This window comes from Paraburkholderia sp. J63 (assembly GCF_905220245.1).
GTDB lineage: Bacteria > Pseudomonadota > Gammaproteobacteria > Burkholderiales > Burkholderiaceae > Paraburkholderia.
Genome location: NZ_CAJMZF010000035.1, coordinates 1 through 57671 on the forward strand (window position 1 = coordinate 1; position 57671 = coordinate 57671).

Annotated in this window: 53 protein-coding genes, 1 pseudogene and 1 riboswitch (1 of these 55 running past the window's edge); of the genes and pseudogenes, 21 read left to right on the forward strand and 33 right to left on the reverse strand. The window is 64.2% G+C overall.

Annotation, left to right across the window (positions count from 1 at the left end; all coding sequences use genetic code 11):
* A partial coding sequence (locus U5775_RS28565; RefSeq protein ID WP_322061469.1) for a hypothetical protein occupies positions 1-236 on the reverse strand: 236 nt, incomplete at its 3' end.
* A 309-nt stretch (positions 237-545) separates the two neighbouring features.
* Between U5775_RS28565 and U5775_RS28570 the strand changes: the two genes are divergently transcribed.
* From U5775_RS28570 to U5775_RS28600, 7 genes are all read left to right on the forward strand, one after another.
* Positions 546-1082 (forward strand): PAAR domain-containing protein, encoded by a 537-nt coding sequence (locus U5775_RS28570; protein ID WP_322061470.1) that lies wholly within the window; start codon positions 546-548, stop codon positions 1080-1082.
* A 232-nt stretch (positions 1083-1314) separates the two neighbouring features.
* Positions 1315-1839 (forward strand): PAAR domain-containing protein, encoded by a 525-nt coding sequence (locus tag U5775_RS28575; RefSeq protein ID WP_322061471.1) that lies wholly within the window; start codon positions 1315-1317, stop codon positions 1837-1839.
* Between the two features lie 320 nt (positions 1840-2159).
* Entirely contained in the window at positions 2160-2408 is a 249-nt protein-coding gene (locus tag U5775_RS28580) for a hypothetical protein (RefSeq protein ID WP_322061472.1), read from the forward strand.
* A gap of 1 nt (position 2409) precedes the next feature.
* The gene (locus U5775_RS28585) at positions 2410-2952 is read left to right on the forward strand and encodes a PAAR domain-containing protein (RefSeq protein WP_322061473.1); all 543 of its coding nucleotides are present in this window, start codon (positions 2410-2412) and stop codon (positions 2950-2952) included.
* Between the two features lie 563 nt (positions 2953-3515).
* A complete protein-coding gene (locus tag U5775_RS28590; protein WP_322061474.1) occupies positions 3516-4031 on the forward strand; it encodes a PAAR domain-containing protein in 516 nt (171 codons plus the stop codon).
* A gap of 113 nt (positions 4032-4144) precedes the next feature.
* Positions 4145-4648: a lysozyme gene (locus tag U5775_RS28595; RefSeq protein ID WP_322061475.1), complete on the forward strand. Its 504-nt coding sequence runs from the start codon at positions 4145-4147 to the stop codon at positions 4646-4648.
* A 16-nt stretch (positions 4649-4664) separates the two neighbouring features.
* Complete coding sequence (locus tag U5775_RS28600; protein WP_322061476.1) at positions 4665-5138, forward strand: lysozyme inhibitor LprI family protein; 474 nt, start codon at positions 4665-4667, stop codon at positions 5136-5138.
* A 198-nt stretch (positions 5139-5336) separates the two neighbouring features.
* On the opposite strand, the pseudogene U5775_RS28605 reads toward U5775_RS28600, so the two are convergent.
* The 5 genes and pseudogenes from U5775_RS28605 to U5775_RS28625 form a co-directional block, all read right to left on the reverse strand.
* A pseudogene (locus tag U5775_RS28605) lies at positions 5337-5858 on the reverse strand (SDR family NAD(P)-dependent oxidoreductase); the annotation flags it as partial.
* On the reverse strand, positions 5855-6742 hold the full coding sequence (locus U5775_RS28610; protein WP_415913681.1) for a MoaF C-terminal domain-containing protein: 888 nt from the start codon (positions 6740-6742) through the stop codon (positions 5855-5857). The gene U5775_RS28610 and the pseudogene U5775_RS28605, both read right to left, overlap by 4 nt.
* A 162-nt stretch (positions 6743-6904) precedes the next feature.
* On the reverse strand, positions 6905-8014 hold the full coding sequence (locus U5775_RS28615) for a class II histone deacetylase (protein WP_322061478.1): 1110 nt from the start codon (positions 8012-8014) through the stop codon (positions 6905-6907).
* 78 nt (positions 8015-8092) lie between these two features.
* Positions 8093-9346: an MFS transporter gene (locus tag U5775_RS28620; RefSeq protein ID WP_322061479.1), complete on the reverse strand. Its 1254-nt coding sequence runs from the start codon at positions 9344-9346 to the stop codon at positions 8093-8095.
* A 43-nt stretch (positions 9347-9389) separates the two neighbouring features.
* Positions 9390-10457 carry a porin gene (locus U5775_RS28625; protein WP_415913679.1) on the reverse strand — a complete coding sequence of 356 codons (1068 nt, stop codon included), beginning with the start codon at positions 10455-10457 and terminating at the stop codon, positions 9390-9392.
* A gap of 448 nt (positions 10458-10905) precedes the next feature.
* Here U5775_RS28625 and U5775_RS28630 point away from each other — a divergent pair, with 448 nt between their 5' ends.
* Positions 10906-11988: a helix-turn-helix transcriptional regulator gene (locus tag U5775_RS28630; RefSeq protein WP_322061542.1), complete on the forward strand. Its 1083-nt coding sequence runs from the start codon at positions 10906-10908 to the stop codon at positions 11986-11988.
* A gap of 24 nt (positions 11989-12012) precedes the next feature.
* On the opposite strand, the gene U5775_RS28635 is transcribed toward U5775_RS28630, so the two are convergent.
* Together U5775_RS28635 and U5775_RS28640 are read right to left on the reverse strand one after the other, a co-directional pair.
* Positions 12013-13443, reverse strand: coding sequence for an amidase (locus U5775_RS28635; RefSeq protein ID WP_322061480.1), 1431 nt, complete (start codon positions 13441-13443; stop codon positions 12013-12015).
* Between the two features lie 167 nt (positions 13444-13610).
* Positions 13611-14627 carry a helix-turn-helix transcriptional regulator gene (locus tag U5775_RS28640; protein ID WP_322061481.1) on the reverse strand — a complete coding sequence of 339 codons (1017 nt, stop codon included), beginning with the start codon at positions 14625-14627 and terminating at the stop codon, positions 13611-13613.
* A gap of 208 nt (positions 14628-14835) precedes the next feature.
* On the opposite strand from U5775_RS28640, the gene U5775_RS28645 reads away from it, so the two are divergent.
* Both U5775_RS28645 and U5775_RS28650 read left to right on the forward strand, forming a co-directional pair.
* Entirely contained in the window at positions 14836-15159 is a 324-nt protein-coding gene (locus U5775_RS28645) for an MmgE/PrpD family protein (protein ID WP_322061482.1), read from the forward strand.
* On the forward strand, positions 15159-15860 hold the full coding sequence (locus U5775_RS28650) for a hypothetical protein (protein ID WP_322061483.1): 702 nt from the start codon (positions 15159-15161) through the stop codon (positions 15858-15860). Before U5775_RS28645 ends, U5775_RS28650 begins: the two co-directional genes overlap by 1 nt.
* A gap of 218 nt (positions 15861-16078) precedes the next feature.
* Here U5775_RS28650 and U5775_RS28655 read toward each other — a convergent pair whose 3' ends face one another.
* Both U5775_RS28655 and U5775_RS28660 read right to left on the reverse strand, forming a co-directional pair.
* Complete coding sequence (locus U5775_RS28655; RefSeq protein WP_322061484.1) at positions 16079-16981, reverse strand: alpha/beta hydrolase; 903 nt, start codon at positions 16979-16981, stop codon at positions 16079-16081.
* Complete coding sequence (locus U5775_RS28660) at positions 16948-17949, reverse strand: sulfatase-like hydrolase/transferase (RefSeq protein WP_322061485.1); 1002 nt, start codon at positions 17947-17949, stop codon at positions 16948-16950. The genes U5775_RS28655 and U5775_RS28660 overlap by 34 nt, the downstream gene beginning before the upstream one ends.
* 56 nt (positions 17950-18005) lie before the next feature.
* Between U5775_RS28660 and U5775_RS28665 the strand changes: the two genes are divergently transcribed.
* Positions 18006-18305, forward strand: coding sequence for a type IV toxin-antitoxin system AbiEi family antitoxin (locus U5775_RS28665; RefSeq protein ID WP_322061543.1), 300 nt, complete (start codon positions 18006-18008; stop codon positions 18303-18305).
* On the opposite strand, the gene U5775_RS28670 is transcribed toward U5775_RS28665, so the two are convergent.
* The 4 genes from U5775_RS28670 to U5775_RS28685 form a co-directional block, all read right to left on the reverse strand.
* Positions 18250-19623, reverse strand: coding sequence for an MFS transporter (locus U5775_RS28670; RefSeq protein ID WP_322061486.1), 1374 nt, complete (start codon positions 19621-19623; stop codon positions 18250-18252). The genes U5775_RS28665 and U5775_RS28670 overlap by 56 nt on opposite strands.
* A gap of 75 nt (positions 19624-19698) precedes the next feature.
* A complete protein-coding gene (locus U5775_RS28675) occupies positions 19699-20796 on the reverse strand; it encodes a nitronate monooxygenase (RefSeq protein WP_322061487.1) in 1098 nt (365 codons plus the stop codon).
* A gap of 16 nt (positions 20797-20812) precedes the next feature.
* Positions 20813-22003, reverse strand: coding sequence for an acyl-CoA dehydrogenase family protein (locus U5775_RS28680; RefSeq protein ID WP_322061488.1), 1191 nt, complete (start codon positions 22001-22003; stop codon positions 20813-20815).
* A gap of 48 nt (positions 22004-22051) precedes the next feature.
* Positions 22052-23005: an IclR family transcriptional regulator gene (locus U5775_RS28685; RefSeq protein ID WP_322061489.1), complete on the reverse strand. Its 954-nt coding sequence runs from the start codon at positions 23003-23005 to the stop codon at positions 22052-22054.
* A 187-nt stretch (positions 23006-23192) separates the two neighbouring features.
* Between U5775_RS28685 and U5775_RS28690 the strand changes: the two genes are divergently transcribed.
* Entirely contained in the window at positions 23193-24449 is a 1257-nt protein-coding gene (locus U5775_RS28690; RefSeq protein ID WP_322061490.1) for a CaiB/BaiF CoA-transferase family protein, read from the forward strand.
* Positions 24450-24515: 66 nt separating this feature from the next.
* Here U5775_RS28690 and U5775_RS28695 read toward each other — a convergent pair whose 3' ends face one another.
* Positions 24516-25766, reverse strand: coding sequence for an acyl-CoA dehydrogenase family protein (locus U5775_RS28695; protein WP_322061491.1), 1251 nt, complete (start codon positions 25764-25766; stop codon positions 24516-24518).
* A gap of 394 nt (positions 25767-26160) precedes the next feature.
* Here U5775_RS28695 and U5775_RS28700 point away from each other — a divergent pair, with 394 nt between their 5' ends.
* The gene (locus U5775_RS28700; protein WP_322061492.1) at positions 26161-26919 is read left to right on the forward strand and encodes a GntR family transcriptional regulator; all 759 of its coding nucleotides are present in this window, start codon (positions 26161-26163) and stop codon (positions 26917-26919) included.
* Between the two features lie 51 nt (positions 26920-26970).
* Here the strand turns inward: U5775_RS28700 and U5775_RS28705 are convergent, their stop codons facing one another.
* The 5 genes from U5775_RS28705 to U5775_RS28725 form a co-directional block, all read right to left on the reverse strand.
* A complete protein-coding gene (locus U5775_RS28705) occupies positions 26971-28317 on the reverse strand; it encodes an MFS transporter (RefSeq protein WP_322061493.1) in 1347 nt (448 codons plus the stop codon).
* Positions 28318-28348: 31 nt separating this feature from the next.
* Positions 28349-29644, reverse strand: a complete 1296-nt coding sequence (locus tag U5775_RS28710; protein ID WP_322061494.1) for an MFS transporter — start codon at positions 29642-29644, stop codon at positions 28349-28351.
* A gap of 84 nt (positions 29645-29728) precedes the next feature.
* On the reverse strand, positions 29729-30571 hold the full coding sequence (locus U5775_RS28715; RefSeq protein ID WP_322061544.1) for a TauD/TfdA dioxygenase family protein: 843 nt from the start codon (positions 30569-30571) through the stop codon (positions 29729-29731).
* Between the two features lie 235 nt (positions 30572-30806).
* On the reverse strand, positions 30807-31181 hold the full coding sequence (locus U5775_RS28720) for a BON domain-containing protein (RefSeq protein ID WP_322061495.1): 375 nt from the start codon (positions 31179-31181) through the stop codon (positions 30807-30809).
* A gap of 28 nt (positions 31182-31209) precedes the next feature.
* Positions 31210-32331, reverse strand: coding sequence for a porin (locus U5775_RS28725; protein WP_322061496.1), 1122 nt, complete (start codon positions 32329-32331; stop codon positions 31210-31212).
* 294 nt (positions 32332-32625) lie between these two features.
* On the opposite strand from U5775_RS28725, the gene U5775_RS28730 reads away from it, so the two are divergent.
* The 4 genes from U5775_RS28730 (at position 32626) to U5775_RS28745 (ending at position 36861) form a co-directional block, all read left to right on the forward strand.
* Positions 32626-33684 carry a 3-keto-5-aminohexanoate cleavage protein gene (locus tag U5775_RS28730; RefSeq protein ID WP_322061497.1) on the forward strand — a complete coding sequence of 353 codons (1059 nt, stop codon included), beginning with the start codon at positions 32626-32628 and terminating at the stop codon, positions 33682-33684.
* A 62-nt stretch (positions 33685-33746) separates the two neighbouring features.
* Positions 33747-34727, forward strand: coding sequence for a quinone oxidoreductase (locus tag U5775_RS28735; protein ID WP_322061498.1), 981 nt, complete (start codon positions 33747-33749; stop codon positions 34725-34727).
* A gap of 186 nt (positions 34728-34913) precedes the next feature.
* Positions 34914-35756 (forward strand): TauD/TfdA dioxygenase family protein, encoded by an 843-nt coding sequence (locus U5775_RS28740; RefSeq protein ID WP_322061499.1) that lies wholly within the window; start codon positions 34914-34916, stop codon positions 35754-35756.
* Positions 35757-35832: 76 nt separating this feature from the next.
* Positions 35833-36861, forward strand: coding sequence for an AraC family transcriptional regulator (locus U5775_RS28745; protein ID WP_322061500.1), 1029 nt, complete (start codon positions 35833-35835; stop codon positions 36859-36861).
* Positions 36862-36874: 13 nt separating this feature from the next.
* Here the strand turns inward: U5775_RS28745 and U5775_RS28750 are convergent, their stop codons facing one another.
* The 5 genes from U5775_RS28750 to speB all read right to left on the reverse strand — a co-directional run bounded on the left by U5775_RS28750 (position 36875) and on the right by speB (position 44114).
* Positions 36875-37933, reverse strand: coding sequence for a 3-keto-5-aminohexanoate cleavage protein (locus U5775_RS28750; protein ID WP_322061501.1), 1059 nt, complete (start codon positions 37931-37933; stop codon positions 36875-36877).
* 148 nt (positions 37934-38081) lie between these two features.
* Positions 38082-39818, reverse strand: coding sequence for a choline dehydrogenase (gene betA, locus U5775_RS28755; protein ID WP_322061502.1), 1737 nt, complete (start codon positions 39816-39818; stop codon positions 38082-38084).
* A 40-nt stretch (positions 39819-39858) separates the two neighbouring features.
* Positions 39859-41391 carry a purine-cytosine permease family protein gene (locus U5775_RS28760; protein WP_322061503.1) on the reverse strand — a complete coding sequence of 511 codons (1533 nt, stop codon included), beginning with the start codon at positions 41389-41391 and terminating at the stop codon, positions 39859-39861.
* A 162-nt stretch (positions 41392-41553) separates the two neighbouring features.
* Complete coding sequence (locus U5775_RS28765) at positions 41554-43068, reverse strand: aldehyde dehydrogenase family protein (protein WP_322061504.1); 1515 nt, start codon at positions 43066-43068, stop codon at positions 41554-41556.
* 71 nt (positions 43069-43139) lie between these two features.
* Positions 43140-44114: an agmatinase gene (gene speB, locus U5775_RS28770; protein WP_322061505.1), complete on the reverse strand. Its 975-nt coding sequence runs from the start codon at positions 44112-44114 to the stop codon at positions 43140-43142.
* Positions 44115-44288: 174 nt separating this feature from the next.
* Here speB and U5775_RS28775 point away from each other — a divergent pair, with 174 nt between their 5' ends.
* Positions 44289-45221, forward strand: coding sequence for a LysR family transcriptional regulator (locus U5775_RS28775; RefSeq protein ID WP_322061506.1), 933 nt, complete (start codon positions 44289-44291; stop codon positions 45219-45221).
* Positions 45222-45284: 63 nt separating this feature from the next.
* Here the strand turns inward: U5775_RS28775 and U5775_RS28780 are convergent, their stop codons facing one another.
* Together U5775_RS28780 and U5775_RS28785 are read right to left on the reverse strand one after the other, a co-directional pair.
* A complete protein-coding gene (locus tag U5775_RS28780) occupies positions 45285-46538 on the reverse strand; it encodes a D-amino acid dehydrogenase (protein WP_322061507.1) in 1254 nt (417 codons plus the stop codon).
* Between the two features lie 42 nt (positions 46539-46580).
* Positions 46581-46692: riboswitch (glycine riboswitch) on the reverse strand.
* 170 nt (positions 46693-46862) lie between these two features.
* Entirely contained in the window at positions 46863-47855 is a 993-nt protein-coding gene (locus U5775_RS28785) for an AraC family transcriptional regulator (protein ID WP_322061508.1), read from the reverse strand.
* A 114-nt stretch (positions 47856-47969) separates the two neighbouring features.
* Between U5775_RS28785 and U5775_RS28790 the strand changes: the two genes are divergently transcribed.
* From U5775_RS28790 to U5775_RS28800, 3 genes are all read left to right on the forward strand, one after another.
* Positions 47970-49028 (forward strand): 3-keto-5-aminohexanoate cleavage protein, encoded by a 1059-nt coding sequence (locus U5775_RS28790; protein WP_322061509.1) that lies wholly within the window; start codon positions 47970-47972, stop codon positions 49026-49028.
* Between the two features lie 94 nt (positions 49029-49122).
* Positions 49123-50292 carry a porin gene (locus U5775_RS28795; RefSeq protein ID WP_322061510.1) on the forward strand — a complete coding sequence of 390 codons (1170 nt, stop codon included), beginning with the start codon at positions 49123-49125 and terminating at the stop codon, positions 50290-50292.
* A gap of 148 nt (positions 50293-50440) precedes the next feature.
* Positions 50441-51097, forward strand: a complete 657-nt coding sequence (locus U5775_RS28800; RefSeq protein WP_415913682.1) for an MFS transporter — start codon at positions 50441-50443, stop codon at positions 51095-51097.
* A gap of 53 nt (positions 51098-51150) precedes the next feature.
* Here the strand turns inward: U5775_RS28800 and U5775_RS28805 are convergent, their stop codons facing one another.
* The 6 genes from U5775_RS28805 to U5775_RS28830 form a co-directional block, all read right to left on the reverse strand.
* The gene (locus U5775_RS28805) at positions 51151-51549 is read right to left on the reverse strand and encodes a porin (RefSeq protein ID WP_322061512.1); all 399 of its coding nucleotides are present in this window, start codon (positions 51547-51549) and stop codon (positions 51151-51153) included.
* 223 nt (positions 51550-51772) lie between these two features.
* Entirely contained in the window at positions 51773-52846 is a 1074-nt protein-coding gene (locus U5775_RS28810) for a porin (protein ID WP_322061545.1), read from the reverse strand.
* A gap of 120 nt (positions 52847-52966) precedes the next feature.
* The gene (locus tag U5775_RS28815; RefSeq protein WP_322061513.1) at positions 52967-54610 is read right to left on the reverse strand and encodes an HAL/PAL/TAL family ammonia-lyase; all 1644 of its coding nucleotides are present in this window, start codon (positions 54608-54610) and stop codon (positions 52967-52969) included.
* 16 nt (positions 54611-54626) lie between these two features.
* Complete coding sequence (locus U5775_RS28820; protein WP_322061514.1) at positions 54627-55985, reverse strand: MFS transporter; 1359 nt, start codon at positions 55983-55985, stop codon at positions 54627-54629.
* A gap of 4 nt (positions 55986-55989) precedes the next feature.
* The gene (locus U5775_RS28825) at positions 55990-57630 is read right to left on the reverse strand and encodes a urocanate hydratase (protein ID WP_322061515.1); all 1641 of its coding nucleotides are present in this window, start codon (positions 57628-57630) and stop codon (positions 55990-55992) included.
* A 23-nt stretch (positions 57631-57653) separates the two neighbouring features.
* Positions 57654-57671 carry the 3' end of a DUF917 domain-containing protein gene (locus tag U5775_RS28830; RefSeq protein ID WP_322061516.1) on the reverse strand. It continues 1074 nt past the right edge of the window, so only the last 18 of its 1092 coding nucleotides appear in the window; the start codon falls outside the window, past its right edge — the gene reads right to left on this strand; its stop codon occupies positions 57654-57656.

The window sequence follows — 57671 nt, forward strand, 5'->3', positions numbered from 1 at the left end:
CACTTGATCGTGTGCGGCGCATAAGCCAGCACGAGCAGCGCGCGCGGTAACGCAGCGAGGCGGTCAAGCTGGCGGCGGATGCGCGCGGCCTGCGCGGTGGCGTCGTCGCCCGTCAGGGTGGATTCGGGCGGCACGCCCTGGTGCAGCACGGCGAGCGATGACTGTCCGCCGCGCTCGAAGGCATGGCGCAACGCATCGCGCAGCGCTGCCGCGTGACTGGTGTACAGGTCGCGCATGGTGAGCCTTTGCGGGAGATTGATGCAGTGCAGAAATGCAAAAAACCCGCATTGCGCGAGCTTCAGAAAATTCGGGGACAACTTCGGACCGTCCGAATAATTCGCGATTCTCCGCACATTTTACGGAATGTCAAACAGCGAAGAACTTATTCATCGCGCATTGACTGAGACTTTTTTTCAGATCTGTCCGATTTCTATTTCGGGGAATGCAGAGAAGGATCGGAGGGGTTCCAGGGTGGCACTTCACCCGTCTTGTCGCCGGTCGCCATACCGGACCGGTTATTTTCACCCAGCCACGGAGAAATGAGAATGTCGGATCAGCAGGAACGCAAAGGAACGCATTACCGCTTCGCAACGACTGCCGCACTCACGGAGCGCGGCGGCCGGGTTAGCACCGCATCGGAATTCAGATTGTGCGGCCTGGGTATAGCCCGCGTTGGTGACGTTGTGACGTACCCCGATGGAAGCGAAGCGGTCATCGTGGACGGCGCGGGTTACGCCGCCACGATCGACAACCGGGCCGCCGCGCTGGTCGGTTCGCACCTGAGCAACGGCGACCGGATCATCGAAACGCCGTGGGGAAAACTTGCGAAAGGGCTATTCATTGAAGAAGGAACAGACGTTCCCGGCCTGTTCGACGCAAACTGGACGCCCCCGCCTCGCGAGCCGCTCGCGCGCTTCGCCATCTCCGGCGCAACGACTGCACGCGGCGGCATGGTGCGCGAGGTAACAGGCGAATGGGAAGTTGAGGGAACGCACCGCAAGGCCGCCGCTATTGGCGATTTTGTCGAATACGCAGACGGAACCCGCGCGCATCATTACGGGCATCGGCATGGTGGGCAATGAACGGCTTCGCTATGCGGTCGTTGGCAGTCTGCTAGATAACGGCAACATGATTACGGACAGCCCGCATCGCGAGCCGCAGACGTCCACCGTCTTTGTTCCCATTGACGAGCATGGCGTCGCGCTGACGCGTCAGTAACGCGGTAATCGTGAGGCGTCGAACCGCAGTAGTTCGCGCCTCACCGGACGGCGGCGCATAGCCCGTCACCGTTTATCTCGGACACAGGGAAAACGAATGCGAATTCCGGTAGTCAGATTCGGCGACCCGACCACCACAGGCGGGAAAGTGCATGCAACGCACAACAACATGAGAGACAACGGAAAGGCGATTGCGCTGCACGGAGAGCATGCAACGTGCGGTAACTGCAAAGGCACCTGGCCCATTGTCGGCACCGCATACAGAATGCGAAATGACGGGCGGCGGGTCGTACTTCACGGCGACAAGGTTTTATGCCCCTGCGGCAAGAATCGTGTTATCTCCCTGTCGAAAAGCTGCTTTTATCATCGCTTCCCCGGCGAAGAAGAACGCGTGGCTATCGCTGGTTCGCCCGCGAGCGTTGCCGCGGAATCGGGCCAATATGACGAGCAATTTACCCTTCACGATGCACGCGGCCGTGTCCTGCGAGATACGTACTACACGCTTCGCTTGCGGTCTGGTTCACTTGTCCACGGCGTAACCGATCAGATGAGTCGCACCGAGCGATATGCAACCGAAGGCGCGCAGCGCGTGGGGATGTATCTTGGGCACAGGGAGACATAAATGGCTGGCATTTTCTATGCAGTAGTACAGGGTGATCCACTTACGAGCGGCGAAGGAAGCTCCGTTTATTCCACAAAGAAACACGTAGGAACTATTGCCGATAAATCCGGGCGCCTCCGTCCCATGATTTTTATCGGGGATGAGGGATATTGCCCGAAATGCAAGACTATGGGGACCATTACCTATGGCGCCGGCATGAGTAGCCGGAGGCGCATGGTGGACCTGGTGAACGGTGGACGGCTTCAGGCTGTAGGCGGGGAATCGTCCTGTGCAAATGCGCCGACCCTCCCCGAATCATTGCGGTGTACGGGCGCAAATGGATGATTCACGATCAAGGCGACGAAAAGGCCGTATCTGTTACCAAAGCGCCCGCGCAAAACCTCGCCTACGACCAACAGTTTACGCTAGCCGATGCCACAGGCAAATCGCTTGCGAATACCTGGTACACCGTGCGTATGCCGTCCGGCCAATTGCGCCACGGCGTTACCGATTCGGCTGGCAGGACTGCGCGATACAGGACAGACAGCGCGCAACGCATCGCACTCTATCTCGGACACAGGGAGTTATGACATGATGCGTCGAATTGCTGTCGTAGGGGATAAGCTCGAACACGGTGGCGAAATCCTTCCATATGACGGACCTGAATTTACCTGGGAAGGCCACCAATCCGCACGGGTCGGCGGCGCGGCGTTCTGCGAACAATGCAAGAGTACGGGCATTATTGCCAAGACTGGCGGCCCATACCGCCTCACCTTCGATATGGGCGAAGTCGCGATGGACGACGATATTGTGTTGTGCGGCTGCGCGAACCCACCCCGCATTAAGGCGAAGCTTTCGGGTGAATCATGGTGTACCGATCAAGCCGAACACCACCATGCTATCGCGCAAGCATCGGCTTTGCTCGCTGCTGATGCTAGCAAGGCGTCGCGCCATGATGAACAGTTTACTCTGCGAGATGCGAACGGGCGTTCGCTCGCCGCTACCTATTACACGATCCGCTTTCCGTCCGGTTCAGTCGCGCATGGAGTGACGGACGCCTTGGGTCGCACGATGCGCTACAAAACAAACGGAGAGCAACGCATCATGCTCTATCTCGGTCATAGGGAGGCGTAATTGACGGTCTATTACGCAATTGTCGACGGTGATCCAATCTCTAGCGGCGGCTATGTTGTCGCCAATGGCACAGACGACACCATAGAAGGCCCGGACGGCAAGATGCGCGGTGTTGCGTACATTGGCAATCAGGTTTGGTGCAATGCCTGTAAAACCTGGGGCACAATCGTTGAGCGTTCGCGCGTTCCTCGATACTTGAGAACAGATCATTATTTGCACGGCAAACAGGCCGTTAGCGATGATGGTGTTGCGTGCAAATGTACAGTCATGCCGCGCCTTATTCCCCGATATGGAATGAGAGAGTCGTTTCACGACACTGCGCCTTCCGCTCACTCTACGTTCGCTCGACAACTTCCCCCGTCTTCGTCCGCTCACGTTATTTACGACGAACAGGTCACGCTTACGGACTGTCGAGGCAATGCGCTCGCGGACACGTATTACACGGTACGCACGCCGGATGGTGGACTCATTCACGGCACTACGGACAGCATGGGCTGCACCGCGAGGCACGTAACGGACGGCGCGCAAAAAATCGCAGTCTATCTTGGACACAGGGAGTAAGCATGTTTGACCGACTGGCAACTGACAGCGACCGCACATCAACGGGCGGCGAAGTCATCGGCCGAAGCGGCATGTATGACGAGCGCGGCAAGATGTACGCCCGAAAGGGAAACAAGGCGACGTGTGGAAAATGCAAGGGTGTATGGGAAATTTGCGGGACCGCTGATGATTGGCTCGATGATGGTTATCCAATGGTCAAAGACGGCGATCACGTTCTATGCCCCTGTGGCGAAAATTTCGTCTTCGCTTGGGGCGGCTCGAACGCTCTTTTCACTGAAAGCGTGGGCGAAACGCAAACTACAGCGCCCGCACCAACGCGCCGCGTTGCAACCTACGACGAGCAATTCACGCTCACTGATGCAAAGGGAACGCCCCTCACGGATACCTACTACACGGCCCGCATGCCTTCGGGCGAGTTGCGGCATGGCGCAACGGATTCACAGGGGCACGCGGAGCGATATGCAACAGAGGGCGCTCGATCAATCCGGATTTATCTTGGTCACAGAGAGGATGCATAATGCCTGATGCACTCGGAAGCGCAGTAACGAATACAGACCCGAATTCATGCGTCAATCTGCAATCTGGGCGGCTTTGCAAACCGTGGACACTTTCACCGCGAGGCATAACTTTCATGGCTGTCCTTGAAAGTGGAATTCTAAACGGAACGTATCGTCACGTTGTACACCACCATATAACCAACCTTCCGGTTGTTGACGGCTTTATCTTGCAAGTGTACGACGATGGAACTGGCATTCCAACAGTAGGACTGGGGCATCGTGTCTACCCGCAAGACCATCTTCACATAGGGGACGTTATCACGCTCGATCGCGCGAAGGAGTTCTTTCGGCTCAATCGGGAACCCGCTGAAATGGCAATCAATCGGGACGTTCACGTACCACTGCATCAATACGAATATGATGCACTTGTGTCCGTCATTTTCAACACTGGCCCCAATCGCCGACCGCGTGACCCGTGGCCGAGTACCCGGTCGCAATACTTGGCCGATTTTTTGAATCATGGCGAGTATGGTCGAATGCATGATGTGATTCGCGGATTCATTGCCAATATCGTCGCAGGCCGCCGCCAGCGCGAGGCACGTCTGTTCGATACGGGGGTCTATGATGCGACTCACTAAATTTGTGCATGCATGTATGTTCGGTGCTTCCTACTACGTGATTGGCGTTTCCATTGCAAATTCGGCGTCAATCTTTGGAACCACCTTCGATTACAGAAAAGCGGAACCAGCAATCAACCAGTTCCCGGGAATGACTCCCCAGAAAATTGCCGAGCATTGTAAAAGTCAGAATCTGGGAATGATGGAACTGGCCACATGCGCCCAGTTCAATTTCGAGTCAGCCAAGACGACGCTCGCTAGGGCCGTCGAATCTACCGAAAGCGAACTGGCGAAAAACGACGTCGAGCTTCGAAAGAACCATAACCCGATTGCTTTACCGTACTTCAAACAGGCGCAAGTCCACTGGCAAAGCTACAGAGATAACCAGTGTTACGCGAACGTGTACGAAATCGGGGAAGCGTCGATACGTTTTGTTGACTTCTGGTCGTGCATGGAAGCCATTACGAAAGCGAGAATTCTTGAGCTAACCAAGCCTGACATAATTCAATAGTTATTTTCAGCCCCGCTTCTGCGGGGTTTTCTTATTCAAGCGTCAGCCGCACCTGTTCCTGCGCTTCGCTGGCGTGATCGAACAGCAGGCCTTGCCCGTAGGCATTCCCGTTGCGGGACGGGGCTGCTGTTGCCTTCCTGGCGCGCGCTTGCATGGTGTTCTGCCTTCGGTGGCTTCGAAAGCTAAATTATATAGACGCACAGCGTCCTTCGACGCCGCATAATGCGCGAGCCCCGGATACGCGACGCGCGGCCCCGTGACCGACGACGTCACGAGCACGCGCCCGCCGCCCTGGCGCACGAACGCGGGCATGGCCGCCTGCGCGAGCCAGAAGCACGCGCTTAAATTGACCGCGAGCGTGCGCTCCAGCACGGCGGGCGTGATGGCGTCGAACCGCATGAGCGGAAAATACGCGGCGTTGTGCACGAGCACGTCGAGCCGGCCAAAGTCGGACTCGACGCGCTCGACCAGGTCCACGGCGGCCGCGCGACTGGCGAGATCGACATCGTAGGCGCGCAGCGCCTGGTTGGCTTGCGCCGTTTGTGTGGGCCATGACGCAAGCCAGTCGCGCGCGACATCGGCATGCAGATCGGCGAGCGCCACGTTCGCACCATGCCGCGCGAACGCCTCGACGATGCCGCGCCCGATGCCTTGCGCCCCGCCCGTCACGAGCACGGTCCGGCCTTCGAAATGGCGCGAGAAAAAAGTCTCGGCGCTCATGACGGATACCGCGTCACATTGAGCACCTGCGCGTGCGCGCCGACCGGGAAGTTCGACAACGCATCGAAACGGCTGCCCTGGTAGCCGAAGATCTTGCCGTCGGTCTTCATGCGATCGAGGTCGATCATCACCACGCCGAGCGTCGGCACGATCTTCTCGCGCCACACGAACAGATAGAGGTTCGCGTCGATGCCGATCATGTGGCAGCGGTCCACGTCGGCCAGTCCCGCCTCCACGCCAGAGAGACATTGCCACGCGTAGAAATGGTCGTTGAGATAGATGTGCTCGTAGCGCTCGGTCGCGCTATAGGTGTAGAGGTTGCGCATGCCGATCAGTTCGCGGGTCGGGGCATGGAGCGGGGCTTGTGGTGCCGCTTGCAACGGCGCTTGCGTGCCGCCCTCCGCGGCGAGGCGGCCATGGCGCAACCGCACCTGCACGCCCGTGAGTTCCATGCCGCGTTCGACGCGCGTGAACGCATCGATATGCGTTTGCGCCTCGCTCGGCAGCGCGCCGACCACGGCCGTGCACAATTGCCTGCGCAGATCGAGCACGTAGCTCGTTGCACAAGGGAGCGGCTGGCCTGCGTCGTCGACAAACGATTCGTCGGCGCCGATGTAGTCGACGAAATAGATGCCGTCACGCACCGACGTGACACGGCACGTGTGCCGTTCGCGCGGATGAACCGGCTTTGCGCCACCCGCCTGCGCGCGCTCGACTTCGACGCTCTGCGGGCCCGCGAAATGCAGCGTATCGACGCTGCCGTCCGCGTAGTTCAGAACGAACTGGCGGCCTTCGAGGTCGCTCACGGGTTGAAGGATGTGGCTGTCCGGCGCGAAGCCTTCGGCGAGCGCGCCGACCTGGATGAATACCGGTTCAGACATGATGGAATGGACTCCTGATGGATGGTTGGGTGGAGGAAATGCGCCGCACGGTTCGCCCGTGGCGAAGGTGGCGTGCCCCCCACTCTACGAAGTTGACCTCGCGCGCGGCATCGACCATAAGGATGACAAGCGGGATGACAACAGGCGTGCCGCGCGCCATTGCCCTCAGTAGTCGAACGCCTGCACCATCTCGTCGATCAGTTGCCGCTGGAACGCCTGAAAACGCGCGCCCGGCTGCTGCGCGATCGCGAGTTCGAGCATCGGGTCCTCGACTTCCGTGCGCACGCCGGCGAGCGTCTCGACGATCGCGTGGCCGCAGAACGGCACATAAGCCTCCGAATAGCCGCCCTCGTGCACGATCACGAGACGCCCGTCGCAATGACGCGTGGCGGCGTCGCGCACGAGCTCGGTCATCGCGCGGTAGCTCTCGCTATGCAGCAGCATGCGCGCGAGCGGATCGACGGCACTCGCGTCGAGCCCGCTCGCGACGACAATCAACTCGGGCCTGAAGCGCGCCAGCGCAGGCAGCACGATGCGCTCGAACGCGTACAGATACGCGTCGTGGCCGCCGCCGGGCTGCAGCGGAATATTGACGTTCGCGCCCATGCCGGGCCCGGCGCCGCGCTCGTCGCCGCCGCTATAGCCGGGCGGAAAACAGTTTTCCTGATGCAGCGAAATCGTCAGCGTATTGGGGTCGTCGTAATAGATCGACTGCGTGCCGTTGCCGTGGTGCACGTCCCAGTCGATCACGGCGACGCGCCCGATACCGTGCTTCGCGCGCGCCGCCTCGATCGCAATGGGAATGTTGGCGAGCAGGCAAAAACCCATCGGCTTGTCGCGCAGGCAGTGATGGCCCGGCGGCCGCGACAGCGAAAACGCGTTGGTGGCCGCGCCGCTGAGCACCGCATCGACGCCGGCGATCGCGAGGCCCGCCGAAAGCGCCGCGATCTCGTAGCTGCCCTTGCCGAACGGCGCGAGCTCGCCGAGATCGCCGCCGTTCGCGTCGCTGAGCGCCTTGAAGCGCGCGAGATAATCACGCGGATGGATGCGCAGCAGGTCGTCTTCGGTCGCCGCGGGCGCGCCGCGCAGATCGAGCGATGCCGCCAGCCCCGATGCCTGGATCAGCGCCAGCAGACGCCGCTTCGATTCCGGCGACTCCGCATAGCCGCTCGCCGAAGGCGGCTGGACCCAGCCGCCCACCGGGAAAAACAGCGCATGCGTGCCGCCCGTGTGCCAGAAAGTCCGTTCGTCGGTCAGGAATGCTGTCTTGCTCATAGAGTTCTCTTGCTGGTTGGTTCATGGTGAATTAGGGGTTGCAGCCGCTCGCAGGGCGGTCTGCGCCCGGGGCACGAATCAGCGGCGCTCCACGCGCAGCAGGCACAGGCCGGAAAGCACGCTGATCGCCGCCGCGCCCGCAAAGAGCGCCGCGATCGATGCGCCCGCATCGAGCAGCACGCCCGCGATCAGCGGACCCGCCGCGAGCCCTGCGCCGATCACGAAGTTCAGCGAGGCGATCAGCCGTCCGCCCCGGTCGTGCTTCGCGGCCGCGGCGAGAATGAATGGCAGTACGAACGTCCACGCGAACTTGAACGCGAAGACGGCCGCGCAATAGCCGGCCGTGCCCGGCCGCGATGCGAGGCCCGCCAGCGCGAACGCGAGAATGGCGTAGCCGCAGACCAGCATCGCGAGCCGCGGCACGCGTCCGCCTATCGTCGATGCGCAGGCCGCGCCCACGATGCCCATCACGCTCGCGATCGCGAGCACTTCACCGGTGCGCGCCGCGTCGAAGCCCGCGAGCGCGGCGGCCTTGCTCGCGAAGGTCCAGACGCCGCCGATCGCCACGTAGAACACGAACACGCCGGCGATCACCCATGCCGCGTTTATTGCCGCGTTTATTGCCGCGTTTGCTGCCACATCCGTTGCCATATTTGCCGCCACGCCCGTGGTGTTCGCGCGTTGCCCGCCGGCCTGGCCCGAAGACGACCTGGCCACGCGCCCAAGCGCCGGATCGAAGCCGCGCGTGAGCGGTGCCGCGCACAGCCCGAGCACGCCCAGCACGACATAGAGCGCGCGCAGGCCGAAGTCCGCGAACAGCATCGGCAGCAGGAACAGCCCCACCGCGCCCGCCACGAGCTGGCCCACCACCCAGAGGCCGTAGACGCGGTCGCGGTTCGCACTCGTCGCCGCGCTCGTCATGCACAGCACCATGAGCGTGCCGCCGCCGAGCGCCGTGATCGCGCGCAGCGCCAGGAGGCCCGCGAAGCCCGGCATCAGCAACGCGGTCGCGAAGTTGCCGGCGCAGAACACGGCCGTGGCGACGACCGCCACGCGGCGCGCATCCACGCGCCCGAGCCAGAGCAGCGACGGCAGCGTCGCGCAACTGAAGGCGCCCAGCTCGACGAAGAAGTACGTGCCGATCTGCGAAGCGGAGAGGCCCGCCTGCACGCCGAGCTGCGCCGCCACGGCGGGCGCGACCAGCAGCAAGAGCGGCGTGATGGCCGCGAACACGACGAGCGAGAGCAGCGTCGACGCCGCGAAGTCGCGCGGCGCGGCATTGGCCGAACCAAAGGAAGAAGCGGACGAAGATGACGAAGCGGGATTTTTCATGACGATGAATTTCCGGGTTGAGTGCCGCGATGCATCAGAACGATCAGAACGTATGGGACAGCCCGGTCATCGCGCCGAACTGCGAGACGCCGGCGATGGGCAGCGAGTCATACTCGTAGACGGGCTGCGAACTCCCGCTCGTGTTGTGCGAATAGCCGAGATTCAGATAGGCGAAGGTGCGTTTGGAGAGTGCGTAGGTGGCGCTCGCGACGTAGAGCGTGGGATGGCCGACGCTCGGCGTATTCGAGAACGTGTGATAGATGCCGGCCGCGAAGCTGAGCACCGTATCGGGCCGGTAACGCGCGCCGCCCCATGCGACGGTCTTCGCGGGGGCGAGCGAGCCCGTCTGACGCTCCACGCCGCCGTAGAGCGAGAGCTTGCTGAGGTCCCAGTGCGCGGCCAGCGCGCCGATCGTGCTTTGCTGCGCCGAGGTGTCTTCGGTAGCGGAGACCGTGCCGTACGATTGATGGATCACGGCACTCACGCCGAAGCCGTTGCCCGCGTATTGCGCGCCCGCTTCGAGCACGCGCCCCGAGCGCGAGTTGCCGGGCACGCCGCCCGTCGCGGCGAGCGCTTCGCCGCTGAAGCCCGCGAGGTCGGCGGTCTGATACTTCACGGCGTTGTCGACGAAAATGGAATCGAGTGGCACGAGCTCGCCCTGCCCGCTATACGCCGCGTAGTAGAGCGGATCGTAGAACAGCGTGCGATCGAACAGCACGCTGAACTGCCGCCCGAACGTGACCGTGCCGAAGCGGCCCGTGAGCCCCACCCACGCGCCGCGAAAGAACGCGAGACCGGGTACGGTCGCGGTGCCGTCGTTCACGTTCAGCCCCTGTTCGAGGCGGAAGATCACCTGCACGCCGCCACCCAGATCCTCGCGGCCCGTGATGCCGATCTGCGAAGGCAGCACGCCATAGTTCTGCAGATTCACGGCGCCGTGCTGACCGTCCGCGTGGGACAGGTACTGAATGCCCGCATCGAGAATGCCGTACAGCGTCACGCTCGATTGCGCGTGCGCGTTGCCGAAAACGCCGAGCGTGAGCGCGCAGGCCGCCGCCATGCGCGCGAGCCGGGGCAAGCCAGAGCGCCGCGGTGAATCAGATCGTTGCATTGATAGACTCCAGACCGTTCAATATCGTTGTGGTGGTTGTCGATGGGCCTTGCTCGTCCGACGGCCGGCGAGAGAGGCAATCCGTCGATACGCAGGCCCTCGATCTGGCGGCAGTGTCGGTAGAGAGAAAAGACCTGAACAGACGTTCAGGTGAACGATGCGGAAAACCCGAACCTGCCTCGCGCGGCGCGTGCCGGGCGCGCCCCAGGGCCGTGTGGCGCGACGCGCGGCCCGCCGGCGGAACGCGCTTGGCCGCTGATCCGGGCGCCTTCCCCGTTCAAATGGAGGGTATTTGCGGGGCGCTGGAGGCAGGGGCGGTGCAAAATTCGCGGCACGTATAATCGGTTCGAATCCGGCCCATGACCGGACCCGGCATGACCGACAAGCGGAGGAGTACCGATTGAAACGCATCGCAGACCAGCCGATCGCATCCGCCCCCGCTCCGGACATGCCCGCGGCCATCGCCGTCGACGGCTACGCGCAAACCGCGCCGCCGTGGCGCAGCGACGACTTCGCAGGACCGTTCGCGCGCAACGGCACGGCCACGCGCGATCTGAGCATGCTCGTGCTCGACCTCTACGCGCTCGCGAATCAGACCGGCATCGGCGAATTCGAAAACGGCTTTTTCCGGCTGCTGTCTTCGCTGCTCGCGTTCGATGCGGGCTGGACCGGCGTGACGACGCACACGGCCGCCGGCCCCGTGATGCACAACAGCTTCACGTGGGGCCTGCCCGATACGTTCTTCGGCGACTGGGTCAAGGTGCGCGACTGCGATCCGCTCGCGGCCGGCACGCGCGGCGTGCACGGGCGCGCGATGCCGATCTCGATCGTCGACCCCGGCGTAGCGCCACGCTTCGTCAACTGGTCGGTCAAATACGGGCTCGCGCAATTGATGGTGGTGACCGCGCTCGATCACCGTTTCGGTCTGACGACCTTTCTATCGGTGTATCGTCGCGCGCTCGACAAGCCGTTCACGAGCGACGACGCGCACAAGCTCGAAGACGTCATCGTGCATCTCGCGGCGGCGTTGACGATCAACCGCTCGTTCCAGCTCACGCGCGAACGCGACACCACGCCGAGCGCCTCGCCGGCGCGCGCGATCTGCGATTCTTTCGGCGCCGTGCATCAAGCCGACAAGGCTTTCGAAACGATGCTGCGCCTCGACTGGCCGCTCTATGCGAACCAGACGCTGCCGCAGCCGCTGATCGACTGGCTGCACGGCGACGCGACCCGTCCGTTCGCGGGCGAGCATCTCACGGTGCAATGCGTGCCGACGGCGGGCCTCTATCAGCTCGAAGCGCGCGAGCGCTCGGCGCTCGATCGTCTGAGCCCGCGCGAACGGGTCGCGATCGAGCATTACGGCGAGGGCCTCTCGCACAAGGAAGTCGCGCAACGCATGGGCATTTCGCCGACGACCGTGCGCCATTATTTGCGCTGCGCTTATCGCAAGCTCGGCATGCACGAGAAGACGGAGATACCGCGGTTGCTCGCGGCGCTCAAGCGGGGCGATGATGGGGCGGGGGGTGGCTGAGCCGCGCGCGATGGCGTCTCTCGCTCATCCCCTCGACGCATGAATGAGCGGCAACGTCTGGCCCCAGGGCAGCGCCTGCTCGAGCAGCGCGGCCACCTGAAGCAGCGTGGCCTCGGCGCCCATCGGCGCGGCCAGTTGCACGCCAACCGGCAGATCACCCGATTTGCCTGCCGGCAACACGAGCGCAGGCGTCCCCGTCAGGTTGAACAGCGAGGTAAACGCACAGTAATCGAATACCTTGTTGCACCAGCCACGGGCGTCGAGCGTATCGTCGTTCTGGTCGAGATAGCCGAGCGGAACCGTCGGCATGCGGGTGACGGGCGTCACGAGCAGATCACAGGCGCCGAAGAAACGGCCGATCGCGCGAGACACGTCGTTCATCTGCGCGAGCGCGCGCTCGAGATCCAGCGCCTTGAGCGCCATGCCGTGCGCGATGCAGGCCCGCGTGCAGGCTTCGACCTCGTCCGGATCGAACGGCCGCCCCAGCGCGCCGGCAATCCCCATCGCCGACGCCGCGAGAAATGATGTCCACAACGTCAGATTTGATTCGGATAGCGAATCAGCATGGTAGTCGGGCGTTGCAAGCTCGACGATGTGCCCCAGTTGCTCCAGCGTTCGCCCCACTTTCTGCACGGCGGCTACGCAGTCCGGGTCCGTTGGGGCGCTGCCGGGAAAGCGTGTCGACAGCGCGATGCGCAGGCGGCGCGGCGGCGTCCCGATCAAGTTCGAATAACGCAATCCAGGTCTTTCGATGTTGAACGGTGCGCCGCAATCCGGTCCTTCGACCGCATCCAGAACGCCGGCACAGTCGCGCACGGTGCGCGCGACAACGAACTCGATGCCGAGCCCGTGCAGCGGCATGCCGAAGTCGGGGCCGGCCGGCGTGCGTCCGCGCGAAGGCTTGAGCCCGACCAGTCCGCATGCCGACGCCGGAATGCGGATGGACCCGCCGCCGTCATTCGCATGGGCGACCGGAACGATGCCCGCCGCAACGGCCGCCGCCGCACCACCGCTCGATCCGCCCGCGCTGAATCCAGGGTTCCAGGGATTGCGGGTCGGCCCCTTGAGCACGGCCTCCGTGGTGGCGTTGAAGCCGAATTCGGGCGTGGCGGTACGCCCGAACGTGGCGAATCCGGCGCGGCGAAAACGCGTCATCAATTCGCTGTCGGCTTGGGCGACGTAGCGGCCGGCCAGCAGCCGCGAGCCGCTCTCGTTACGCACGCCGGCCGCGTGCAGGATCAGATCCTTGATCAGGAAAGGAACGCCCGCAAACGCGCCATCCGCCGAATACTCGAGCGGGCGGGGAAACGTTTCGATCAGTGCGTTCAGGTGCGGATCGACCCGATCGGCTGCCGCGCGCGCGGCGGCCAGCACCTCCGCGGGCGAAACGCGGCGGGCGAGGATTTCTTCGGCAAGTCCGGTTGCGTCGTAGCGGGTGTATTCGGCGACATTCATAAGGAATCCTCTGAAAACGTCATGTGACCCATTGGAACAGACGGCCGCACGACAGGTTGACAATGCGTTCAACCGGCATTTCAGCAAACCCCGGGCGAGATCGCCATCGTTCAGATGCACGACCCCCGCGCCCTCGCCCCGCGAAGCGCCGCGCGGCCGTCCCCCGCTCACGCGTGCCGGTTCTCGTCCCAGAGCCGCCGCGAAAGCTCGCCCTTGTTGTGAACGCTCAGCTTCGTATAGGCCTGACGCAAATGATGTCTGACCGTGGCCGGCGCAATGCCAAGCTGCCTCGCGACCGACTTGTAGTTCTGGCCCTCGCAGAACATCTGCGCCACGGACAGCTCGCGCGGACTGAGCAGGTACGACAAACCCACCGGCCGCGCGGAGAGGATCATGAAGCCGCTCACCGCCTCGCCCGTGAGCTTCACGTGACGGCCGGCGAAGGTCGATGCCGCTGGCCCCGCGAATGCGCGGCACACCGCGTCGGGCAACGTAACACCGTCCCAGTCCGGCCATTCGCGCAACATCAGGGCGTGGAACGGCGCGTCGGCATATTGCAAGGCGCGGGCGGAATCGAACATCGCGACCGAATGGCTGTCCGGCGCGCGGGACGTCGCGCGCATCCAGTGGAGACGGTTTTGCTCCAGCGCGCTCGCGATATGCTGGATGACGAGTTCGAGCGTGTGGGCGTCGTGCCCGCTGTACTCGCTGCGCCGGGCGCCGCGATAGAGCGACACGTGGGTCACGCGATTCGGAGCCGATCCCGCGCCCGCGGAAAACAGCACCTGCGAGATGTTCTGCCGGCGGCAGAACGACCGCAGCGGCGCGACCCGCGGATCGACGCGCGCCTCGATGGCCACCGCCGTGCCCGGCGACTCGCTGGCGATACCGGCCATCGGGTCGTTGCGTTTCACCTCCATCCAGTCGTCCAGGAAGTCCGGACGGACGTTGTAGAGGCGGCTGCTATGCAAGCGCGGGCCGGCCGGCGTCAGCGTCGAATGTCCGAGCCAGCCGCTGTCGAAATCGATATGCTCGCGCAGCAGCTCAAGCACCTGGGCGTCGAATTCGTCGAGCCGCGCAGCGGACGCAAGCGCGTAAAGCGACAGCAGCAGCCGGCTGACGCCCTGCGCCAGCCGGTAGTCGCTACTCGCCATCAAACCGATGTTTGAGGAACTGCGATTCATGCCCGTCTCCCGATGTCGTCGCTCCAATTGGGCTCCATCATGGCATGACTGGAATGGACGGAACACCGGTTCGCTGAAGTTCCGCCCGCGCGATGGCCCTGGACGCCGATTCGGCACCCTCGAATAGACGCTTCGAGATTTTCGACTTGGTCGGCATGCCGCGTATCCCGCCTGTGTCGTCATCTCGGCCGCGCTTGCGGTCGCCTGCGTGACCGACGCCTCTCAGGCCGATCTTTTCAGGGCGGTCACGGCCGGATACGAAGCGATGGCTTTGATCGGGTGCACCGCCGGCGGCATGGATACGGTTCACCGCGGCTTTCACCCGACGTCGGTGTATGGCGCGTTCGGCGCCGCGACCGCATGCATTGCACTCCATGCGTACAGCAGCGGCAAGCCGGTCGAACGCGACGCCATCGTCGCCGCCTGGGGCCATGCGTTGTCTCAGGCGTGTGCGTCGATGCAGTTTTCCGTCGAACCAACGGGCGGCGAAGTGAAGCGCGTGCATGCGGCATTGGCGCGCGCAATGGCGTGATGGCGGCCGACTTCGCGCTGCTGCCGGCCGTGACGGCGCCGCGCCTCGTGGTCGAAGGCAAGTACGGCGCCGCGGCGATCTTCGGCGGCCCGCTGCGCAGCGTGTCGCTCGACGAGCCGCTGCAGATCCACAAAATCAGCATGAAGCCCTATTCGTGCTGCCGGCTGTTCCACTCGACGATCGACGCGCTCTCCGAGATCACGGACGGCTTCAGTGTGCCCGCGGAGAAGATCGACGAGATCCTGATCACCGGGCCGCGGCTCATTGCGGAGCAGCACATAACGCCCGCCGAATCCACCATGACCGCGCAGTACAGTTGCCCGTATATCGTCGGCGCGACGCTGGCCTATGGGGCGACCCGCTACGACGTCTATGGCGAAGCCTTTCTGCAGGACCCCAAAATAACGGCGTTCGCGCGCAAGGTGCGCTTCGAGATCAGCGAAGAGATCGAAAGGACCTACTACCCGAAGCAGTTCGCGACGGGCGCGACGATCCGCTTTGCCGACGGCAGCACGCGCTCGTCCGTCGTGGTCGACAGCGTGGGCACGCCTCGCAGGCCGATGTCGCGCGAGCAGATCATCGCGAAGGGCGCGGGCCTTGCATCCCAGGGCGAGTTCCCGTCCGGCGAGTTCCTTGCCGAAGTCCTCTGGGACGGTCGAGGAAGCCGCGCGCTCGCTCAAGCGCTCACTGGCGGCGCATGAGCCTTGACTGTCCTGGTCGGTCCGGGGATTGAATGCCGGCACGTATTCCCGAGGAGACGGTTGTGACAGAACAATCCGCGATCAAGATCGAATTCGAACGGCTGCACGGCTACGGGAGCGACGCGCACGAGCAGGCGCTCGAAGAAGAGCCCATTTTCTTCAACGACTACCTCACGATGGCGCGCACCGCGCTGGACGCGGGCCATCTCGAGCGCAAGCTATGCGATTTCGTCATGATTGCCGCGAACTCGAGCGTGACCCATCTGAATTCGGAAGCCGTTGCACTGCACATCAGGGCGGGTTGCGTCACGGCTTCGAGGGCTATACCGCGTTTTCTTCCACGCCGTGGCGCGAGGGTTCGTTGGCGCCCGCAGCGGGTCGAACTCCGCAGTGACCACCAGCGCGCGTGGCAGGTCTGTGAGCGACGGCACGCGTAACGGACAGCAATGGGGATTGACGATGTCGCGCTCGTTCGCGAGGTAGTCGTTCCAAAAGCGGATCATCGCCGCGCGCGTCAACGAGTAGCCGGACTGGTTCTCGATATAGGAGCGCGTCGGCGGCGTGTGGTAGTCGGTCACCGGATAGACGAGCACCTGCGCCCGCAACGCGGGGCCGCCCTCGTCGCGAATCCGCAAGGCCGTCACTGCCGCGAGATTGCCGCCCGCGCTGTCACCGGCCACGACGATGCGCGCCGGATCGACCGCCAATGCGTCCGAATGCTGCTCGACCCAGCGCACCGCCGCGAGGCAGTCGTCGACCGCTGCCGGGAACCGATGCTCGGGCGCGAGCCGGTAGTCGATCGCGATCACGGCATTGCTGCTGCCCGCGCACAGATCGCGGCAGACGTGATCGTGCGTGTCGAGATTGCCGATGACGAAGCCGCCGCCGTGAAAGAACACGGTAACGCCCTGGCTTTGCGCGTCGATCGGCCGGTACAGGCGCGCGGGCAGCACGCGGTCGGTCAGCGGCATGGCGATATCGACGCACTCGCCCACCGCCGTGCGCCGTTCGAGCGGCGGGTAAGCGAGGCTCGCGCGCAGCGCATCGACGCTCAGGCTCTCCATCGGCGGCGCGGATTCCAGTCCCTTCAGGAGCGCAGCGATTTCAGGATCGAGAGGCATGGCGCGTCACGCCGCAATCGTCTGAACATCGGCGACAGCGAATTCCTGCGCAGCCCCTTCGGCCGCGCCACATGTCGGCTGCTTTTCATCAGAGTATTGCATCGCTTGCCTCCGTCAGTTTCGTGTCCTCTGTTCACGAAGGTCACCTTCCCGCCCCGCATCGGCAGTTCGCGACCATCGTCGTGGCTCACTTCTTTCGCGAGCGTCGTATTGAGCAGCGTGTTCATCGCTTCCAGCAGGTCGCGATGCTTCGACTTGTCGATCGCGAGATTGTCGACTTCGTCGGGGTCCGCTTTCAGATCGTAAAGCTCGACGTCGTTGTGCGCGTACAGCTCGTCGAGATTGCGCGGGGTGTTGTAGTCGAGCAGCGAGAAATAGCGGCTGAACCGGTAGCGGCCGTCGAACACGCTGCGGATGGCGCCACGCAGCGCCAGATTCGGCTGGAACGCCCCCGCCTGCTGCAATCGCTCGGACAGCGGCTTGCCTATTTCGATCAGCGACCGAAGCTCTTCCGCGCACCACTGCGCATCCACAAACAGCAGCATGTGGTAGTTGAACAGCGAGGCCGCGCGCAACGCATGCGCTGGCGCCTGCTGCGGATTCGCGAGCAAGGGTGCCGCGCTTCGCCCCGGAAGCCCGCGCGTCAGATCGGACAACTGACTGTCCGGCATGCCCGTCAGTTGCAGCAGCGTGGGCACGACATCGACGTGCGACGTGACGGCCTCGCAGGTATTGCCGCCCATATAGGCAGGATGACTAATAATGAACGGAACGTAATTCTGCTCGCGGTAGGTACACGTGCCCTTGCCCCACATCTGATGCGCGCCGTTGAGCTCGCCGTGGTCGGCCGTCATCACCATAATCGTGTTGTCGGCCATCCCGAGTGCATCGAGCGCGTCGAGCAGGCGGATGACCTGCTGGGATCGACGAATGGGCGATGTTGTACCCCACGCTCCTGCGTGGATCACTCCAGCTCGGACACTACCGCACGGACGTCCCCGACTGGTAGCGAAACGTTCCCGAACTGCCCGACCGGTGCCGGCTTGGCGGCGAGCCCGCGGCGGCCATCCTCACCGACTGCCTGAAACCGGCCACGTTCACCGCATACTGCACCGGCGAGGTGCCGAGGGAATGGGTCGCCCAGGCTCGCCTGCGTCGTGATCGCGATGGCAACGTCGAATTCCTGAAGTCCCCGATCCGGTTCGCGGCCCTGCTGCGCGAGGTCTCAACGGCGGCCGCTGCAAGGAGCATCCCGTGCGCAGCCGTGCTCAATGCCCCCCATCCATCGAAGGCGTCATCACCTGCTGCCGCGCCCCTTCGTTGACCGGGGGTTGCGCCGGCGCGCGCGGCGTCGCTTGAAGAATGTACTCGCGCGAGCGTTCCGGATTCAGCAGCACGAGCCCGAGCGCGCCGCTCACGAGCAGCATGACCCCCACGACAATAAAGCCATGCTCATAGCCAAGCGCCGGATTGCCTTGATTCGCCTGCACGATCCCGCCCATCAGCGCCGGCGCGATCAAGCCCGCCAGCGTGCCGATCGAACTGTTGATGCCCAGCAGCGCGCCGCGCTGCCTCACCGAGACGATGTCGCTGATCATCAGCGGTCCGAACGAAAATACGAGCTGGCTCAGCGCGCCGCCTATGGCGAGGCAGCCCACCTTGAGCGCCGGGCTCAGCCCGCTCGAAGTCGCGAGAAACAGCACGCCGCCCAGCATCGCGAAGCCGCTCACCATCGCGCCGCGCGCAAGGCGCGAGCTCACGCCCTTGCGCAGCAGCCGCTGCGAAGCCCACGCGAGCAGCAGCGTGACCGGAATGAATGAACCGACGATGGTCGAAAAGAGCCAGCCCGTCACGATCGGCGCGAAGCCCAGGCCAAGCCGCAGATAAACCGGGAACCACGTGAACGCGAGCGAGATCACCGCATATTCGACGAAATAGATGAACAGCACGCCGAGGAACGTGCGGTTGAGCAGCAGATGACGATAGCCAACGGTCTCGCCCGCGCCGTCGGGCGCCGTGTCCGATGCATCCGATGCGTTCGATGCACCCGACGCGCCCACGGGCCCATCACGGCCGATGACGAGCCACAGCGCCGTCCACACGATCCCGACAATGCCGAGCGCGAAGAACGCCATATGCCAGTCGTAGCGCACGATGATGTACGAGAGGATCGGCCCCGCAAGCATGAGCCCCGCGCTCGCGCCCTGCTGCACGATGGTGTTGGGCACGTTGCGCTGCGCGTTGTCGAACCATTTGTAGCAGGCGTGCTGCGCGAGCGGAAACGCGGGCCCTTCGCCGAGGCCGAGCAGCACGCGCGAGGCGATCAGCATGGGCAAACCCACGCTTGCCGTCACGAGCGGAAACTGAACCGCGCTCCAGATCACGGCCAGCAGCGTGAGCAGCCATTTGCTTTGCACGCGGTTGGCGAGAAAGCCAAAGCCGATGCCCGAAAGCGAGAACAGCAGAAAAAAGCTGCTGCCGACGAACCCGAATTCGCGCGGGCTCAGGTTCAGGTCGTGCATCATCGGCACGGCCGCGAGGCCGAATACGGCCTTGTCGGCGAAATTGATCACCATGAACAGAAACAGCATGGCAACGATCAGCCATGCGCGTATCGACCCGCTCGATGCCCTTGCATCCATTGTCGTCTCCATGTCGTTTTGTTTTCGTGCTGCCCCGGTTTTCCGTCCCTGCAGTCCGTCCCTGCCGTCCGCCCTTCAGGCGGTCATGGACGCTTCGAGCGAAGCGAGCGCCGCGTTCGCATCCGCGACCAGCGTCGCCATCTGCGTCGCGATGGTTGTTGGCGCATCGATCGCGAAGACGCTCTGCCCCGCCGCCTCGTAGATCAGATCCGCGCGGTCGTACTCGTGCATCGCGCTGAAGTCCGCGCCCGTGAGCGCCTGTTGCTGCGGCATCGGCAGCGGCGCGGGCGCGTCGCTGGCTTGCCACGCGTCGATCCACGCGCTGCGCACCACGCGGCACGGCTTGCCGCTGTGTGCGCGCGTAACGAGCGTGTCGTCGCTATGCGCGTCGATGAGCCTTTGCAGCAGCGCGGGCGGCGTATGGTTCTCCGCCGCGCCCAGCCACAAGGTGCCGAGCCACGCGCCTTGCGCACCCATCGCGAGCGACGCGGCCACCTGCGCGCCCGTGCCGATGCCGCCCGCCGCCAGCACGGGCCGTCCCGCGGCCACGGCCACGATCTGCGGCACGAGCGAGAAAGTGCCGATGGGCCCGGTGTGGCCGCCCGCGTCGGCGCCCTGCGCGACGAGCGCATCGACGCCGAGCGCGAGCGCCTTGTGCGCATGGCGCGGCGAGCCGACGAGGGAGATCGTGTATTTGCCCGCCGCTTTCGCGCGCGCGATCAGGCCGGGACGAATGCCGATCGCCGTCGCCACGGCGCGGGCGTTCGAGGCAAGCACGGCGTCGATCTGTGCGTCAAAGAGCGCCTCGCTGCGCACCTGGGTCGTGAAGAAGCTCGGCCGCGTGGGCGCGGCCAAGCCGAAGCGCTCGCGCAATCCCTCGACGAACTCGACGTGCGACGGCGGCAACGTCTCGCGCACGCTGCCGATCTCGGCATGCTCGGGCACGCCCGCGGGCAGCATGAGATCGATGCCATAGGGCTTGCCCGCGAGCCGCGCTTCGAGCGCGGCGATGATCGGCGCGATGTCTTCGGGCATTTCGCGCGCGAGCCCGAGCACGCCGAAGCCGCCGGCCTCGGCGAGCGCGACGATCACGTCGGGCGAATGCGAGAAGCCGAAGATCGGATAGCGCACGCCGAGTTCGCGGCAGATGGCGGTGGGACCGAGTTTGACCATGGTGCGTCCCCCAGGATTACGCGGCGCGCTGATGCATCTGGTGATGGCGCGCGTCGTGTTGCGGCGCGCGCAGCGTGAGCTTCGCGATGTTCAGTTCGTGAATCTGCGAGGTGCCTTCGTAAAGGCGGAACAGGCGCACGTCGCGGTAAAGACGCTCGACCGCGTTATCGGCGATATAGCCGCCACCGCCATAGACCTGCACCGCGCGATCGGCCACGCGCGCGCACATTTCCGACGCAAAGAGCTTGCACATCGAGGCCGGCATCGTCACGTCCTCGCCGCGGTCGCGCGCGCGGGCCGTGTCGAGCACGAGCGCGCGCGCCGCATGAATGTCGGTGTTGCTTTGCGCGATGAGCTGCTGCACGAGCTGAAAATCGGCGATCGGCTTGCCGAACTGTTCGCGCGCCTTCGCGCGCGCCAGCATCTCGTCGAGCAGACGGATGGCCGGTCCCACGCACAGTCCGGCCAGATTGATGCGTTGCTTGTTGAGCGCCTTCATCGCGCTCCTGAAGCCGCGGCCCGGCTCGCCGCCCAGCAGCGCCTGCGCGCTCACGCGGCAGTCTTGCAGATGCACTTCGCCCACCGGCGAGCCGCGCTGCCCCATCATCCGGTACGCGGGCGAGGTCGTGAGTCCCGGCGTGCCGCGTTCAATCAGGAATGCTGAGATTCCGCCCGCGCCCCCATCGTTGGGATCGGTGCGCGCGAACACGGTGAAGAGATCGGCGATGGGCGCATTCGTGATGTAGCGCTTCATCCCGTCGAGCACGTAGTGATCGCCTTCGCGGCGCGCGGTGGTGGCGAGCGCGGTGGCGTCGGAGCCGGCCTCGGGCTCGGTCAGCGCGAAGCAGCCCGTGACCTCGCCGCTCGCGAGGCGCGGCAGGTAGCGGCGCTTCTGCTCCTCGGTGCCGTCGGCGATCAGCGCTTCGGAGCCGATGCCCGTATTGCCGCCGAAGCGCGCGCGAAACGTCGGCGCGGCCTGCGAGACCACCATGTTCACGCACGCGAGCTCCTCGGTCGTCAGCCCGCCGCCGCCATAGGCCTCGGGAATGCTGTGGCCGAACAGTCCCAGCTCGCGCATGCGCGCGACGAGCGCCTCCGGCAGCACGTCGGTGCGGTCGATTTCCGCTTCGAGCGGAATGCACTCGTCCTGCACGAAGCGGTAGAGCTGCGTGAGCAGCCGGTTCAGGCGGTCGGTGTCGCGAATCATCGTGTCTCCTGGTTCTGTTGAGCGCTTGTTTGGTGCTTGTGTAGTGCTTCAATCCTGCCCTGCCGTTCCATCCGCGCCGCCCGCGCTGGTCACGCCGCACGCGCGCTCGATGCGCAGCGCCGCTTCGAGCAGGAGCGGCGCGACCGTGCGCTCGATCCAGTCGTCGGCAAGGCGGCGGCTCACGATCGTGCAGTTCAGCGCGATGCGCTCCTCGTCGGGCGGCTGGCGCACCGGCACGGCAATCGCGTGGATGTCGCGAATCCAGTCGCCGTGGCTCAGCGTGAAGCCGCGCCCGGCAAAGGCGGCGCGATCGGCTTCCCATAGCGGCTCGTCGGCGGCGTAGCGTTCGGGATCGTCGAGGCGCAGGCGGTTGAGCACGGCCTGGCGCTCCTTCGGGCTCTCGGCGATCAGCAACGCGCGGCCGATCGCCGAGGCGAGCAGCGGGCGCGTGCTGCCGATATCGGGCTGGGCGCTGTTGTCCCGCCCCGGCCGGCAGCTATCGACGTAGACCACGTTGAGCCGGTCGCGCATGCCGAGATTGACCGAGCAGCGCGTCTCGCGCGCGAGCTTCTCCATATAGGGCCGCGCGATCTGGCGGATCTGCATGGCGGCCAGCATCGGATAGCCGAGCGTGAGCACGCCGGCGCCAAGCCGGTAGCGCTGGTACTTCTCGCTGCGGTTCAGGTAGCCGAGCAAGGTGAGCGTGTAAGTGAGCCGCGAGATGGTGGCTTTGGGCAGGCCCGTGCGGTCGGCCAGCTCGCGGTTGCCCAGCATCGGCTCGGCCGGCGTGAACGCGCGCAGCACCTGGAGGCCGCGCGCGAGGTTGATCGCGAACTGGCGGTCGGTCGAGTCGGCGTCGGGCGGCGCGGGCAAAAGCGGTTCGCCGATGCGCTGGGCGCGCGCCTTCGCCGCCGCGCTTCGCTCGCTCGCCGGGTCTGCCGCGCGCTTGGCGCCGCTGCGCGCGGCGCGGCGTTCGGTGACGGATGAGGTGGGCGTTTGCATGTGCGGCGTCTGCGAAATCGGGCCAGTTGGCGGTTTGGAACGGGACGATCTCATGGTCGATAAAAGGCGGTCGAGTGGTCAAGAAAATCAGCATAGTGTTTCGCTCTGCGGTATGCCAGTTGAGCGCAGGCCCCGCTCTCGCCTATGGTGGCGGACAGACGAATTCCACCCGGCATGAGGAGACACGATGCTCACGGATACCGCTTGCGGCACAGCCGCGCCGCAAGGCTCGCCACAGAACCAGGACCCGCTGCATGGCCCGCTGCACGGCGTGCGCATTCTCGACCTCTCGACCGTGGTCGCCGGGCCGTTCGGCGCGGCGCTGTGCGCCGATCTCGGCGCCGAGGTCACGAAGATCGAGCTGCCCGACGGCAGCGACGCGCTGCGCAAGCTCCAGCCCGTCAAGGGCGATCTTTCGCTGTACTGGAAAGTGACGAACCGCGGCAAGCGCGGCATTACGCTCGACGTGCGCAAGGCCGAAGGCCGCGCGCTGCTGCTGCGGCTCGCGGCGCAGGCCGACGTGCTCGTCGAGAACTTTCGCGCGGGCAAGCTCGAGGAATGGGGGCTCGACTTCGAGACGCTGCACGCGGCGAACCCGCGCCTCGTCGTGCTGCGTCTCACCGGCTTCGGCCAGACCGGCCCGTACCGGCAGCGCGGCGGCTTCGCGCGCATCTTCGAGGCCATGAGCGGCCTCACGCAGCTGACGGGCGAAGTGGACGGCACGCCGCTGCACATGAACTTCCCGCTCGGCGACACGGTGGCGGGCCTGTTCGCCGCGTTCGCCATCGCCGCCGAAATGGTGCGCCTGCGCTCGGACCCCGCAGCGCGCGGCGTCGAGATCGACCTCTGCGCCACGGAGGCGCTCTTTCGCATGCTGGAGCCGCTCGCCGTGGAGCGCGAGCAGCTCGGGCTCGTGCGCGGCCATCACGGCAACCGCGCGACCTATACGGCGCCCTCGAACATGTACCGCAGCGCCGATGGCATGACGTTCTCGCTCGTGGCGTCGTCGCAGCCGATCTTCCGGCGGCTGTGCGCGGCGCTCGAACTTCACGACCTGCCCGACGATCCGCGTTTCGCCGACAACGTCAACCGCGTCGCGAACGCGGGCGAACTCGACGCCGCGCTCGCCGCGGCGTTCGCCGCGCTGCCCTTCGCGCTGCTCACGGCGCGCCTGACCGAGGCCGGCGTGCCGCACACGAAGATCTACACCATCGACGACATTGCCGCCGATCCGCATTTCATCGCGCGCGAGGCGATCATTCGTCTGCCCGACCCGGAGCTGGGCTCGGTGCCCGCGCCCTGCGTCGTGCCCCGAGTTAAGGGGCGGCCCGCGAGCGTGCCGCGCAGCGGCCCCGCACTGGGTGAGCATAACGAAGCGGTTTACGGCGCGCTGGGATTGAGCGAAGCCGCGCTCGAACAACTGCGCCGCGACAAGGTGATCTGAATGTGATCGCGGCTGCATGACCGCGAGCGAACGGGGCGCGCATCAAACCGCGCCCCTTTTCAATGATTAGTAGTCCGTCGTGAGCTTGCCAGCCGGCAGGCACGGATGACGCTCCATCGACGCCTCGCCCGCGCGGCGCACGGCATCGCGGCCAATCACGGTGCGATGCACCTCGCTCGAACCCTCGCCGATCTGGTTGAGCTTCGCGTCCCGGAAGAAGCGTTCGAGCGGGAACGCCTTCAGATAGCCGCGCCCGCCCGCGAGCTGCAGCGCGTCGGTGCAGACCTTCATGCCGAGGTCGGTGGCGTGCATCTTCGCCATCGACGCCTGGACGGCGGCATCGGCGTCGCCGCGATCGTAGCTGGCCGCCGCGGCGTCGACGAGCGCGCGCGACGCTTCGATCTGCGTGATGGCGTCGGCAAGCATCCACTGCACGCCCTGATGCGCGCCGAGCGCCTTGCCGAACACGTCGCGCTCGCAGCAATACGCCGCGGCGATCTCCACCGCGCCCATCGCGCGCCCCAGCGCCATCGAGGCGTGGCCCAGGCGCGCGCGCACGAGCGCATCCTGCGCGAGCGCGAAGCCCTCGCCCTCCGCGCCGAGGCGCCAGCGCGCATCGACGGCCACGCGATCGAACGCGAGCTCGGCGATCGGCACGCCGAACCAGCCGAGCTTGTCGACGACGGGCCCCGCCACGAGACCCGGCGCGTCGCGCGGCACGAGCAGCGCGACGAACGGGTCTTCCTCGCGCGGCCCCGCTCCGCTCGCGCCTTCGTCCACGCAGCGCGCGACCACCACGTACCAGTCGGCGACGTTCGCGCGGGTGATGAACTTCTTGCGCCCGCTCACGCGGTAGCCCTCGCCCGCGCGCTCGGCACGCGTGGCGAGGCCGCGCACGTCGGAACCCGCGCCGGGCTCGGTCAACGCGAACGCGGCCTGGATCTGGCCTTCGCAAAGCGCGGGCAGCAGTTGCTCCTGCACGGCCTCGGACGCGCCCGCGACGATCGCGCGGCACGACAGATCGGCGCCCGTCACGAGCGAGGCGGCCGCGCTGCACACGCGCCCCAGCTCCTCGATCAAGCGGATGCGCAGACGCTGCCGCGCCTCGCTGCCGCCAAAGCGGCGCGGAAACGCGCTCGCGATGAGGCGATGCTCGACGAGCAGCGCAAACGTATCGGCCGCGAATACGTCCTCGCGCGCGACGGCGTCGGCGTTCGGGCCGATCGACTCGCGGCACAGCTGCCGTGTGGTGTCGAGCAAAGCCAGTTCGTGCGGTTCGAGCGCGTGCACGAAGCGCTCGCTGAAAAGTCGGGCCATCGGGTCTCTCCTGAACGGAAGGGCGGGAAGTGTCGTTGGCGGCGCTGTAGCGCCGGGATGAATACCTCGCCAGCCATGTTCGCACGCTCGCGCGCGGGAGCGAACGGAATACCGAAGTTGTTTCGCTCTGCAAAACCGCGGACGAAAGTGCCCCGGAGCCTCCGCGCAGAGATAACTAAGGATAACTACGCTTCTGGCACAGCCTGCGCGTGCAGATCCAGAAGCGTATCCCGACAGAGCATCGCCAGATTTTTGTCGACACTACTATGCCGCGGTCTATAATGCCGGGGGTAAATTCGACGACTCTATCTGGTTTCCGCTCTGCGCCATGGCCCGAAATAAAACACAGAACCTGCCCGATCTTTCCGCGCTCCTTACGCCGAAGAATTCGCTGATGCTCGCAGTCGAGCGGGCGGTGCTGCGCGGGCAGGACTGGGCGGCCGCTTCGGTGCCGATTGCCGAGCAGATCGCTGCACGGCTCGCCGGAGTCATCACGCTCGACCTCGTGAAATCGGGGCAACGCCTGCTCGAGGCCGATATCAGCGAAGTGCTGCACGTGAGCCGCGCGCCAGTGCGCGAAGCGCTGCGCATCCTCGAGCGGGATCGCCTCGTCGAGTTTCAGGCCCGCCGCGGCGCCATCGTTACGGCGCCCGACGAGAACGAGCTTCGCGACATTTTCCGCGTGCGCAGCGTTCTCTACGTCACCATGCTGGAGCAGGTGGCACGCGAAAATCCTTCGGATCTCGAAGCTTTATTGACCGAGTATGTGCCGAGGCTGACCAAGGCGGCCGACGAATCGGTCGACGCCTATGCCGTGGAAAGCTTCCAGCTCAATTTCGCCACGATCAGCCTGTGCCGCAACCGGCTGCTGGTCGATATCCTGCACTCCATTTCGTTGCGCACGTTCCGTTACGTTCGGCTGGGAATGGTGGCATCGCCCCAATCGATTCGCACCTCGCTGAAAGTCTGGCGCGCGCTGCAAAAGGCTGCGATCAAGCGGGACAACGAGCTGCTGCTGGGTCTTGCCGCCTCGCGCCTGGACGAGGCAAGGGAGGCGGCCGTTCGTGCGATCGCCGTAGCGTCCACGGACAGCCGAAGCGCGCGTGCGTCGAAAGCTGCGCCTGCCAAAGTGAGAGCCACCGCTGCGCAATGAGCGGCTCCCCAAGGCAGGTGCCGGGGGAGCCCGCGAACGCAGCCGGGTTGCTCAAACCGTCGTGCCGGCGCTCAGGGTATCGGCGCTGACCGGCACCACATCCAGCTCTACATCGGCGATCCTGGCGGCATCCACGTCATAGCTGCGCATGGCGACGATGAAAAAGACCGCAGCCAGTACGCTGCACAGCGGAATGCATGCGAGCGCGTGCTGCAAACCCCATTGGTCCGATAGAACGCCCGCCAGGACAGGTCCCACGGCCAGCCCAAACACGTTTTGAAACAGCGAAAGCACGGCCGCGCCGGTGGACCGCACGCCTGGGTGAACGACATCCATCGCAACGCCCGCCACCACGCCGACGGTGCAGTTCATGAAAAAGCCGCCAAGAACGATCAGCTTGAACTGCGCATCAGCCGTATAAGCGCCGCCAAATGCCACCACGAAGATCACCGCTGTAACGAGGCATAGCGCGGACAATGCGAGCAGCTTGTTGCGCGGCTTGCGACGCGCAAAGCGCCCCACCACGAAGCCCCAGAGCGTGCAGCTAAAGGCGCCGACCAATACCACCAATGCGGCCGCCTTGGCCGCAGCCTCCGGGGTCATGCCGTGGAATCGGTTCAGGTAGCTGGGCAGCCACGACCACATTGCTGACACGGTGATGAGTTGAGCCGATGCTCCCATGCAGACCCACAGCAGCGTGCGCGTACGCGCCAGCGCGCCGAAGATGTGCTTGAGCATGCCCCACAACGACTGGCTTGCCTGATTCGAGTCTGTCGTCAGTGCCACCGTCTTGTAGTCGCGAACCAGCAGATAAAGCAATGCCAGTACCAGCCCTGGAACACCGACCACACCAAAGGCGGCCTTCCAGCCCCACCTGGCCGCGATCATTCCGCCCAGCACGACGCCCAGCACCGAACCCAGCGAAGGCGCCGCATAGAAGGCGCCTAGCGCCGCGCTGCGCAAACGCCTCGGAAACAGCGTCGAGATCAAGGCTACGCCCACCGAACCATAGCCGGTCTCGCCCACCCCAACCACCGCTCGCGCCACGAACAGTTGGCTATAGCTGGCCGTGAACATGCACGAGATCGTGGCCAGGCTCCAGGTGACAGCCATGACGACGATGCTCTTGACGCGGCCCATGCGGTCTGCCGCCAGCGCTACCGGCAATCCCCCTACGCCCACCACGATGGAAACGACGGAAACCAGCGAGCCCAATTGTTTGTCGCTCAGGTTCCATTCGCTCTTGATGTGAGGAAATAGCGAGACGATCACCTGCCGGTCGATAAAATCGAAAAACATAAGCGCGAAGGTCATCGCGAAGGCAAACCAGACCTGCCGCCTGCTCGTCAGGTAGTCGCCGTGGTTGCCGGCCTCGGGGCCATCGGGTATTACGTTCATGTTCGCCTCATTCTCCATGTCGACAGGACGTTCAACCTCGCCGCGCTTGCGCGACGTGGCACCGCCGGCCAATGAGGTACACCACGAGGGGGAGAACCGCCGCGAGCGGAAGCCATCGCAACGCCCCTTGAAGACCCACCGCATCCGCGATTACACCCGTGAAAAACGGACCCGCAGCGAGGCCCAGAATATTGTTGAACAGCGTCAGCGTGGCAAATGCCGAGCCATGAATAGCGGGCGGCGTGGCCGCCGCAATAATGGCGCTACAGGTGCCGAACGAACTGGCCAGGAATAACACCGCAGGCACGAGAAGCGCGAGTTGCAGATTGCCCGGCGGCAAGCGGAACGCGATGGCCAGCAGGAGGCCCAATGCGAGGCAATAGCCAATGGCCATGTTCCACCGCTTGAGCGACGAGTCCCCGCTGATCCGGTCGGTCAACGCTCCGCACAGGAATTGCCCCATGCCGCTGACGAGGACAAGACCGGCCGCCACCACGGCAGCCTTGCTGACCGGCATGCCCCAATAGCGATTCAGGTAGCTGGGCAGCCACACGAAAAGCGTGCCCTGAATGAAGAGCTGCAGCGCACTGCCGAGATACGCGCAAAAGACGGAGCGTGACGGAAACAGGCCGGAGCAAAGCGCCCGCGGCGTTAGCTTCAGGCGCCCATATCCGGGTTTTCCGCTCGCATCGTCCGGATGCGCTTGTGCGAACCTTTTTTCGGTGACCACGAAGAAGTAAATGATCACGAGCGCGAAACCCAGGACCGCCATCAGCGCCATCGAAAAACGCCAGCCAAAGCGGGACGCAATGATGCCCGACACCGACACGCCGAGCACGGACCCAAACGCAGCGGCAGATGTAAAGCCGCCTGCAACGGTAGAACGCAGTTTCCCCGGAAAGATGCTCATGAGCATGGCGAGCCCGACACTTCCGTACGCCGCCTCGCCAACCCCGACGAAAATGCGTGCGACGAGCATCTCGTGGTAGCTGCTTGCAATCGCGCAACCGAGCGTGGCAAGACTCCACAGCGCGGCCATCAGCGCAATGCTCTTGACCCGTCCCCAGCGGTCCGCAATCAGGGAAAACGGGAGGGTCAGCACGCCCACCGCCAACGGCACCACGCCGCTGATCGAGCCGAGTTGTGTATCGGAAAGCTGCCACTGGACTTTCAGTATCGGAAACAAGGCATTGAGCGCCTGCCGCGACATGTAGTCGGAGAGCAGGAGGCCAAACATCAATGCAAACACCACCCACGCGTAGGCTCGAACACCGCTGCCAGTCATAACCGATTCGGCCGGAACGGCGTTATTTGTATAAAGGGTCATTTTTGTCTCCTCCGGCGATTCACTTATTTCAGATTGAATCGCACCGCTTTATTTCATCTGACCAGCATCAGCACACACCGCCCGTCAATAAGGCGTGTCGCCTTCGATTCCCGCTCGCTCCATCTTTCGCGGCGCCGGCCAATAATCCATGACCGCATAGTGTTGCGTAGAGCGGTTGTCCCAGACTGCCACGCTATTCGGCTTCCACCGGAAACGAACCTGATATTCGGGGATCGATGCCTGGCTTTGCAGATAGCTCAACAGAAGACCCGCTCCTGGCGTTTTATCCAGGCCGTAACGCACATTCTCGGCCGTGTGATAGTTGGCGAAATGCGTTGTGAAGCTGCCGACGTAAAGAATCTTTTCGCCGGTCTCCGGGTGCGTCCGCACGACAGGGTGCTCCACCTCCGGATTCTGCGCCGCCAGTTTTCTCCGTTCTTCGCGGTCCATCGCGGCGCCGAACGAATGCTCAATGCTGCTTTTCGCCCTCAATCCCTCGATACGTTTCTTGATTTCTTCAGGCAGTTGCTTATAAGCCTCGACCATGTTGACCCAGATGGTGTCGCCGCCAACCTCGGGACACTCGATGCAGCGCAGCACGGCGCCCATCGATGGATTCGGCCGCCAAAGCCCGTCGGTATGGTAGTTGTTCTCGTAGGGATTTTTTGCGTCCGACCGATAGATCCGCACGAGGCCCGGGTGTTCCGGATCGCTTCCCGCAACGGGATGATCCTCGAGCTTCCCGAACCGGCGCGCAAAGGCGACATGTTCTTCCCGGGAGATATTCTGGTCCCGGAAAAACAGGACCCGGTGCTTGAGCAAGAGCGCCTTGATTTCCGCGAACAGCGACGCATCGCGCGATGCGTCGCCGAGGCTTACGCCGGCCACCTCGGCACCGATGCAAGCGGTCAATCTTTCTACTTTGATCATGAACGATATCTCCTTGTGTCCGCCGGGGATTTCGCTAATTCCTCACGGTTCGGGCCAGGCGCCGATAGACATCGCTGCCCTGCTCAACCGTGAAGGATTGCTGCCCCTGTACCCAAGCAAGATAGCAGGGATATTTATTTATGTCGACATAAATTGGCGCGGACCACGAGATCGGCGAACGAGAGGGGAACCGCACGATCGATCGCGCCCGCCGGATCCCGCCTGCACGCCCCTACTGGCCGAATGGCCGCTGCACCGTGAGCTTGCTGGTCACCGACGTCACACCCGCGACGCCCTTCACGACCGCGGCGACGGTGTTGACCTGTGACGCCTCCGGAACCGTGCCACTGATCATCACCGCGCCGCCTTTCGCCGTAATGCCGATGTCGCCCGCATCGATCTCCTTATGCTTCGCAAGCGCTGCGTAGATCTTGTGCCGTAGCGCGCGATTCGCCTGCCGCGCGGCTCTGGCCGTCATGCCGCCGGATGCGGTGACCGCCGCGCCCGCCGATGCCCCTGCCGACGCCCCGTCCTGCGCCCACGCGCTGATCAACGTCAGCGCAATCGCAACACCGAGTGCCGCGCTGAGTCCGCTCGTCGTTTTCATCGATATTTTCCTTTTCGATATCCACGCTTCAGAAGTTATGGCGCAAGCCGATCATTGCGGCCGTCGTCGATACGCCCGGTGCGACCGGCTGGCCGTACATGATCGTCTGGTTCATCGCACCACGGTTCGCGACATAGCCGATCTGCGCGGAGATGATCGTGCGTTTCGACAGACTGTAATCCGCACCCAACGCGTATTCGCTCGAGTGGTTCGCCGAGTTGTTGCGGTCCTTCAGATAGTAGAAGCCGGACGTGATCTTGAAGAACGGGGTGAACTGATACCCCAGCCCGCCCGAAATCATTTCGTAGTCCGCAAGTCTTGTGTTCGAGGGATTCTTGCCGATCCCGTACGACGCCGACACCGATACGCCGCGAAACGTGTACTTGGCCCCGAAATAGTAAAAGCGGTTGTTGTCGAGCCCCGTCGGCGTGGCCGCCGCGAGGTTCGTGTCGTGAGCGTTGTAGTAGACGGCCGACAGATTGAGGCCGTAGTTCGAATACTTGAGCACGGCCGATTCGCGCGTGCCGCCCTGAATCTCGCCCGGGACGCCGCCCGGCGCGTACTCCAGCGCGGCCGACGCGCCATAGAACTTCGGCGACTGATAGACGAGCGCGTTGCTGTCGTATAGCGCGCCGATAGGCACGTTCGTGTTCGTTCCGGGCCAGCCGGCGACCTGGTTCAGCCCGAGCCACGCGCCCAGGATGCTGCCGAAGTACTCCGCCGCGCGGACATCGGTATCGGCCATCGCATAGATCATCGGCGTGTACTGCCGTCCGGCGTCGAAGGTGCCGAACGGTCCCGAGACGCCGACCGTCGCCTGCTGGTTGAACACCGCGGTGCCGCCCGTCGTGTCGGCGAGCCCCAGCTTGCCGTTGCTGCTGTTGAACACGCCCTGCAACCGGAAGTTGACCCGGTAGCCGCCGCCGATGTCTTCGGTCCCCTTGATACCCCAGAAGCTCCCATAGAGGCTGCCGTCCTTGACGCCGAACACGTGGCCATTGTTGCGGGCGCCCGGCGCGAACGACGACGCAGCCGTGCTCTGATAGAAAACACCCGAATCGACCGCACCGTACAACGTGACCGACGACTGCGCATGCGACGCACCGGCGAATACCGCTAGCGCCGCTACGCCGCTCCACTTCAGTTTCATGGACGTCTCCTCAGCTTTTTATGATGATCGGGCGCGCCTGGCCGGGTACTGGCCTGCTGCCGGATGGCGCGGGGGCATTGCCGGCCTGACGCCGACAACGCGGATCATCCTCGAAAAATTTTGATGTCGACATTAATGTTTATACTGAGTCGACTACTGTGGCACGCAGAGACCACCGAGGGTCAAACGATATTCATGTCGACATTATTGTTTTATGGGAATACACTCCGAACCATCGTGACCTCATAGCGATCGCTATGACGACTTCACCTCTCACCCCGGAGATCCCCCACCATGAACTTCCTTGACGGCCACCTGTATCCCGAGAATCAGCAGCCCCTGATCATCACGGCGGCGCCCTATGCGCCGGGCTGGATTCCCTCGGACTTCCCGGAGGACATTCCGATCACGATGGACGAGCAGATCCAGAAGGCCGTGGATTGCTACGAAGCCGGCGCCACCGTGCTGCATCTGCACGTTCGCGAAGCCGATGGCCGGGGCAGCAAGCGTCTGTCCATGTTCAACGAGCTGATCGCCGGGGTGCGCGAGCGCGTGCCGGAAATGGTCATCCAGGTGGGAGGCTCCATCAGCTTCGCGCCTGAATCCGAGGGCGAGGCCGCCAAATGGCTCAGCGACGACACGCGGCACATGCTGGCCGAGCTCGATCCGAAGCCCGATCAGGTGACCGTGACCGTCAACACCACGCAGATGAATGTGACGGAGCACGCGGGCCTGGACGACTTCAGGGGCGTTTCGCGCGGATTCCCGAACCTCTACTCGACCTACAAGGACATGATCGTGCCTTCGAATCCCAGCTGGGCCGAAGAACACATCCGGCGACTGTCGGCTGCCGGGATCCAGAGCGAGTTTCAGGTCTACAACATCAACAGCTTTGAAACGATCGAGCGGATGATTCGGCGCGGCATCTACAAGGGGCCGCTGGTGATGAACTGGGTGGCGATCAGCGGCGGCATGGATCAAGCGAATATTTACAACCTCGCCAATATGCTGCGCGCGGTGCCCGACGGCGCCGTGGTCACGGTGGAAAGTTCGGTGCTCAATGTGCTGCCCATCAATATGATCGGCATCGCGCTGGGCCTGCATGTGCGGTGCGGTATCGAGGATGTGCTCTGGAACCAGACCCGTACGGGCAAGATGAGCTCCGTCGAGCAGATCAGGCAACTGGTGCGTATCGCCGGCGAATTTGGCCGTCCCATCGCGACGGCGAAACAGGCGCGGGAGATCATGAAGATCGGCGTCTTCTACGACACGGCGGAAGCGACGCTTCAGGCCAATGGCTTCGCGCCCAATCGCAACGGCGGTAACCAGGGATTCCTGCGCAAGCCGGTCTGAGCCTCCCCAAGGCTGGCGAGCCGCAATCGAATCGCGGCAGCCGATACATAACAGGAGATAGCATGACGAAAGTTGTTAAGTTCTACGAAACCGGTGGCCCCGAGGTTCTTCGTTTCGAGGACGTCGACGTTGGTGAACCGGGACCGGGAGAGGTGCGCCTCCGCCACGTGGCGGTGGGGCTTAATTTTGCCGACACGTACTTTCGCGGCGGTACGTACACGGTTCCGTTGCCGAGCGGTCTCGGCAACGAAGCTGCCGGCGTGGTCGAGGCGGTGGGCGCCGGCGTGACCCATCTGGCGGTGGGCGACCGCGTGACCTATACGGGCTTCATCAACACGCTGGGCGCCTATAGCACCGAGCGGCTGATTTCCGCTGCGCCGTTGATCAAGCTACCGGAGGCCATCAGTTGCGAGGCCGCGGCGGCCATGACCATGCGCGGGTTATCAGCGGCTTACCTGGTGCGCCGCATCTACCCGTTCAAGGCGGGCGACGCGGTGCTGCTGCACGCGGCAGCGGGCGGCGTCGGCCTCATTGTTTCGCAGTGGGCCAAATTGCTCGGGCTCACGGTGATCGGCACGGTTTCGACCGATGCCAAGGCCGAGGTGGCGCGCGCCCACGGCTGCGATCACACGATCAACTACAGCCATGAAGATGTCGCCAAACGCGTGCGGGAATTGACGGACGGAGTGGGGGTATCCGTGGTCTTCGACAGCGTTGGTAAGGATACCTTCATGTCTTCGCTGGACTCGCTCAAGCGCCGTGGGCTGATGGTCTGCGTTGGCACCGCCTCGGGCAAGATCCCGCCGTTCGATCCGCAAATTCTGGCCCGCAAGGGCTCGGTGTACCTGACGCGCCCGGGACTCGCCGACTACATCGCCGATCCGCTCGAAAAGGTGGAACTGGTCGACGAATTGTTCGGCCACGTGGCGGCGGGCCGTATCCGCATCGAGATCAATCAGCGCTATGCCTTGCAGGATGCAGTGCAGGCGCATCGGGATCTGGAGGCGCGAAAGACCACGGGTTCCTCCATCTTCGTGATTTGATCGCCCCGGCTGCGGCCGCCGGCGCGGCCGCCTGGGTCAAATTGTGGCGCGCCCGGTCAAGCGCGTGAATGGCGCAGTGCCGACAATGGGAAGCGGGCCAATAGTTGGCGCTGACGCATCTGGACGATTTCGCATCCGGGAATCAAGCCGATGCGTGCAACCTTCAATATCCACGGAGATGTCACCATGCACATCAATCTCCTCACCTGCTCGATTGGTGCCGAACTCAGGGGCGTGAGTATCGCCGACGTGACGAAAGACGATGCTCTGTTTGCCGAAATCAAGGCGCTGCTGCTGAAGCATCGGGTGCTGTTTTTCCGCGAACAGGAAATCACGCGCGCCGATCATGTTGCGTTTGCCAGCCGCTTCGGCGGTCTGGAGGACCACCCGGTCGCGAACACGGTGCCGGGCTACCCGGGCCTGATCGAGATCTACAAGAGCGAGAAACGAGACCACTTCGAAAATACCTGGCACAGCGATGCATCGTGGCGGGCCAATCCGCCCATGGGTGCGGTGCTGCGCTGCATTTCGTGCCCGGAAGTGGGCGGCGACACCATCTGGGTGAACATGGTGGAGGCGTACAGGAACCTGCCCGACGACATCAAGGCGAAGATTGCTGGCTTGCGCGCCAAGCACGGGATCGAGCATTCGTTCGGCGCGGTCATGACCGCCGAGGAGCGCGAAGAACTGGTGCGCAAGTATCCGCTGGTCGATCATCCGGTGGTCCGCACGCATCCGGAGACGGACGAGAAGATCCTCTACGTGGGCCCGTTCTCGACGCACTTCATCAACTACCATACGCCGGAGAACGTGCGCTTCGGGCAGGACAAGACGCCGGGCGCGAGCCTGCTGCTGAACTATCTGATCAGTCAGGCCGCCATTCCCGAGTACCAGGTGCGCTTTCGCTGGGAACCGGGCAGCGTCGCGATCTGGGACAACATGGCGACGCAGCACTACGCCGTGAGCGACTACTGGCCAGCGCCGCGCCGGATGGAGCGCGCGACCATCAGTGGCGACCGGCCGTTCTGAACGCCTCGTGCGCAGGGCGTAGAGCGGCGCGCCCGCGCAACGTCCTTCGTCTCTCCGGATTGGCGTCACGACACTCATGCAACCCGTCGACAAGCTGATACGCAGTGCGAGCCTGAACGGCTACATCGAACTGATGGAGTCGCTCGGGCGCGATCCTTATGCGTTCCTGCGCGCGGTAGGCCTGGCGTCGCGGGTGCTCGACAACCCCGAGGCGCTCATCCCGAGTCACGCTGTGCGAGCGCTGCTCGAAGCCAGCGCGCGCGAGACCGGCGTGGAGGACTTCGCGCTGCGGCTCGCGGCGCGGCGCACGCTTTCCAATCTCGGACCGATCTCGCTGGTGCTCAAGGAAGAGCCGACTCCACGGCAGGCGCTCGACACCTTGTGCCGCTACGAGAAGCTGCTGAGCGCCACGCTGATCACGCGCATCGAGGACGCGGGCCAATCCGTCGTGATCCGTGAAGAACTGCTGCCGAAACCCGGGCTCGCCACACGCCAGGCGATGGAGCTCGCGGTCGGCGTGAAATTGCGCATGCTGCGCGAGCTGATCGGCCCGCAGTGGGGGCCGCAGCAGGTTTGCTTCACGCATCGCCCGCCAGCCGACATGGCGCCTTACCGGGCCTTCTTCGGCCGCAATCCGATGTTCAACCAGCCATTCAACGGACTCGTCTGCGCGGCCGCCGACCTGCAGATGCCGCGCACGCGCGACGATCCGGGCGCCGCGTATTTCGCGCGCGACTATCTGGAGACGGCGCTGCAGCACCGCGATGAAGGCATCCGGGAAACCTGCCGTGAGCTGATCCTGGCCCTGCTCCCCGGCGGACGATGCACGGCGCAACTGGTCGCGCGGCATCTGCGCGTCGATCGCCGCACGCTGCATCGCCACCTTGGCGACGAGGGACTGACGTTTTCGGCGCTGCTCAACCAGACGCGCTCGGAGCTGGCGATGCGCCATCTGCTCGAGAGCGACTTGCCAGTCGGCGAAATCGCCGTGCTGCTGGGATTTTCTGCGCACAGCAGCTTCAGCCACTGGTTTCGTGCCGCCTTCGGCTGCAGCGTCTCGCACTGGCGCAGTCAATCGGCCAGCGACCAGGCGCCGGCCGATTGATCAGGATGACTGATCAGGCGGTCTTGCGCAGGAAGCCCTGGGTGCCGCCGTTGCGGTTCGGTGCGAAGCCGTTCGCGTGCAGCGATTCCTCGACCGTGTCGTAGAACACGCCGATCTTGCTGATCTCGCGCGCCGCTTTCGCGCTTGCGATTTCGCGGCCGAACTCGCGCGAGATGCGCACGAGTTGCTCGATCTGCTTCACGGTGCTCTGCTTTTGGGTGCGCGACTGGTTCCACAGGCAGTCTTCCGTGCCGCAGCGCACATGCAGGCCCATCGCAATGCCCATCATGTTCACCGGCAGCACGTTGCGCACGTTGCTCTCCACCGTTACCACCGCGCCATCGGGCACCGCGCGCATGAAGTTGCCGAGGCTGTAGACGTTCGGCGTATCCATGCCGCCGGCGATCGCCACCCAGTTCATGACCAGCGGGCCTTTATAAAAGCCGCGGCGCATCAGCCGCTCCACCGACTCGAAGCTGTTGAGGTTGTAGCACTGGAACGCGCTCTGGATGCCGGCGGCCGTGAGGCGGCGCACGTGCTCCTCGACCCAGCCCGGCTGCGCGGGCACGGTCATTTCCTTGTACGCGTGAAAGAGCGTCGGGTTCTCGCGCGAGGTGCCCTTGAAGTCGGCGTCTTCCGCCTGATCGGTGACGTTCATCTGCGAGGTGTTGACCGTCACCGTGACCTGGTCGGGCGTCGGTTCGAGATCGGCCAGCATGTGGCGCGTGTCGTCGGACAGCCACTTCGCCGCCTGCCCTTCGTTTTCAGGGGCGAACGAGATCGAGCCGCCCACCTGGATGATCATCTCCGGCACGCGCGCGCGCACGCCGGCGATCAGTTCATTGAACTTCGAGAGGCGCTTGCTGCCCTTGCCGTCCAGCTCGCGCACGTGCAGGTGCAGCACCGTGGCGCCCGCGTTGTAGCAGTCCACGGCCTTCTGGATCTGCTCCTCCATCGTAACCGGGATGTCCTCCGGGAAGTCGCTGGGCAACCAGCCGGGCGCATAGGGCGCGGCGGTGATGATCAGGGGCGGCTGGTTTTCGGGGAACAAGTGGCCGTCGAGAAAATTCATGATGCGTCTCCGGGGAATGGCTGCTGTCGATTCAGCAGGAGCGTTATCGGCGAGGCCGGAGCGCCGTCTTGCGCGGCGCGTCCCGGCTTCGATTCATGCTCATGAGTATCCGGAGTGCCGGCGATCCCCGCTTGCTTTACGGGGACAATCACTTGCTTTGTTGGGACACCGCCCGGGATTGCGTGCCGCCGTACTCGGCGCGATACAGTTGCCGCTTCGGCGCACGCGTGCGTTGCTGTGTCTCCCAGCCTTCGGCGAGCCCCACCTGGGCGTTCGACGGGGGCAGCATCGGCTTGCCGCGCACGAGATCGGATGCGCGTTCGGCAAGCATGATAGTCGGCGCGTTGAGGTTGCCGTTGGGCTCGGTCGGAAACACGGAGGAGTCGATCACGCGCAAGCCCTTCAGGCCCCGCACGCGCAGCTCGGAGTCGACCACGGCCATGTCGTCCTCGCCCATCCGGCACGAGCCGCAGGGATGCATGGTGCTTTCCAGATTCGCCCGCACGAAGGCGTCGATCTCGTCGTCGGTGCGTACGTCGGGACCCGGCGCGAGTTCGACATCGCGGAAGCGGTCCATGGCCGGCTGCCCAATGATCTCGCGCGTGAGCCGTACGCAGCGCCGGAAGCCCTCGCGGTCCTCTTCGCGATCCAGATAATTGAAACGGATCTCGGGATGCACGTAGGGGTCCGCCGTCGTGAGCCGCACGTGTCCCCGGCTCCTGGGCTTGTTCGGGCCGGTGAGCACCATGAAGCCATGCCCCTTGAACGGCTTGTCGCCGTCATAGCGCATGGCCGCCGGCAGGAAATGGAACTGGATATCGGGCCAGCGCAGCCCCGCTTCGGAGCGGATGAAACCGCCCGCTTCGAAATGGTTGCTCGCGCCCAGGCCGTCCTTGAACAGCAGCCAGCGCAATCCGATCAGGAACTTGTGCCACGGATCCATCTGACCATTGAGCGTGACCGGCTCCTTGCAGGCGTACTGGATGTAGATCTCGGCGTGATCCTGCAGATTCATGCCGACGCCCGGCAGCGCATGCTTGACCTCCACGCCCGCCGCGCGCAATGCCTCGGCAGGCCCGATCCCCGAGCGCTGCAACAGATGCGGCGAGCCAATCGGCCCCGATGCAATCAGCACTTCGGCGCGGCAGCGCACGGTATGCGTGACGCCGCCCCGGTCGTAGACCACGCCAACCGCACGCTTGCCCTCGATGATCACATGCCGCGTCATTGCATTGGTGACCACATGCAGGTTGGGCCGGTTCATCGCCGGGCGCAGGTACGCATTCGCCGTCGACCAGCGCACGCCGTCCTTCACCGTCATGTGCATCGCGCCGAACCCTTCCTGCATGTGGCCGTTGCAGTCGTCCGTATGGATGTAACCCGCCTGTACGCCCGCTTCGATCCACGCGCCGTACAGCGGATTCTTCATATTGTTGCCGTTGTTGGTCGAGAGCGGCCCGTTCGATCCGCGATACTGGTCGCCGCCGAATTTGTAGCTTTCGGCGCGGCGAAAGTACGGCAGGCAGTTACGGTAGCCCCAGCCGCGCGCGCCCAGTTCCTCCCATTCGTCGAAGTCGTATGCGTGGCCGCGAATGTAGACGAGCCCGTTGATCGACGACGATCCGCCCAGCACCTTGCCGCGCGGGCAATGTAGCTGGCGCCCGTTCAGATGCGGCTCCGGCGCGGTCTGATATTTCCAGTTGAATTTGCGCGTGTTCATGGGCAGGGAGAACGCACTGGGCATCTGGATGATGATGCTGCGGTCGCTGCCGCCATACTCGAGCACCAGCACGCTCACGGATGGATCCTCGGTGAGCCGGTTGGCCAGCACGCAGCCCGCCGATCCCGCGCCCACGATAATGTAGTCGTATTGCCCGCTTTCCATGATGAATTCCTGATTCGTTATCCTGACGAAAAGAACGCGCCTAGAAGCGCTGATCTCCCGTCGTGTATTGAGGCATGGTCTTTTCGATCTGCGAGATGAGCGCGTCTTCGCGGCGAAGGTCGAGCGAGCGGCTCAGCAGGTAATAGGCGATGCCCGAGACCAGCAGCCCGACGAGCCAGGCGAGGTCCACGCTGCCCATCGCCCGCGCCAACGGGCCGACGTAGACTTCGCTCGCGCCGTCGAAGATGCAGAAGAACGGGACCATCGCGGCAAACCCTATTGCGTACGAGATCAGGCCGCGCGCGCCCCACGTCCCGTAGATGTTGTTGTGCGGCAGGAAAAAGTGCGGAATTGCGTAGCGGCCCTTGCGCACGAAAAAATAGTCCGTGAGGTTCACGGCCGTCCAGGGCACGAGGAAATAAAGCATCACCACGAGATAGATGTTCAGCACCGAAAGCCCCTTGCCCGACGAATAGATGCTGAGCGCGACGCCAAGCTGCAGCACCACGACAAACAGGATCGCCAGCACGCGCACGCGGGGAGTAGGCTCGATCTTCCTGAACGAATCGAGGCCCGTGATCGCCGTGAGCTTCGCGCTGTAGATGTTCATCGCGATCACGGGCAGGAACGCCACGATCGTGACCGCCACCACCACGCTCCCGAGGCGCGGCGACAGATCGCTGCCCACCTGGTTGAGCGCCACGAGCACGTCGGTGGCGTGCAGGTGATCGCCGAGCCAGCCGCCCACCGCGATCATCCACGCGCCCGACAGCGACGCCCCGAGGAACACGGCGGCGATCAGCCGGCCGCTCGGCGTGTTCTTCGGCAGATAGCGCGAATAATCGGACACGTAAGGCGCATACGCGATGTTGTAGCTCGCCGCAGCCGCGAACTGCGTGATGAACCCGGTCCAGTTAAAGCCGAGCGGCGCGGGCGGCGGCGTGCCGGGCAGCGCCGCCGGCAGCGGCAGATCGGGCACCCAGTGCATGAGCACCGCCAGCGTGACGATGCCGTACAGCGGCAGCGACAAATACAGCGCCCACTTGAAGCTGCGATGCATCCAGTCGTGGCCGAGAATCGCGAGGACGGCTGCGGGCACGGTAACGATCAGGGCCACTCTGAGCGGGTCCCAGCCGAACAGCGCCTTGAGCCCCTGCATCATCAGCACGAGGTTCACGATGTTGAAACCCGCGAACACGAACAGCGTGGCGAGCAGCACGAGCACCACGCCGCGATAGCCGAACTGCGCACGCGACTGGATCATCTGCGGCAGCCCCAGATGCGGGCCCTGCGAGCCGTGGAACGCCATGAACAAGGTGCCGAACATGATGCCGAGCGTGCCGGCGACGGTGGTCCAGAGCGCGTTCAGTCCTACGCTCGGCCCAACGAAGCCGATGGTCATCGTAAAGAAGGTGAAGTTGCCGAGAAACCAGAATGGCCCCTGACGCGATAGCCGGTCCGTTCGCTCGTTCTCCGGAATGAAATCGATCGAATGCCCCTCGATGGCGCCGTGCTCGCCTGCGGTGGCCGCTGGTGTGGCGATCGGTGCTGCGACTCTGTCGTTTGCTTCCATCGTATGCCTCATGTCGTAATGGACGATGCTGCGTAGAGTGAGTAAAGGTCTGGACGCGCGGAGCAAGGCCCGCGAAGGCGAGCCGCTCCGCCGCGTGTCGACGGCTGACGGCCGGCATGGTGCTACGTGGCGCTACGTGGCGCTACGTGGCGCTACGTGGCGCTACGCGTCGTTCAGCGTGATCCAGACGGCTTTGGTCTCCATCAGCGAGTCGAGTTGCTCGGAGCCCAGATCCTTGCCGAAGCCCGATTCCTTGAAGCCGCCGAACGGCATCGCGGGATCGATCGTGCTGTGCGCGTTCACGTAGACGCTGCCGGCGCGCAGCTTCGGCACCAAGGCGTGCACGCGGTTCAGGTCGCGTGAGTAGATCGCGGCGGCGAGGCCATAGCGCGTATCGTTTGCCAGCGCGACGGCCTCATTCAAGTCGTCGAACGGCGCGCTCACGAGCACGGGGCCGAAGATCTCCTCCTTCACGACCTGCATGTCCGCTCGGCAATGCGCGAAGATCGTCGGTTGAACGAAATACCCCGCCCCTTCCACGTTGCGCCCGCCGTATACCAGCTCCGCGCCTTCGCGGCGCCCCGTCTCGATCCACGACATCACGCGCGCCTTCTGCTGCGCCGAAACGAGCGGGCTCACGAAGCAATTGCGATCGAGACCCGGTGCAATCTTGAGCGTGCGGGTATAGTCGATCAGCGCGGCGAGAAAGCGCTCGTGCACACCACGCTGCACGTAGACACGGCTGCCTGCGTCGCATACCTGCCCCGAGTTGAAGAACATGCCGTTGGCGACCGCTCGCGCCGCGGCTTCGAGATCGGCGTCGTCGAGCACGAGCACAGGGGACTTGCCGCCCAGTTCCAGCGTGACGCGCTTGACGCCATCGAGCGCCGCGCTGCCGACGTCGCGCCCCACCGCCGTGGAGCCCGTGAACGTCACTTTGTCGATGCCGGGGTGGCGCGCCATCGCCGCGCCGATCACGTCGCCGCGCCCGGTCACGACGTTCACCACGCCGTCGGGAATGCCGGCCTCCTGAACGAGCTGCGCGAAGCGCAACGTCGAAAGCGAGGTCAGCTCCGCCGGCTTGATCACCGCCGTGCAACCCACGGCGAGCGTGGCGGCCAGCTTCCACGCCAGGGTTTGCAGCGGGAAATTCCACGGCACGATGATGCCGACCACGCCCACCGGCTCCTTGCGCGTATAGGCAAGATAGTGGCCGGGCAGCGAAGGCTCGACGGTGCGTCCGTGCAGCTTGGAAGCCCAGCCCGCGAAGTAGCGGAACGTATCCACTGTGCCCTGAATGTCCACGTCGCGCGCCTGCGCCACTGACTTGCCGACGTCGATCGATTCGATCTCGGCAAGCTCATCGGCGTGCGCTTCAATGAGATCGGCGAGGCGGTGCAGCAGGCGCTCGCGCTCGAGCGGCTTCAGACGCCGCCACGCGCCGCCGTCGAACTGGGCGCGCGCCGCCGCGACCGCACGATCGAGGTCGACCGTCGTGGCAAGCGGAATTTGCGTGATGACGCCCTCCGTGGAGGGCTCGATCACGTCGAGCACATCGCCCTCGCCGCCCGGCACGAAGGCGCCGTCGATCAGCATGCGTTGCGGCTGCTCGAGAAAGCGCCGCGTCTGTTCATGCACGCCGAACTGATCCAGATAGTTTCGTACGATGGATTCCAATGCTGTCTCCTGGTCTCGCGCGGCGTCGTGCTGCCGCGCCGCGCGTGTTTAGGTGTCCTGCCGCCGACGCTTCAGCGTCGCTGCTGGCTGCGTGCGTGAAAGATCACGCCGATGGCATTCAACAGCAGTTGTGCGGCGAGGATGGGCGTGACGCCCGCCGGATCGTATGCCGGCGCCACCTCCACGAGGTCCATGCCCACGACGTTGCCGTGACTGCGGCGCGCGAGCCCCTGGATGATTTCGAGCACTTCGTAGTAGGTGAAGCCGCCATGGCTCGGCGTACCCGTGCCCGGCGCGATGGACGGATCGAAACCGTCGATGTCGATCGTGACGTAGTAGGCGCGGCCTTCGGGAATCCGTGCAAGCACGCCCTCCGTACCGAGGCGGCGCACGTCGCGCACGGAAAGAATGTCGGAGCCCGCCGCGCGCGCGGCATCGTAGTCGCTGCGGTTCGACGAAGAGACGTTGCGAATGCCGAGCTGCGTCATGCCGCAGATATGCTGCATTTCCGAGGCGCGCCGCAGCGGATTGCCGTGCCCATAGCGCACGCCATGACGCTCGTCGACGAAATCCAGATGCGCGTCGAAGTGCACGATGTGGATCGGACCGCGGCCCTCGAACGCCTGCATCACAGGGGCGTGAATCGAATGGTCTCCGCCCAGCGTCACGGGCATCGCGCCGTTCGCGAGGATCTTGCGCACCGCGCTTTCGATATTGGCGTTGCTCGCCGCCATGTCGGTGTGGACGATGTCGGCGTCGCCCACGTCCACCATGCGGACCTGGTCGCGCGTCAGGTAGAGCGCATCGTCTTCGTGATCGTAGGCGCCCGCATGGCCGAACGAGAACAGCGTGGACGCTTCGCGGATGCTGCGCGGCCCAAACCGCGCCCCCGAACGCCACTGCGTGCCCATGTCGTTGGGTGCGCCGAGAATCGCCACATCGGCGTCGATGCGATCCCAGTCGAGGCAGACCGGCGATTTCGCAAACGTGCAATGTCCCACGAACGGCAAGTCGAGCCGCCCGCTTTCGTACGTATTGCCCTGCATGAGTGTCTCCGTGTTGATCCGCTGGTGAGTCCAGTCAGTAATCGGTGAACGACCCGGTTTTTGTCGGGCCGCCCGTTTGAGACACTATGTCGGTATTATTTTTGAACGAAAATCCCGGGTATCAGATGTTCATATCGGAATATCCGAAGCAAGCGATCATGGAGAACGCGGGCAATGATGCAACTGCAGGACGTGGACCTCAAGCTACTCAGGGTTTTCATGCATGTCGTGCGATGCGGCGGCTTTTCAGCGGCCCAGGCGACCCTGAACGTGAGCCAGTCGACCATCAGTGAGCAGATGACCACGCTCGAAACGCGCCTCGGCCTCAAGCTTTGCGAACGCGGGCGCAGCGGCTTCCGCCTGACCGAGCATGGCCTCGCCACGTACGAGGCGGCCCAGCGCCTGCAGGTCGCCGTGGAGGCGTTCTGCATGGACACGGACGCACTCAAGCAACATATCGCGGGCAGGCTCTATCTGGGCATCATCGACAACACCGTGACGGACACGGCTTCGCCGCTGCCGCGCGCCTTGCAGAAGTTTGTCTCGCGCGGCGAGGACGTGCACGTCGACGTCTACATCGGCACGCCTGCGGAGCTCGAAGAGCGCGTGCTGGACGGCAGGCTCCACGTTGCGATCGGCCATTTCCCGATACACGTTCCGGGCCTGAATTACACGGAGCTCTATCTGGAGCCCGACGGGCTCTATTGCGGCAAGGAGAACCCGCTCTTTGCGGGCGCGCGGGAGGGCGGCGTGCAGACCGAGGCCATCGCTTCGAGCCGCATTGCGGCGCGCGGCTACCTGCAGCAGCAGGATCTGAAGATGCTGAGCGCGAGCAAGGCCGCGGCGACGGTCGACAACGTGGAGGCGCAGGCGATCCTGATTCTCTCGGGTGCGTACATAGGATTTCTTCCCAATCACTACGCGGCACGCTGGGTGGAGCGCGACGAGATGCGGCGCATCGGCCCCACACAGTTCGGCATGCAGTCGCCCTTTTGCGCCGCGACCCGCCGGGCTTCTGCCCCGCCTTCGATCCTGCAGGCGTTCATGGTCGACTTGCATGAAGTCTGGCTGAATGAACGCCCGGGCGAACCCGGGGGGCCGACATGAGAACAACTGAGTAAAGCGACGCCCGCGTGCGCACGCGGGCGGCTTCTGCGTGGCCGTGAGCGCTCAGGAAGTCGCGAGACGAACGCCCTGCGAACGCCCGGCCATGCCTTCGATCAGCGCAGCGACGTTCTCCGCCGTGGCGGCCGACAAGGTCCAGCCGAGATGCCCGTGCCCCGTGTTGTAGAACACACCCGGCATGCGTCCGCGGCCGACCTTCGGCAACATGCCCGGCAGCATGGGCCGCAGGCCAGCCCACGGAATCACGCGCGAGGTATCGACCTGCGGGAACAGACGCCGCGTCCATTCGACGAGCGGCGCGACGCGGTCCGCGCGAATGTCACGGTTAAAGCCATTAAGCTCGGCTGTACCGGCCACGCGGAAACGGTCCGCGCCCAGCCGGCTCGTGACGATCTTGGCGCTCTCGTCGAGCAGGCTGACCCACGGCGCGGCGCGTTGGCTCGTCTCGTCGTCCAGGCTCACGGTGATCGAATAGCCCTTCACGGGATAAACGTTCACGCGGTCGCCCAGCATCGAAGCAAATGCACGGCTGCTCACGCCCGCACAAACGACGATCCGGTCAAATATTTCGTCATGCGAAATACCTTGTTCGAGCCGCGAGAGCGCGAAAGTGCCGCCCGATTCGCGCCTGATTGCGGCGATCTGCGTATCGTAGTGGAATTCGACGCCGTGCCGCACGCATGCCTGTGCGAGACCGCGCGTGAACTTGTGGATGTCGCCGGTCGAATCGGAGGGCGTGAAGAAGCCGCCGAAAAACGCGCCCTCCAGTGCAGGCTCGATCTGCCGGATCTCCGCTGGCGTCACGGGCCGGCGCTCCAGGCCGCCTTCGTTCAGGATGGCGTTGACCTTCGCGGCCACGTCGAAGCTCTTGCGGTCCTTGAAGATGTGCAGGATACCGCGCTGCTCGAGGTCGAACGCGATCCCCTCCTTGCGCGCGGTCTCGAACAGGTGCTCGCGGGCCGCAATCGCGAGGCGCACCGTTTCCAGCGTGTTCGCGCGATAGTTTGGGATCTGCCGCAGAAATTCGGCCATCCACGAATATTTGTGCCAGCCGGGACGCGGATTGACGAGCAGCGGCGCATCGCGCGTGAGCATCCAGCGCAGGCCTTTGAGCACGGTGGCGGCGTTGTTCCAGACTTCGGCGTTGCACGCGGAAAGCTGGCCGCCGTTCGCAAACGACGTCTCCATCGCGCTATAGCGATGGCGTTCGAACACGTCAACGCGAAAACCGCGTTTTGCGAGGGCGTAAGCGGTCGTGACGCCGGTAATCCCGGCGCCAATAATGGCGATTCGTGACATGACATGGTCCAGATTAAATTGAGCACTGTCGTTTCCGACACCTGTGCCCCATCTGTCCATGTACCTGAGAGTTTCTTTCCGGACCCGCGCAGAACGCGCTGGACGGAAATCTCCTTCGGTGGGCGCGTTCGCGCCGCTCTCCAGATGTTCTCGTTGCAGGGTCCTTGTGCCTGAGAGTTTCCGGGGCGGTTGCTCCGTCGGCGCCGTCCAGTGCTTTCGCAGTGACGGTCTCTCCCGCTGCATTTCATCGAACAGCGCAACGATAGCGGGCCGTTATTGCGGCTGCAAGCAGTTTTTTCGATCGAGCGCCAAATCCGCGGCCGGCTACCGGGTCTCTTTCCACTTTGAAACCGTCGTGCCAAAGTGCTTTCTGAACCAGAAAGCAAAAGCGCTTGAACTGGAAAAACCGAGCAGATCGGCCAGTTCGGAGAGCGAGCGATCGCTGTCGAGGATCTGCCGCGACGCGAGTTCACAGCGCACAACCTGCAGCAGCGCCGAAAAGCTCGTATTTTCAGCGGCCAAACGCCGATGCAAGGTACGCCGATCCACGCCGAGATGTCTCGCCACCTGGTCGGCCGTGGATCGGCCATTGGGCAGCATCGCGACAATGACCTGGCGAATGGTATGCGTGGCACTGTCATTCGCACCGGACAAAGCCTGCTCCAGAAAACGGCGGGCATAGTGCGCCATCTGCGAATCGGCGGGAGGCCGGCACGCCGCGAGGTCTTTTGCGTGACACACAATGCCATTGAAGCTGGAATTGAATTCGACCGCCAATCCAAAAAACGCCTTGTGGCAGGTTGCGCTATCCGGCGGGCGGTGCTCGAAGCAGACGCTTCGTGGCCGCCAGCCACGCCCCAGGAGTTCCCGTATGCTCCGGTACAGCACGCCAATCGCCATTTCTATGGATTGCCGAACCGAATGCTTGTCGCCCACCAGAATATTCTGGCGAATCAGAACGGCATCGCCATAGTCTTCAATGCGGGTCAACAGCGATGCATTGATCAAGCGGATATAACGGCACAGGCTCTCGAGCGCCTCGCGAGCCGTAGGCGCTTCACTCATCACCGCGCTGATCGGCCCGAGGTTCGAAAGCCGCCGGCTCATCGCGAGTCTCAAGCCGAAATCCTCCACCTTTGCCGCGGCGGCGCTGCTTTCCAGCAACTCGCGTACCGCGGCTGTGCTGATAGGCGCGTCGGGATTGACCAGATCGCGTGCGCTCAAGCCAACCCTGCGCAACATGCGTGCAGGATCCAGCCCGACGTCGCGGGCGAGATCCGCATAGCCGGTAAGGCTTGCGCTGCGGATCGTGAGCATGGATCGCTGCATGGCAGTGTCCCAATTTAGACATCGAATGTCCCAAATAATACATTGGCGTCGATCCCGCGGCGATATTCTTCCGGTGTGAAATTTTCTCCGAGGAGACACACCATGAACTTTCTCGACGGACATCTGTTCCCTGAAAACCAGCCGCCCCTGATCATCACGGCGGCACCTTATGCGCCGTCGTGGCTGCCATCGGACTTCCCCGGGGAAATCGCCGTGACGATGGAGGACCAGATCCAGAAGGCCGTGGACTGCTACAACGCGGGCGCCACGGTGCTGCATCTGCACGTGCGCGAGCTGGACGGCAAGGGCAGCAAGCGCCTCTCGAAGTTCAATGAACTGATCGCCGGCGTGCGCGCGCGCGTGCCGGAGATGATCATCCAGGTGGGCGGCTCCATCAGTTTCGCGCCGGAAACCGAAGGCGCGGCAGCCAAGTGGTTGTCGGACGACACGCGCCACATGCTGGCCGAACTGGACCCCAAGCCCGACCAGGTGACGGTGACGGTCAACACCTCGCAGATGAATGTTCTCGAGCAGTTCGATGCGCGCGACATCAAGGGCACGTCGATGGAAGACCCGGCGGTGTTCAACGCGTACAAGGAAATGACGGTGCCCGCGCAACCAGGCTGGGTCGAGGAACATGTGCGCCGCCTCACGGCCGCCGGTATCCAGAGCGCGTTCCAGTGCTACAACATCAACAGCTTCGAGTCGGTTGAGCGGCTCATGCGCCGCGGCATCTACAAGGGCCCGCTGGTCATGAACTGGGTGGCCATCGGCGGCGGCATGGATGCCCCCAACCTCTACAACATGGCCAACTTCGTGCGCGCAGTGCCCGACGGCGCGGTGTTGACGGTCGAAAGCTCCGTGCTCAACGTGCTGCCGGTGAACATGATGGGCATTGCGATGGGCCTGCACGTGCGCTGCGGCACCGAAGACAACCTGTGGAACCAGTCGCGCACGGCCAGGATCGGTACCGCCGCGCAGATCGAGCAACTGGTGCGCATCTCGCGCGAGTTCGGCCGGCCGATCGCCACGGCCAAAGAGGCTCGCGAGATCTCGAAGATCGGCGTTTTCTACGAGACGGTGGACGAAACCCTGGCGGCCAACGGCTTCGCGCCGAACCGCAATGGCGGACAGCAAGGCTATCTGCGCAAGATCGCCTGACGAAAACTGAAGGAAGACGTCGCGCATGCGGCTCCCGTGCACGGCGCCTTCTTATATTCTGCATGACTAATTAAAATAATACGGATGAGACAAATTGAAAAAGTGCGTAGTCGGGATTTCACTTTCGCTTTCGATTACTGCGGCGTATGCACAAAGCAGCATTGCGCTTTACGGCGTGGTTGACGATGCCTTGACGTTCAACTCGAATGCCGGCGGACAACGCCAATATTTCCTGACCAGTGGCGCAAAGACCGCGAATCGCTGGGGGCTGACCGGAACCGAAGACCTGGGCGGCGGCGTCAAAACGCTGTTCTCCATTGAAACGGGATTCTCCAATAACAACGGTGCACTATTGCAGGGCGGCGCGATTTTTGGCCGTCAGGCATACGTCGGTCTTTCCAGCAATCTCGGCACGCTCACTTTTGGCCGCCAGTATTCGAGCGGCTACTGGTACGTGGGCGGACCGCTGACCTCGGGCGGAGGCTGGGCTTTCAGCGGCTCGGGCTACGGCGCGCATCCTGGCGACGTCGACAATCTCGACAGCTTCAATCGCGTCAACAACGCCGTGATCTACACCACGCCCAAAATCAACGGGCTCACGGGCTCGGCCATGTACAGCTTCGGCGGCGTTCCGGGCTCGACAGCCGAACATCAGATCTGGGCGCTCGGCGCGGGCTATGCGAACGGCTCCATCACAATGGGTGTTGGCTACCAAGTGGCGAACCAGCCCAACTTTTCGTTCTACGGCAACAACCCCTCGTCGAGCACGACCGGCAACAACATGTGGAGCCCGGTAAACCAGGGCTACGCCTCCGCCGGCTCGCAAAAGATATTCTCGGCCGGCGCCGCGTACACCCTCGGCAGCGCGACGATTGCCGCCATCTACAGCAACACGCGCTATAGCGACCTCGGCACGACGGCGGTCGCCGGGTTGAACCCCACGGAAGCAGGATACCGGGGAGGCGAAACGTTCAACGTCGGCGAGCTGAATTTCAAATACATGTTGACCCCGGCATTCCTGCTCGGTGTGTCGTACGCCTATACCCACTCGTCCGGCGTCAACGACGCCCGCTATCAGCAAGTCGATTTCGGCCTCGATTACTTCGTTTCGAAGCGAACCGATTTTTACGGTGGAGCGATATACCAGCACGCGGCGGGAACGAATTCGCTGGGCATGCCCGCAGTCGCGGAAATCGGCCCCACTACGCCGTCGTTGAACAATCACCAGATCGTGGCGATCCTCGGCTTTGGCCACCGCTTCTGAAGCAGCGCAAGCGCTGGCAGCGTACAACACCATCGCAGGAGACAAGCATGCATATTCCGTGCGCCGATTCCGGGGTAAGGCCCGATCTGGCCGTGCACACCGCCCCCGCCGATATTCGTGGATCGTGCTCGCGCTCACCATCGGCCTGATGCTCTCCGACTATATGTCGAGGCAGGTGCTCAACGCCGTCTTCCCGGCGCTCAAGGCAGTCTGGAATCTCTCCGATGCGCAACTCGGATCGTTCAACAGCGTGGTCGCGCTGATCATGAGCATCTTTCCGGCGCATATGCGCTCCTCGCTGACCGCCGGCTTCATGGCGGGCGCCGCGCCCGGCTCGGTGATCGGCATGGCGCAGGGCGGCATCATCACCGCGCATCTGGGATGGCGCTGGGCCTTCGGCGTCATGGCCGCATTCGGCCTCGTGCTGGTCGTGCTCTATCGCGCCATCGTGACCGAGGCACAGCTCGCGGTCGCTTTTCGCGTTCCCGTGGGCACCTTGCAACTCGTGCTGATTGCTGCCGGAATGTTCGTCGTGTCCGGCACCAATGGCCCGTCCGGCGCGATGGTGGCCAACGTCACGCCCGCCGCCATTCACGCCTCCGTCTTCGCGACACTCACGCTCGCGAACAGCCTGCTCGGCATGGCGCCGGGGCCGTTCGTCACGGGTCTCGTCGCGGGCCGCATCGGCCTGCACGGCGCGTTGGAGGTGCTGCCCTGCGTCACGCTCGTTTCGATACTGGCGTTTGCGCCAGGCAGGCGGCATTATGCGGGGGACTTCGAACGCGCAAGGCGAGCACAAGCGTGAGCGCAGAGCCGATCATTCGGGCGAAGCACGGCTAAGGTGCCGGACCGCAAAGTTTATGTCCCGGCGCACGCGCAATCAGAACGCCGTGCGCAGCCCGAGCCCGGCGGAATAGCCGCTCGAATAGCCGCTTGCGCGATCATGCATGTACGCGGCCCGAAGAACGTATCGCCGCTGAAGCGCCCCGCCCCGCCGTTCGACGGCCGCATGAACGCTTCGAGCGCGAACTGCACCGCATAGCCGCCGCCCAGATCTTCCTGGCCGCCAATGCCCCAGAAGCTCGTCGTGAAGCCGCCCGAATTCATCGCGTATGCACGCGGCTTTCCGAGACTCTTTTGCGTGCCGGCATAGACATCGACCAGCCCATAGAGCGAGACGGATGACTGGGCCAGTGCATGGCCGGCCACGGAGGCAAAGAACGCGCCGCCGGCCATCCTCAGCAAGTGGCGTTTCATCAAGGGCGCGAAGCGCCGGCGCCCTGATAAGCAGGCGATATAAGTAGGCATACTAATAAATTGTGAGGAGGCGATTGAGTGGGAAAGATGCGGTACGGCTCACGTGCAGCACGCGTGAGCGCTCCCGAATCGACAACGACTGCCGAAAACCGCGACGCGCGACGGAGCCATCGGGCGGGCCTCTGCCTCGGCCCGTCAATGCTCCATCGCGCCCGGCCGCCGTTCAGAACACGTGGCGAATACCCATCCGTCCGACCGCCTGCTTCTGGTTGCCCGAAGGATTGAAGCCCGCGATCTGCGCGACAGCCGCATCGCCCGCCGCCTTCTGGAACACGCCCATCACATAGACGCTCGTGCGCGTGGACAGCGCGTACTCGACGCTCAGGTTGAACTGGTTGTACTTCGGCTCGCCGTCCGTCGCGTGGTCGCGGCCCGTCGTGTACGTATAGCCGGCGCCGATCGTCACAGCCGGTGCAGGCGTGACGATCGCCGAGAGCTCGTAGTTCTGGAAGGTCGCGTCGTGCCCCGCGCTGCCCTGCTGGAAGTTCGTGTTCGTGAAATCGGCCTGCACCTTGAGCCACTGCACGACCTGGTACGACGCGCCGACACCGAACACCTTCTGCGCGCGCGCCGCGTCGAGGTAGTCGCCGTAGATGGCGTTCGTGAAGCCCGGATAGTTCTGGTAACCCTGCGTCGACACGCCCGGATCGTTGATCCGAAGATAGCCGATGCCGAAGCCCAGCGGGCCCGCCGCATAGTTCGCACCGACGCTGAAGGTCGCGTTGTCCGAGAACCGGCCCGCTTGGCCGCCGAACGAATAGAGACCGCCAAACGTGAAGCCGGCCATCGTCGGGCTGCGATACTTGACGGCGTTCGAGATGGGAAAGCCGTTGTCGGTGTTGTCCATATCGTTCGGGTGTGCGAAATAGTACCCGCCGATGTTGCCGTTCAACGTATAAGGCTCGACGAAATCGACGACCGAATCCCACTGGCGCCCGAACGTCAGCGTGCCTGCCCGCTGGCTTTGCAGGCCCACATAGGCGTTGCGCGAAAAGGCAAGACCGCTGCCCAGACGCCCGGAGTTCAGGTCGAACCCGCTTTCGAGCCGGAAAATCGTGGCAAGGCCCCCGCCCAGATCCTCGGTGCCGCGCACGCCCCAGCGGCTCCCCGCCGTCACGCCCGACGCAAGCTGTACGAGGTGACTGCCCTGTACGTTGCTGACCACGTCGACACCGTCCTCCACAATCCCGTATAACGTGACTGAACTCTGTGCATGGGCCGGCAACGCGACGACCATGACTGGAATAATCGCTGCAAGTTTTTTAATCATATAATTTATTCGGACAACTATATTCCCGGGAGCCCGTCGCGCTATTCCCGGGCGGTGGCCGGCTATGCCGGAATAGGCCGGGGCCTGTTAGCCGTGGTAAGCCTCGAGCAAGGCGGCGGCCGCGCGGAAATCGGGCGTGAGCGGCCGGTCGCGATCGAGGAACGCCACCTTGCCGCGCAGCGCGGCATACAGCGCCGCGGTGGCCGGCGAAAGCGTGAAGGCCGGCTGCTGTTGCTTGCGCAGATCGACGGCCTGGCCCGCGTAGATCAGCTCGATGCCGAGCAGCGTGAAGCTGTTGTCGATCTGCTGTTGCACGCGCTCGACCACGCTCGGCGCATTGGTGGCGATGTCCTCGATGCCGCCGGCCACGGGCAGGTAGTCCATCGAGACCGGCATCGCGAGCGCCTTGTTCGCTTCCGCCAGCGCCACCGGCGGCTTCTCCATCGCGCCGAACGCATGCACCGTATGCTCCGTGCCAAGGAAACGCGAGAGGCCGCTCAGTTGCGGATCGTTCAACTTTACGATGCGCTGGGCCGACGCCAGCGAGTTATGGCCGAGCACGAGCCCAAGCTCTTCGAACGACAAGACCCACGGCAGCGGCTCGAAGTTGGCGCTCGGCAGCACGGCGCCCGTCACCCCGTTCGCATCCACATAGCCGTGGCGGTCCTGCCAGCGCGTGGAATGGGCCTTGACGCCCACCGCAACGCCCGGATTGTCGTCGGACGAGTTGAGCTGGATGTTCAGCAACGCCTGCGCGTCGGCATAGGTGCGCTCTTCCTCGCCGAGCAGATAGACACCGTCCCGGAAACTCAAGGGGTCCTGCAGTGCACGCTTGTCGTCGCGATTCCAGATGCTGCTGCCGGCCAGCAGCGCGCGCAATTCCCCGCCCGCGCGCACGGTATAGGGGAACGGCCGCAACGCCAGCGTGTCCTGCAGGAAGGGCGAGACGTTGCCGTTGAACGCCTGCAGGCTCAATGCATAGACCAGTCTCGACATTTCGAGCAGGTGCCCCATGTCGTTGAGCGCGAGCGCAGCCATGCCCGCAGAGTAGGCGTTCGAGCTCAGGATGGCCAGCGCGTCCTTGCCATAGGGCTTGATCGGCTCGATGCCCGCCGCCTGGAGCGCCTGCATCGCCGGGATCTTGCGGCCCTGATAGTAGACGTCGCCTTCGCCGAGCATCGCGAGACCCACGTGGCTCAGAATGGTGATGTCCGCTTCGCCCAGCGAGCCGCCCGAGGGCATCGCCGGCGTCACGCCGCGATTGAGGAACTGCACATAGGTCTCGACGATGCTGGTCTGCACCCCCGCGCCGCCATCGAGCATCGCGTTCAGGCGCGCCGCCATCGCCGCGCGCGCCGTGCGTACGTCCATGTCGGGGCCGACGCTGCCCGAATGCGCGTGAATCAGGCCGACGTTGAAGCGTCCGGACGCGTCGATGATCTCCTGGGTCAGCTTGCCCTTGGCGTCGACCATCGAGCGGTCCTTGTTCTCGCCGACGCCCGTGGTCAGTCCATAGATCTGCTGGCCGGCCTGCGCGGCTTCGAGCAGCACCGCGTGCGCGGCCGCAACGCGCTTCATCGCAACCGGCGCGATGCTGATGGTCTCGCCATCGGCAATACTGGCGATGATCTGCGGCGTGGCCGAATGACCGTCGAGCACGACATCGGCGAATGAGAAAGGCGCGTGGACCAACATGGTCACAATCAGCGCGCAGCGAACGGGTCGCAACATGATTCGATATCCTTGGTTAAAGTTGAGTTTGACGGGGCAGACGGGCAATGGAAATCAACGCGGCAACGCTTGCGGCCATCACATACCATGCGGGCGCAAACGCGTTGCCCGTGCTCTCGGTCATCCAGGTCAGGATGGCCGGCGCAAAGCCGCCGAAGATCGTGACCGCCGCGTTATAGGAAAGCGACATGCCGGTGGAGCGCACACGGGTGGGAAACAGCTCGGAAAGCGCCGAAGGCGCAACGCCGGTGAACAGCGCGACCATCACGCAGAACGCCACCTGCACCACGATCAGCGCGCTCAGCGTATGCGCGGCCTGCAGCCAGGCGAGCAACGGCCAGGTGCCGGCCAGCATCAGCAAGGCGCCCCAGGTCAGCACGGCGCGGCGGCCGAATCGATCGGAGAGCCCACCGGCATAGACGCAGCCCACGGCCATGAAGCAGTTGCCGATCAGCGCCGCGAGGAATGCGTGCCGCCCCGAAAAATGCAGGGTTCGCTGCACGTAGATGGGCATGAAGATGATGAGCACATAGACACAAACCGCCCACAGCACCGAGAAGCCGAGGCCGGTCGCGAGCGCTTTCGGATAGTCGCGAACGACCTGCATCAGCGGGGTTTTGGCCGCCTGATGCGCACGATGCTGGCGATCCATCTCGGCTTCGAACTGCGGCGTTTCGTGGAGCGTCTTGCGCAGCCACAAGCCCACCGGCGCGATGGCGAGACCGACGATGAACGGCACGCGCCAGCCCCATTCGCCCACCTGCTCGCGCGTCAGCAGCAGCGTGACGGCCGTGGCCACCAGCGCGCCGAGAATGTTCGAGATCGCCATGCTCGCCTGCAGCCACGAGGCGTACTTGCCTTTTTTGTCCGGCGGCGCATGTTCGATCAGGAACGCTGCCGCGCCGCCTGCTTCACCGCCTGCGGAGAACCCTTGCAGCATGCGTCCGCAGACGATCAGCAACGGCGCGCCGACGCCAATCGCGCTATAAGGCGGCGCGAACGCGATGATCGCGGTGCCCAGCGCCATCACCAGGATCGTGACGCTCAACGCGGCCTTGCGGCCCGCGCGGTCGCCGTAGACGCCGAGCACCAGCGCGCCGAGCGGGCGCACCACGAAGCCCAGCCCGAAGGCCAGGAACGCCTGCAGCAATTCCGCGCCGGCATTGCCTTGCGTAAAGAAGTTCTGCGCGATATAGACCGCGAAAAACGCGTAGACCGAAAAGTCGTACCACTCCAGCGCATTGCCGATGGAGGCCGCCAGCACCGCGCGGCGTCCCGTCTTCAGCGTACTGGCCGGGGGCGGAACCTCGGCGCCGGCGTTCGTTGCCGCCGCGTGACTAGCCGCATGACTCGCAGCATGACTCGTATTGGACATGGGCTCAGATCCGGATATAGGACAAGGACTTGCGTTCGGCTTCGTCGAGCGCTTCGGGGTAGCCCGCATCGGCATAGCGCATGACGCCCATCGACGTATCGTTGGTCATCGACAGTTGCAGGCGCTCGTCGGCTTGCGCGGTGCCGTCCGCGACCACGGTCACGCCCGCGCTCGTCATGTAACCGCTATAGCCGCCGCCGCCCGAATGAATCGCAACGAGATCGGCCATCGACGAGCAGTTGACCATCGCGTTGAGCAGCGGCCAGTCCGCGATCGCATCGGAGCCGTCGCGCAGGTTCTCGGTCATGATGTTCGGATGCGCCATCGCGCCGGCGTCCAGGTGGTCGCGCGTGAACGCCACGGGTCCGCTGAGCACGCCTTCGCGCACCATGCGATTGACCGCGAGCGCAAGCGCCGTGCGCTCGCCATGACCGAGCCAGGCGATACGCGCCGGCAGCCCTTCGAATGGCACGTATTGGCGCGCGAGCCGGATCCAGTTCGCGACGATCGTGTTGTCCGCGAAATGCTCGAGCAGATAGTCGTCGATCTTGCGAATGTCGTCGGCCTCGTTGGACAACGCGATCCAGCGGAACGGACCAATCGCGCGGCAGAACAGCGGACGCAGAAACGCCTCGGTGAAAACCGGAATCTCGAACGCGCGCTCGACGCCGCCTTCCTTCGCATGGGTGCGAATCAGGTTGCCGTTGTCGAACACAATCGCGCCGCGATCCTTGAAGCCGAGCATCGCATTCACGTGACGCACGATCGATGCGCGGCTCGCGTTCATCAGCGCGGGAATGTCGGTGGCGCGCAACGCGCGCACCTGTTCGAGCGTATGCCCAAGCGGCACGTAGCCGTAGACGAGATCGTGAGCGGCGGTCTGGTCGGTGACGATGTCCGGTATCACGCCTCGCGCGAGGATCTCCGGATAGATTTCGGCCGCATTGCCGAGCAAGCCGACCGATAGCGGCTCGCGCCGCGTTTGCGCGTCGCGGATCATCGCGAGCGCTTCGTCGAGATCGCGCGCCTGCTTCTCGAGAAAACCGATCTTCAGCCGCTTGTCGATGCGCTCCTGATCGATCTCGACGGTGAGGATGGCCGCGCCCGCCATGCGGCCCGCGAGCGGCTGCGCGCCGCCCATCCCGCCCATGCCCGCGGTCAGGATGAAGCGTCCGCGCAGATCGTTGTCGAAGTGCCGCTCGGCAATCCGCGAAAAGATTTCATAGGTACCCTGGATCACGCCTTGCGAGCCGATGTATTGCCAGTCGCCCGCGGTGAGACCGCCCCAGCAGATCAGGTTCTTCTGCTCGAGATCGTAGAAGTTCTCCGCCTTGGCCCACTGACCCACCATGTTGCAATTCGCCATGATCACGAGCGGCGCGCGCGCATGCGTGCGCAGCAGGCCGATCGGCTTGCCGGACTGCACGACCAGCGTCTGGTCTTCGGTCATCGTCTTGAGCGCGTGAACGATGGCGTCGTGCGAAGGCCAATCGCGCGCGGCGCGTCCGAGCGCGGCATAGACGATCAACTGAGCCGGATCTTCCCCCACGGCCAGCACGTTTTCCAATAGGCGCAGCAGCGCTTCCTGTCGCCAGCCTTTGCACCGCAGCGCGGTCCCGGCCGTCACGTTGAATTCGCGTTTCATCTCTGGTGTTCCTTTATTCGGCTTTATTCCGCGAGCGCATA

Bases quoted from the DNA above. Each gene is read 5' to 3' on its own strand.
- U5775_RS28570 (WP_322061470.1), top strand. From the start codon at position 546: ATGTCGGATCAGCAGGAACGCAAAGGAACGCATTACCGCTTCGCAACG.
- U5775_RS28575 (WP_322061471.1), top strand. From the start codon at position 1,315: ATGCGAATTCCGGTAGTCAGATTCGGCGACCCGACCACCACAGGCGGG.
- U5775_RS28580 (WP_322061472.1), top strand. From the start codon at position 2,160: ATGATTCACGATCAAGGCGACGAAAAGGCCGTATCTGTTACCAAAGCG.
- U5775_RS28585 (WP_322061473.1), top strand. From the start codon at position 2,410: ATGATGCGTCGAATTGCTGTCGTAGGGGATAAGCTCGAACACGGTGGC.
- U5775_RS28590 (WP_322061474.1), top strand. From the start codon at position 3,516: ATGTTTGACCGACTGGCAACTGACAGCGACCGCACATCAACGGGCGGC.
- U5775_RS28595 (WP_322061475.1), top strand. From the start codon at position 4,145: ATGGCTGTCCTTGAAAGTGGAATTCTAAACGGAACGTATCGTCACGTT.
- U5775_RS28600 (WP_322061476.1), top strand. From the start codon at position 4,665: ATGTTCGGTGCTTCCTACTACGTGATTGGCGTTTCCATTGCAAATTCG.
- U5775_RS28615 (WP_322061478.1), bottom strand. From the start codon at position 8,014: ATGAGCAAGACAGCATTCCTGACCGACGAACGGACTTTCTGGCACACG.
- U5775_RS28620 (WP_322061479.1), bottom strand. From the start codon at position 9,346: ATGAAAAATCCCGCTTCGTCATCTTCGTCCGCTTCTTCCTTTGGTTCG.
- U5775_RS28625 (WP_415913679.1), bottom strand. From the start codon at position 10,457: ATGCAACGATCTGATTCACCGCGGCGCTCTGGCTTGCCCCGGCTCGCG.
- U5775_RS28630 (WP_322061542.1), top strand. From the start codon at position 10,906: ATGCCCGCGGCCATCGCCGTCGACGGCTACGCGCAAACCGCGCCGCCG.
- U5775_RS28635 (WP_322061480.1), bottom strand. From the start codon at position 13,443: ATGAATGTCGCCGAATACACCCGCTACGACGCAACCGGACTTGCCGAA.
- U5775_RS28640 (WP_322061481.1), bottom strand. From the start codon at position 14,627: ATGAATCGCAGTTCCTCAAACATCGGTTTGATGGCGAGTAGCGACTAC.
- U5775_RS28650 (WP_322061483.1), top strand. From the start codon at position 15,159: ATGGCGGCCGACTTCGCGCTGCTGCCGGCCGTGACGGCGCCGCGCCTC.
- U5775_RS28655 (WP_322061484.1), bottom strand. From the start codon at position 16,981: ATGCCTCTCGATCCTGAAATCGCTGCGCTCCTGAAGGGACTGGAATCC.
- U5775_RS28670 (WP_322061486.1), bottom strand. From the start codon at position 19,623: ATGGATGCAAGGGCATCGAGCGGGTCGATACGCGCATGGCTGATCGTT.
- U5775_RS28675 (WP_322061487.1), bottom strand. From the start codon at position 20,796: ATGGTCAAACTCGGTCCCACCGCCATCTGCCGCGAACTCGGCGTGCGC.
- U5775_RS28680 (WP_322061488.1), bottom strand. From the start codon at position 22,003: ATGATTCGCGACACCGACCGCCTGAACCGGCTGCTCACGCAGCTCTAC.
- U5775_RS28685 (WP_322061489.1), bottom strand. From the start codon at position 23,005: ATGCAAACGCCCACCTCATCCGTCACCGAACGCCGCGCCGCGCGCAGC.
- U5775_RS28690 (WP_322061490.1), top strand. From the start codon at position 23,193: ATGCTCACGGATACCGCTTGCGGCACAGCCGCGCCGCAAGGCTCGCCA.
- U5775_RS28695 (WP_322061491.1), bottom strand. From the start codon at position 25,766: ATGGCCCGACTTTTCAGCGAGCGCTTCGTGCACGCGCTCGAACCGCAC.
- U5775_RS28700 (WP_322061492.1), top strand. From the start codon at position 26,161: ATGCTCGCAGTCGAGCGGGCGGTGCTGCGCGGGCAGGACTGGGCGGCC.
- U5775_RS28705 (WP_322061493.1), bottom strand. From the start codon at position 28,317: ATGAACGTAATACCCGATGGCCCCGAGGCCGGCAACCACGGCGACTAC.
- U5775_RS28710 (WP_322061494.1), bottom strand. From the start codon at position 29,644: ATGACCCTTTATACAAATAACGCCGTTCCGGCCGAATCGGTTATGACT.
- U5775_RS28720 (WP_322061495.1), bottom strand. From the start codon at position 31,181: ATGAAAACGACGAGCGGACTCAGCGCGGCACTCGGTGTTGCGATTGCG.
- U5775_RS28725 (WP_322061496.1), bottom strand. From the start codon at position 32,331: ATGAAACTGAAGTGGAGCGGCGTAGCGGCGCTAGCGGTATTCGCCGGT.
- U5775_RS28730 (WP_322061497.1), top strand. From the start codon at position 32,626: ATGAACTTCCTTGACGGCCACCTGTATCCCGAGAATCAGCAGCCCCTG.
- U5775_RS28735 (WP_322061498.1), top strand. From the start codon at position 33,747: ATGACGAAAGTTGTTAAGTTCTACGAAACCGGTGGCCCCGAGGTTCTT.
- U5775_RS28740 (WP_322061499.1), top strand. From the start codon at position 34,914: ATGCACATCAATCTCCTCACCTGCTCGATTGGTGCCGAACTCAGGGGC.
- U5775_RS28745 (WP_322061500.1), top strand. From the start codon at position 35,833: ATGCAACCCGTCGACAAGCTGATACGCAGTGCGAGCCTGAACGGCTAC.
- U5775_RS28750 (WP_322061501.1), bottom strand. From the start codon at position 37,933: ATGAATTTTCTCGACGGCCACTTGTTCCCCGAAAACCAGCCGCCCCTG.
- betA (WP_322061502.1), bottom strand. From the start codon at position 39,818: ATGGAAAGCGGGCAATACGACTACATTATCGTGGGCGCGGGATCGGCG.
- U5775_RS28760 (WP_322061503.1), bottom strand. From the start codon at position 41,391: ATGGAAGCAAACGACAGAGTCGCAGCACCGATCGCCACACCAGCGGCC.
- speB (WP_322061505.1), bottom strand. From the start codon at position 44,114: ATGCAGGGCAATACGTACGAAAGCGGGCGGCTCGACTTGCCGTTCGTG.
- U5775_RS28775 (WP_322061506.1), top strand. From the start codon at position 44,289: ATGATGCAACTGCAGGACGTGGACCTCAAGCTACTCAGGGTTTTCATG.
- U5775_RS28780 (WP_322061507.1), bottom strand. From the start codon at position 46,538: ATGTCACGAATCGCCATTATTGGCGCCGGGATTACCGGCGTCACGACC.
- U5775_RS28785 (WP_322061508.1), bottom strand. From the start codon at position 47,855: ATGCTCACGATCCGCAGCGCAAGCCTTACCGGCTATGCGGATCTCGCC.
- U5775_RS28790 (WP_322061509.1), top strand. From the start codon at position 47,970: ATGAACTTTCTCGACGGACATCTGTTCCCTGAAAACCAGCCGCCCCTG.
- U5775_RS28800 (WP_415913682.1), top strand. From the start codon at position 50,441: ATGCTCTCCGACTATATGTCGAGGCAGGTGCTCAACGCCGTCTTCCCG.
- U5775_RS28805 (WP_322061512.1), bottom strand. From the start codon at position 51,549: ATGAAACGCCACTTGCTGAGGATGGCCGGCGGCGCGTTCTTTGCCTCC.
- U5775_RS28810 (WP_322061545.1), bottom strand. From the start codon at position 52,846: ATGGTCGTCGCGTTGCCGGCCCATGCACAGAGTTCAGTCACGTTATAC.
- U5775_RS28815 (WP_322061513.1), bottom strand. From the start codon at position 54,610: ATGTTGCGACCCGTTCGCTGCGCGCTGATTGTGACCATGTTGGTCCAC.
- U5775_RS28820 (WP_322061514.1), bottom strand. From the start codon at position 55,985: ATGTCCAATACGAGTCATGCTGCGAGTCATGCGGCTAGTCACGCGGCG.
- U5775_RS28825 (WP_322061515.1), bottom strand. From the start codon at position 57,630: ATGAAACGCGAATTCAACGTGACGGCCGGGACCGCGCTGCGGTGCAAA.